This window comes from Cohnella panacarvi Gsoil 349, assembly GCF_000515335.1.
GTDB lineage: Bacteria > Bacillota > Bacilli > Paenibacillales > Paenibacillaceae > Cohnella > Cohnella panacarvi.
This window is the reverse complement of the sequence record NZ_KI911563.1, coordinates 921,360-976,873: the sequence shown is the minus strand read 5'-3', so window position 1 is coordinate 976,873 and position 55,514 is coordinate 921,360. Positions and strand designations below refer to the sequence as shown.

Annotated in this window: 68 protein-coding genes and 1 riboswitch (2 of these 69 cut by a window edge); of the genes, 59 read left to right on the top strand and 9 right to left on the bottom strand. The window is 56.5% G+C overall.

Annotated elements, in window-relative coordinates; all coding sequences use genetic code 11:
• Nucleotides 1-208, top strand: partial view of a M20/M25/M40 family metallo-hydrolase gene (locus tag COHPA_RS0104655; protein WP_027085036.1) — the 3' end only. It extends 926 nt beyond the left edge of the window; only the last 208 of its 1,134 coding nucleotides appear in the window; its start codon lies beyond the left edge, outside the window; its stop codon occupies nt 206-208.
• A 305-nt stretch (nt 209-513) separates the two neighbouring features.
• Here COHPA_RS0104655 and mciZ read toward each other — a convergent pair whose 3' ends face one another.
• Nucleotides 514-675, bottom strand: coding sequence for a Z-ring formation inhibitor MciZ (mciZ, locus tag COHPA_RS25425; protein WP_156926594.1), 162 nt, complete (start codon nt 673-675; stop codon nt 514-516).
• A 119-nt stretch (nt 676-794) separates the two neighbouring features.
• On the opposite strand from mciZ, the gene COHPA_RS0104645 reads away from it, so the two are divergent.
• The 4 genes from COHPA_RS0104645 to fur all read left to right on the top strand — a co-directional run bounded on the left by COHPA_RS0104645 (nt 795) and on the right by fur (nt 3,835).
• Nucleotides 795-1,361 carry an NUDIX hydrolase gene (locus COHPA_RS0104645; RefSeq protein WP_027085035.1) on the top strand — a complete coding sequence of 189 codons (567 nt, stop codon included), beginning with the start codon at nt 795-797 and terminating at the stop codon, nt 1,359-1,361.
• Complete coding sequence (locus tag COHPA_RS0104640) at nt 1,361-2,536, top strand: endonuclease Q family protein (RefSeq protein WP_027085034.1); 1,176 nt, start codon at nt 1,361-1,363, stop codon at nt 2,534-2,536. The genes COHPA_RS0104645 and COHPA_RS0104640 overlap by 1 nt, the downstream gene beginning before the upstream one ends.
• 75 nt (nt 2,537-2,611) lie before the next feature.
• Nucleotides 2,612-3,265, top strand: a complete 654-nt coding sequence (gene spoIIM / locus COHPA_RS0104635; protein ID WP_027085033.1) for a stage II sporulation protein M — start codon at nt 2,612-2,614, stop codon at nt 3,263-3,265.
• A gap of 111 nt (nt 3,266-3,376) precedes the next feature.
• Nucleotides 3,377-3,835 (top strand): ferric iron uptake transcriptional regulator, encoded by a 459-nt coding sequence (fur, locus tag COHPA_RS0104630; protein ID WP_027085032.1) that lies wholly within the window; start codon nt 3,377-3,379, stop codon nt 3,833-3,835.
• A gap of 50 nt (nt 3,836-3,885) precedes the next feature.
• Here fur and COHPA_RS0104625 read toward each other — a convergent pair whose 3' ends face one another.
• Complete coding sequence (locus COHPA_RS0104625) at nt 3,886-4,362, bottom strand: glutathione peroxidase (RefSeq protein ID WP_027085031.1); 477 nt, start codon at nt 4,360-4,362, stop codon at nt 3,886-3,888.
• Nucleotides 4,363-4,535: 173 nt separating this feature from the next.
• Here COHPA_RS0104625 and COHPA_RS0104620 point away from each other — a divergent pair, with 173 nt between their 5' ends.
• The 35 genes from COHPA_RS0104620 (at nt 4,536) to COHPA_RS0104440 (ending at nt 35,907) form a co-directional block, all read left to right on the top strand.
• Complete coding sequence (locus COHPA_RS0104620) at nt 4,536-5,006, top strand: MarR family winged helix-turn-helix transcriptional regulator (protein WP_027085030.1); 471 nt, start codon at nt 4,536-4,538, stop codon at nt 5,004-5,006.
• Nucleotides 4,993-5,457 (top strand): glutathione peroxidase, encoded by a 465-nt coding sequence (locus COHPA_RS0104615; RefSeq protein ID WP_027085029.1) that lies wholly within the window; start codon nt 4,993-4,995, stop codon nt 5,455-5,457. Before COHPA_RS0104620 ends, COHPA_RS0104615 begins: the two co-directional genes overlap by 14 nt.
• A gap of 143 nt (nt 5,458-5,600) precedes the next feature.
• Nucleotides 5,601-6,719, top strand: coding sequence for an alanine dehydrogenase (gene ald / locus COHPA_RS0104610; RefSeq protein WP_027085028.1), 1,119 nt, complete (start codon nt 5,601-5,603; stop codon nt 6,717-6,719).
• Between the two features lie 67 nt (nt 6,720-6,786).
• On the top strand, nt 6,787-7,020 hold the full coding sequence (locus COHPA_RS0104605; protein ID WP_027085027.1) for a DUF4227 family protein: 234 nt from the start codon (nt 6,787-6,789) through the stop codon (nt 7,018-7,020).
• Between the two features lie 24 nt (nt 7,021-7,044).
• Nucleotides 7,045-7,956 (top strand): tyrosine recombinase, encoded by a 912-nt coding sequence (locus COHPA_RS0104600; RefSeq protein WP_027085026.1) that lies wholly within the window; start codon nt 7,045-7,047, stop codon nt 7,954-7,956.
• A 16-nt stretch (nt 7,957-7,972) separates the two neighbouring features.
• Nucleotides 7,973-9,148, top strand: coding sequence for a phosphopentomutase (locus COHPA_RS0104595; protein WP_027085025.1), 1,176 nt, complete (start codon nt 7,973-7,975; stop codon nt 9,146-9,148).
• 29 nt (nt 9,149-9,177) lie between these two features.
• A complete protein-coding gene (locus COHPA_RS0104590) occupies nt 9,178-10,005 on the top strand; it encodes a purine-nucleoside phosphorylase (RefSeq protein WP_027085024.1) in 828 nt (275 codons plus the stop codon).
• 209 nt (nt 10,006-10,214) lie between these two features.
• Entirely contained in the window at nt 10,215-10,400 is a 186-nt protein-coding gene (locus tag COHPA_RS0104580; RefSeq protein WP_027085023.1) for a hypothetical protein, read from the top strand.
• Between the two features lie 148 nt (nt 10,401-10,548).
• Nucleotides 10,549-11,748 (top strand): D-alanyl-D-alanine carboxypeptidase family protein, encoded by a 1,200-nt coding sequence (locus tag COHPA_RS0104575; RefSeq protein ID WP_051421794.1) that lies wholly within the window; start codon nt 10,549-10,551, stop codon nt 11,746-11,748.
• A gap of 139 nt (nt 11,749-11,887) precedes the next feature.
• A complete protein-coding gene (gene spoIIAA / locus COHPA_RS0104570; RefSeq protein ID WP_027085021.1) occupies nt 11,888-12,241 on the top strand; it encodes an anti-sigma F factor antagonist in 354 nt (117 codons plus the stop codon).
• Nucleotides 12,238-12,684: an anti-sigma F factor gene (gene spoIIAB, locus COHPA_RS0104565; RefSeq protein ID WP_027085020.1), complete on the top strand. Its 447-nt coding sequence runs from the start codon at nt 12,238-12,240 to the stop codon at nt 12,682-12,684. Before spoIIAA ends, spoIIAB begins: the two co-directional genes overlap by 4 nt.
• Nucleotides 12,685-12,709: 25 nt before the next feature.
• Nucleotides 12,710-13,468: an RNA polymerase sporulation sigma factor SigF gene (gene sigF / locus COHPA_RS0104560; RefSeq protein ID WP_027085019.1), complete on the top strand. Its 759-nt coding sequence runs from the start codon at nt 12,710-12,712 to the stop codon at nt 13,466-13,468.
• A gap of 224 nt (nt 13,469-13,692) precedes the next feature.
• Nucleotides 13,693-14,346, top strand: a complete 654-nt coding sequence (locus tag COHPA_RS0104555) for a stage V sporulation protein AA (RefSeq protein ID WP_027085018.1) — start codon at nt 13,693-13,695, stop codon at nt 14,344-14,346.
• On the top strand, nt 14,339-14,764 hold the full coding sequence (locus COHPA_RS0104550) for a stage V sporulation protein AB (protein ID WP_027085017.1): 426 nt from the start codon (nt 14,339-14,341) through the stop codon (nt 14,762-14,764). The genes COHPA_RS0104555 and COHPA_RS0104550 overlap by 8 nt, the downstream gene beginning before the upstream one ends.
• A gap of 35 nt (nt 14,765-14,799) precedes the next feature.
• The gene (locus tag COHPA_RS0104545; RefSeq protein WP_027085016.1) at nt 14,800-16,401 is read left to right on the top strand and encodes a spore germination protein; all 1,602 of its coding nucleotides are present in this window, start codon (nt 14,800-14,802) and stop codon (nt 16,399-16,401) included.
• Between the two features lie 132 nt (nt 16,402-16,533).
• On the top strand, nt 16,534-17,865 hold the full coding sequence (lysA, locus tag COHPA_RS0104540) for a diaminopimelate decarboxylase (protein ID WP_027085015.1): 1,332 nt from the start codon (nt 16,534-16,536) through the stop codon (nt 17,863-17,865).
• A gap of 36 nt (nt 17,866-17,901) precedes the next feature.
• Entirely contained in the window at nt 17,902-18,333 is a 432-nt protein-coding gene (locus COHPA_RS0104535) for a peptidylprolyl isomerase (protein ID WP_027085014.1), read from the top strand.
• Nucleotides 18,334-18,477: 144 nt separating this feature from the next.
• A riboswitch (FMN riboswitch) is annotated at nt 18,478-18,676 on the top strand.
• A 380-nt stretch (nt 18,677-19,056) separates the two neighbouring features.
• Nucleotides 19,057-20,154 carry a bifunctional diaminohydroxyphosphoribosylaminopyrimidine deaminase/5-amino-6-(5-phosphoribosylamino)uracil reductase RibD gene (gene ribD, locus COHPA_RS0104525; RefSeq protein ID WP_027085012.1) on the top strand — a complete coding sequence of 366 codons (1,098 nt, stop codon included), beginning with the start codon at nt 19,057-19,059 and terminating at the stop codon, nt 20,152-20,154.
• A 46-nt stretch (nt 20,155-20,200) separates the two neighbouring features.
• A complete protein-coding gene (gene ribE / locus COHPA_RS0104520) occupies nt 20,201-20,863 on the top strand; it encodes a riboflavin synthase (RefSeq protein ID WP_027085011.1) in 663 nt (220 codons plus the stop codon).
• Nucleotides 20,864-20,882: 19 nt separating this feature from the next.
• Nucleotides 20,883-22,121, top strand: a complete 1,239-nt coding sequence (locus COHPA_RS0104515; RefSeq protein WP_027085010.1) for a bifunctional 3,4-dihydroxy-2-butanone-4-phosphate synthase/GTP cyclohydrolase II — start codon at nt 20,883-20,885, stop codon at nt 22,119-22,121.
• Nucleotides 22,122-22,194: 73 nt separating this feature from the next.
• A complete protein-coding gene (gene ribH, locus COHPA_RS0104510; RefSeq protein ID WP_027085009.1) occupies nt 22,195-22,665 on the top strand; it encodes a 6,7-dimethyl-8-ribityllumazine synthase in 471 nt (156 codons plus the stop codon).
• 78 nt (nt 22,666-22,743) lie between these two features.
• Nucleotides 22,744-23,541: a segregation and condensation protein A gene (locus tag COHPA_RS0104505; RefSeq protein WP_027085008.1), complete on the top strand. Its 798-nt coding sequence runs from the start codon at nt 22,744-22,746 to the stop codon at nt 23,539-23,541.
• Nucleotides 23,510-24,130 (top strand): SMC-Scp complex subunit ScpB, encoded by a 621-nt coding sequence (scpB, locus tag COHPA_RS0104500; protein WP_027085007.1) that lies wholly within the window; start codon nt 23,510-23,512, stop codon nt 24,128-24,130. Before COHPA_RS0104505 ends, scpB begins: the two co-directional genes overlap by 32 nt.
• 63 nt (nt 24,131-24,193) lie before the next feature.
• Nucleotides 24,194-24,877 carry a DUF2953 domain-containing protein gene (locus tag COHPA_RS0104495; RefSeq protein ID WP_027085006.1) on the top strand — a complete coding sequence of 228 codons (684 nt, stop codon included), beginning with the start codon at nt 24,194-24,196 and terminating at the stop codon, nt 24,875-24,877.
• A 104-nt stretch (nt 24,878-24,981) separates the two neighbouring features.
• Nucleotides 24,982-25,479 carry a GerW family sporulation protein gene (gene ytfJ / locus COHPA_RS0104490; RefSeq protein WP_027085005.1) on the top strand — a complete coding sequence of 166 codons (498 nt, stop codon included), beginning with the start codon at nt 24,982-24,984 and terminating at the stop codon, nt 25,477-25,479.
• Between the two features lie 212 nt (nt 25,480-25,691).
• Nucleotides 25,692-26,825: a D-alanyl-D-alanine carboxypeptidase family protein gene (locus COHPA_RS0104485; protein WP_027085004.1), complete on the top strand. Its 1,134-nt coding sequence runs from the start codon at nt 25,692-25,694 to the stop codon at nt 26,823-26,825.
• Nucleotide 26,826: 1 nt separating this feature from the next.
• On the top strand, nt 26,827-27,498 hold the full coding sequence (locus tag COHPA_RS0104480) for a nucleoside recognition domain-containing protein (RefSeq protein WP_027085003.1): 672 nt from the start codon (nt 26,827-26,829) through the stop codon (nt 27,496-27,498).
• A 5-nt stretch (nt 27,499-27,503) separates the two neighbouring features.
• Complete coding sequence (locus tag COHPA_RS0104475; RefSeq protein WP_027085002.1) at nt 27,504-28,043, top strand: spore maturation protein; 540 nt, start codon at nt 27,504-27,506, stop codon at nt 28,041-28,043.
• A gap of 21 nt (nt 28,044-28,064) precedes the next feature.
• Nucleotides 28,065-28,808 carry a pseudouridine synthase gene (locus COHPA_RS0104470; protein WP_027085001.1) on the top strand — a complete coding sequence of 248 codons (744 nt, stop codon included), beginning with the start codon at nt 28,065-28,067 and terminating at the stop codon, nt 28,806-28,808.
• Nucleotides 28,809-28,918: 110 nt separating this feature from the next.
• Entirely contained in the window at nt 28,919-29,452 is a 534-nt protein-coding gene (locus COHPA_RS0104465) for a redoxin domain-containing protein (RefSeq protein ID WP_027085000.1), read from the top strand.
• Nucleotides 29,453-29,497: 45 nt separating this feature from the next.
• Nucleotides 29,498-31,210: a cytochrome c biogenesis protein ResB gene (resB, locus tag COHPA_RS0104460; RefSeq protein WP_027084999.1), complete on the top strand. Its 1,713-nt coding sequence runs from the start codon at nt 29,498-29,500 to the stop codon at nt 31,208-31,210.
• Nucleotides 31,207-32,469 (top strand): cytochrome c biogenesis protein CcsA, encoded by a 1,263-nt coding sequence (ccsA, locus tag COHPA_RS0104455; RefSeq protein ID WP_027084998.1) that lies wholly within the window; start codon nt 31,207-31,209, stop codon nt 32,467-32,469. The genes resB and ccsA overlap by 4 nt, the downstream gene beginning before the upstream one ends.
• Before the next feature lie 21 nt (nt 32,470-32,490).
• The gene (locus COHPA_RS0104450) at nt 32,491-33,204 is read left to right on the top strand and encodes a response regulator transcription factor (protein ID WP_027084997.1); all 714 of its coding nucleotides are present in this window, start codon (nt 32,491-32,493) and stop codon (nt 33,202-33,204) included.
• Nucleotides 33,205-33,207: 3 nt separating this feature from the next.
• A complete protein-coding gene (locus COHPA_RS0104445; protein WP_027084996.1) occupies nt 33,208-34,665 on the top strand; it encodes an ATP-binding protein in 1,458 nt (485 codons plus the stop codon).
• A gap of 12 nt (nt 34,666-34,677) precedes the next feature.
• Nucleotides 34,678-35,907, top strand: coding sequence for an MFS transporter (locus COHPA_RS0104440; RefSeq protein WP_027084995.1), 1,230 nt, complete (start codon nt 34,678-34,680; stop codon nt 35,905-35,907).
• 77 nt (nt 35,908-35,984) lie between these two features.
• On the opposite strand, the gene COHPA_RS24960 is transcribed toward COHPA_RS0104440, so the two are convergent.
• From COHPA_RS24960 to COHPA_RS0104425, 4 genes are all read right to left on the bottom strand, one after another.
• Entirely contained in the window at nt 35,985-36,164 is a 180-nt protein-coding gene (locus COHPA_RS24960) for a type II toxin-antitoxin system antitoxin (RefSeq protein WP_084760940.1), read from the bottom strand.
• A gap of 12 nt (nt 36,165-36,176) precedes the next feature.
• Nucleotides 36,177-37,046 (bottom strand): SPFH domain-containing protein, encoded by an 870-nt coding sequence (locus COHPA_RS0104435; protein ID WP_027084994.1) that lies wholly within the window; start codon nt 37,044-37,046, stop codon nt 36,177-36,179.
• Between the two features lie 484 nt (nt 37,047-37,530).
• Nucleotides 37,531-39,123, bottom strand: coding sequence for a phosphoglycerate dehydrogenase (serA, locus tag COHPA_RS0104430; RefSeq protein ID WP_027084993.1), 1,593 nt, complete (start codon nt 39,121-39,123; stop codon nt 37,531-37,533).
• Nucleotides 39,124-39,331: 208 nt separating this feature from the next.
• A complete protein-coding gene (locus tag COHPA_RS0104425) occupies nt 39,332-40,255 on the bottom strand; it encodes a hypothetical protein (RefSeq protein ID WP_027084992.1) in 924 nt (307 codons plus the stop codon).
• 100 nt (nt 40,256-40,355) lie between these two features.
• On the opposite strand from COHPA_RS0104425, the gene COHPA_RS0104420 reads away from it, so the two are divergent.
• Nucleotides 40,356-40,952 (top strand): CPBP family intramembrane glutamic endopeptidase, encoded by a 597-nt coding sequence (locus COHPA_RS0104420; protein WP_027084991.1) that lies wholly within the window; start codon nt 40,356-40,358, stop codon nt 40,950-40,952.
• Nucleotides 40,949-41,245, top strand: a complete 297-nt coding sequence (locus COHPA_RS0104415) for a hypothetical protein (protein ID WP_027084990.1) — start codon at nt 40,949-40,951, stop codon at nt 41,243-41,245. Before COHPA_RS0104420 ends, COHPA_RS0104415 begins: the two co-directional genes overlap by 4 nt.
• Here the strand turns inward: COHPA_RS0104415 and COHPA_RS25420 are convergent.
• The gene (locus COHPA_RS25420; RefSeq protein ID WP_156926593.1) at nt 41,242-41,547 is read right to left on the bottom strand and encodes a hypothetical protein; all 306 of its coding nucleotides are present in this window, start codon (nt 41,545-41,547) and stop codon (nt 41,242-41,244) included. The genes COHPA_RS0104415 and COHPA_RS25420 overlap by 4 nt on opposite strands.
• Before the next feature lie 134 nt (nt 41,548-41,681).
• Complete coding sequence (locus COHPA_RS0104410) at nt 41,682-42,575, bottom strand: polysaccharide deacetylase family protein (protein WP_027084989.1); 894 nt, start codon at nt 42,573-42,575, stop codon at nt 41,682-41,684.
• 151 nt (nt 42,576-42,726) lie between these two features.
• Between COHPA_RS0104410 and COHPA_RS0104405 the strand changes: the two genes are divergently transcribed.
• The 17 genes from COHPA_RS0104405 to COHPA_RS0104325 all read left to right on the top strand — a co-directional run bounded on the left by COHPA_RS0104405 (nt 42,727) and on the right by COHPA_RS0104325 (nt 55,383).
• Nucleotides 42,727-43,068: a hypothetical protein gene (locus tag COHPA_RS0104405; RefSeq protein ID WP_027084988.1), complete on the top strand. Its 342-nt coding sequence runs from the start codon at nt 42,727-42,729 to the stop codon at nt 43,066-43,068.
• Between the two features lie 190 nt (nt 43,069-43,258).
• The gene (locus COHPA_RS0104400; RefSeq protein WP_027084987.1) at nt 43,259-43,858 is read left to right on the top strand and encodes a genetic competence negative regulator; all 600 of its coding nucleotides are present in this window, start codon (nt 43,259-43,261) and stop codon (nt 43,856-43,858) included.
• 120 nt (nt 43,859-43,978) lie between these two features.
• Complete coding sequence (gene prsW, locus COHPA_RS0104395) at nt 43,979-44,674, top strand: glutamic-type intramembrane protease PrsW (protein WP_027084986.1); 696 nt, start codon at nt 43,979-43,981, stop codon at nt 44,672-44,674.
• Nucleotides 44,675-44,725: 51 nt separating this feature from the next.
• Nucleotides 44,726-44,884, top strand: a complete 159-nt coding sequence (locus COHPA_RS25785; protein WP_169733246.1) for a hypothetical protein — start codon at nt 44,726-44,728, stop codon at nt 44,882-44,884.
• A 79-nt stretch (nt 44,885-44,963) separates the two neighbouring features.
• A complete protein-coding gene (gene ypeB, locus COHPA_RS0104385) occupies nt 44,964-46,319 on the top strand; it encodes a germination protein YpeB (protein WP_035120043.1) in 1,356 nt (451 codons plus the stop codon).
• 126 nt (nt 46,320-46,445) lie between these two features.
• Entirely contained in the window at nt 46,446-47,099 is a 654-nt protein-coding gene (locus tag COHPA_RS0104380; RefSeq protein WP_027084984.1) for a flagellar brake protein, read from the top strand.
• 53 nt (nt 47,100-47,152) lie between these two features.
• On the top strand, nt 47,153-47,356 hold the full coding sequence (locus COHPA_RS0104375) for a hypothetical protein (RefSeq protein WP_027084983.1): 204 nt from the start codon (nt 47,153-47,155) through the stop codon (nt 47,354-47,356).
• 131 nt (nt 47,357-47,487) lie between these two features.
• Nucleotides 47,488-48,189: a (d)CMP kinase gene (cmk, locus tag COHPA_RS0104370; RefSeq protein ID WP_027084982.1), complete on the top strand. Its 702-nt coding sequence runs from the start codon at nt 47,488-47,490 to the stop codon at nt 48,187-48,189.
• A gap of 3 nt (nt 48,190-48,192) precedes the next feature.
• Complete coding sequence (locus COHPA_RS0104365) at nt 48,193-48,780, top strand: lysophospholipid acyltransferase family protein (RefSeq protein WP_027084981.1); 588 nt, start codon at nt 48,193-48,195, stop codon at nt 48,778-48,780.
• Nucleotides 48,781-48,915: 135 nt separating this feature from the next.
• Entirely contained in the window at nt 48,916-50,139 is a 1,224-nt protein-coding gene (rpsA, locus tag COHPA_RS0104360; RefSeq protein WP_027084980.1) for a 30S ribosomal protein S1, read from the top strand.
• A gap of 75 nt (nt 50,140-50,214) precedes the next feature.
• Nucleotides 50,215-50,844, top strand: coding sequence for a hypothetical protein (locus COHPA_RS0104355; RefSeq protein ID WP_027084979.1), 630 nt, complete (start codon nt 50,215-50,217; stop codon nt 50,842-50,844).
• Nucleotides 50,841-51,767 carry a YIEGIA family protein gene (locus COHPA_RS0104350; RefSeq protein ID WP_027084978.1) on the top strand — a complete coding sequence of 309 codons (927 nt, stop codon included), beginning with the start codon at nt 50,841-50,843 and terminating at the stop codon, nt 51,765-51,767. Before COHPA_RS0104355 ends, COHPA_RS0104350 begins: the two co-directional genes overlap by 4 nt.
• Nucleotides 51,760-51,942, top strand: coding sequence for a capping complex subunit for YIEGIA (locus COHPA_RS0104345; RefSeq protein ID WP_027084977.1), 183 nt, complete (start codon nt 51,760-51,762; stop codon nt 51,940-51,942). Before COHPA_RS0104350 ends, COHPA_RS0104345 begins: the two co-directional genes overlap by 8 nt.
• 72 nt (nt 51,943-52,014) lie before the next feature.
• Nucleotides 52,015-53,337, top strand: coding sequence for a ribosome biogenesis GTPase Der (gene der / locus COHPA_RS0104340; protein ID WP_027084976.1), 1,323 nt, complete (start codon nt 52,015-52,017; stop codon nt 53,335-53,337).
• Nucleotides 53,338-53,348: 11 nt separating this feature from the next.
• Nucleotides 53,349-53,963, top strand: coding sequence for a glycerol-3-phosphate 1-O-acyltransferase PlsY (gene plsY / locus COHPA_RS0104335; protein WP_027084975.1), 615 nt, complete (start codon nt 53,349-53,351; stop codon nt 53,961-53,963).
• On the top strand, nt 53,953-55,005 hold the full coding sequence (locus COHPA_RS0104330) for an NAD(P)H-dependent glycerol-3-phosphate dehydrogenase (RefSeq protein WP_027084974.1): 1,053 nt from the start codon (nt 53,953-53,955) through the stop codon (nt 55,003-55,005). Before plsY ends, COHPA_RS0104330 begins: the two co-directional genes overlap by 11 nt.
• Before the next feature lie 111 nt (nt 55,006-55,116).
• A complete protein-coding gene (locus COHPA_RS0104325; protein WP_027084973.1) occupies nt 55,117-55,383 on the top strand; it encodes a stage VI sporulation protein F in 267 nt (88 codons plus the stop codon).
• 69 nt (nt 55,384-55,452) lie between these two features.
• On the opposite strand, the gene COHPA_RS0104320 is transcribed toward COHPA_RS0104325, so the two are convergent.
• Nucleotides 55,453-55,514, bottom strand: partial view of a hypothetical protein gene (locus tag COHPA_RS0104320; RefSeq protein ID WP_027084972.1) — the end only. It continues 445 nt past the right edge of the window; 62 of the gene's 507 nt are visible here — the last part of the coding sequence; its start codon lies beyond the right edge, outside the window; it ends in the stop codon at nt 55,453-55,455.

Sequence of the window (55,514 nt, the reverse complement as noted above, 5' to 3'; positions counted from 1 at the left end):
TACCTCGATCGGCTTGACGCCGCGCACGTTCGCCTCCGGCGGCGGCAGCGACGCCAACATGTTCAACGGCAACGGCGTGCCGACCGTCAACCTGGCCGTCGGTTACGAGGACATTCACACGACGAACGAACGCATCAAAGCGGACGATCTCGTCAAAGTGACCGAACTCGTGATCGCCATCGTTGGGGAAACGGCGTCGCGGAAATAATTAGGATAAAGAAGTCGATGGAAGGTTGGTCAGGAACATGTATCTCCTTCCGGCGGCTGTTCCCTTCGTGAAATTCCGAATATGTAACCTTCATCGATAAAGTTAAACGGTGGCGATCTCGCCACCGTTTTATTTTTAGCCTACCCCTCTCCAAGATCGTCGATCTCAGCTACAATCTGAGGGAGATTCCGTGCAGCACCCCCCGATATTGTCGCTCTGTACGACAATCGAAAACGCTGTGTCGTCGAGAAAGCGGCGGGGATGCACGAAATAGCGCGGTGAGATCGAGTTACGCAGCGACCAGCCTACCGCCATGGCGAGCGCGGTCGTTCGATTGGCAGCCGAAGCGCGACGATAAGCGGCGTATCGCCGCCTTTGCTTCGTTGCTCTTGGCGAAGCGCGCGGCGAATTTCCCATGCTTTGCCTACGTATCGGAGCGTGTTCGGGTCGGCGTATTTTTTGAGCATAACGGAGCACCTCTCTTGAGCGGCAGTGCCTGCATAGCCGACTAGCTTGCAATCCGGCGGACAAGCCTATATGTTGAACTTATGACCATTCTGGCGAACCTATGACAGGAGGAACCGCAATGACCGAACAAGAGGGCAGCAAGCATCCGTTCTACGAGGCCACGATCGCGACCAAACCGATCTTCGAGGGACGGGTCATTTCGCTTCAGGTAGATACGGTTACGTTGCCGAACGGCGAGACGGCGACGCGGGAGATCGTCCGCCACCCTGGAGCCGTTGCCGTTCTAGCTTTGCTGGACGGGAAAATGCTCGTCGTCGAGCAATATCGCAAACCTTTGGAAAAGGCGCAGACGGAAGTTCCTGCGGGCAAGCTCGACGCGGGCGAAGCTCCGGAGGCTGCAGCGCTTAGGGAGTTGGAAGAGGAAACGGGATTTCAAGCGAAGTCCATCGTGCATCTGCACTCGTTCTCTACGTCTCCGGGCTTCGCCGACGAAATCATTCACCTTTATTTCGCGGAAGAACTGGACAGAGGAGAGCTGCGTCCTGACGAGGACGAGTTTCTGACTTGCGAAGCGATTACGCTCGAACAAGCGCTCGAATACGTGAGAGACGGACGGATATGCGACGCGAAGACGCTGCTGGCCGTTCAGGCTTGGCGCATCTATTCGCTGACGGGATTGTTCTGATGACGCTGCAGCCTGTATTCGCAGACCTACATGTGCACATCGGACGCAGCGATAGCGGCCAACCGGTCAAAATCAGCGGCAGCAAAAACCTGACGTTCCGCTCGATCGCGCAGGAAGCGTCGGAGCGCAAAGGAATCGCTCTGATCGGCATCATCGATTGCCATTCGCCCGCCGTGCAGGCGGACATCCGAACGAGCCTCGAAAGCGGCGAGATGACGGAGATTGCCGGCGGCGGCATACGTTACCGGAATACGACGCTTCTGCTCGGGGCGGAGATGGAAGTGCGGGACGAGGGAGGGGGGCCTTATCACCTGCTCGGGTTTCTGCCGGATTTGCAGGCGATGGAGGCATGGACGGAGTGGCTAAAGCCCCGGGTGACGAACGTCAACCTTAGCTCGCAGCGCGTGAGGTCGTCCGGAAGGGAGCTGCAGCGCGAGCTGGTATCCCGCGGCGGCTTGCTCGCGCCCGCGCACGTCTTTACGCCGCATCGCGGGTTGCTCGGCTGCTCGGCCGACCGTCTCGCCGATCGGCTCGATCCGGAAGGCATCGCAGCCGTCGAGCTTGGACTTAGCGCAGACGCGCTCATGGCCGGACGACTATCCGAGCTCGACCGGTATACGCTGCTGACGAATTCGGACGCTCATTCGACGGGCATGATCGGCAGGGAATGCAACGAGCTTCTCGTCGCCGAGCCTTCGTTCGACGAACTGCGATTGGCGCTGCGCCGCGATTCCGGACGCAAGGTGCTCGCCAATTACGGCTTGCATCCGCAGCTCGGCAAATATCATTCCAGCTATTGCGTCGCCTGCGAAACCGCGCTGCCTTCCGGCTCGCCGGAAGCTTGCCCGAATTGCGGCGGCACCAAGCTCGTACGCGGAGTGTCGGGCCGGGTCGATCAGCTTGCCGACCGCGCGGAGGGAATGCTCCCGCCGCATCGCGCGCCGTATAGGCCGCAAGCGCCGCTTAGCTTCATCCCGGGCGTCGGCCCTAAGATGAGAGAACGGCTGCTCGCGGAAGCAGGAACGGAGATGGAAGTGCTGCACCGCGCTTCCGAAGAAGCATTGGCGGCCGTCGCCGGCGAGCGGATCGCTTCGCTGATCGTCGCCGCCCGAGAAGGCAGAATTTCCTTCACAGCAGGGGCAGGCGGAGCATACGGCAAGATCGGGGGCGCATAATCGCGGCCTGTCCACATACACATAGGTTACGAGGAAGCTCGCGAACTTAGCGTTGTCGGACGGGAGGGAGTCGCCGTGAAGCTTCGATTGTGGAATATGTCGGCTCGCGACAAATTGAATTTGTACGTCTTCATGCTGGCGTTGATCGTCGTCGGCGCGGTGTTCGGCGTCTTCCTCGCCAGCGCGCTGACGCTCGAACAGCAGCAGGAGCTTGCCGATCAGATGGACCTCTATCTGTCGTCGATCCGGCATGCGGATCAATTCGATCACGCGGCTGCGTTCTGGGACAGCTTTATTTTCTACGGCAAATGGCTGGGGCTGATCTGGCTGCTCGGCGTATCGGTCATCGGGTTGCCGCTCGTTCTCGTGCTGGATTTTCTGAAAGGGATGCTGATCGGATTTGCCGTCGCGCTGCTCGTGGACCAACTTGCTTGGAAAGGGGTGCTCTTCTTCCTGGCTTCGACGGCGCTGCCGAACGCGATCGTCGTGCCGGCGTTGCTCATCGCCAGCGTCTCCGCTGCCCGATTCGCCTTTTTCCTCGTCCGCGAGAGGTTGTTCCGCAGGAAGGGTCAACTGCTGCCGCCTTTTCTCGCCCACACGGCGGTTACCGGATTAATGCTGGCCGTACTGCTCTGCGCTGCGCTATACGAAGCGTTCGTAGCGCCGGTTGTGCTCTCCCAATTAGCGCCTCCGGTCGACGCGCAGGTGACGAATGCCGTGCGAGAATAGCGAGTTTTACCGCCTTTTGGATGAGAATGTCTATCATTTAGAGGGTTTGACTTATCGAACGGGCGCGACCTATAATGGAAGCATGCTGTGTTTGCGACCGGAGGGGAAACGATGGAAGCCCGCATTGAAAAAGTGAAACAACAATTGCAAGCCCAGGGCTACAAGCTTACTCCGCAAAGGGAAGCAACGGTGCGCGTGCTGCTAGAGAACGAAGAAGATCATTTGAGCGCAGAGGACGTTTTCATGCTCGTTAAGGACAAAGCGCCCGAAATCGGTCTGGCGACCGTCTATCGGACGCTTGAGCTGCTTACCGAGATGCACGTCGTCGAGAAGATGAACTTCGGGGACGGAGTCGCGCGCTACGACTTGCGGACGGAAAGCAACAAGCATCACCACCACCATTTGATCTGCGTAAAGTGCGGATCGATGACGGAGATCATGGAAGATTGGCTCCTGCCGCTGGAAGAGCGACTGGAGACCGAATACCGTTTCACCGTCCTTGATCATCGGCTCGACTTTCAAGGAATTTGCGCCAAATGCCAACCGGACAATCCGCCGGAGCAACCATAATAATAAAGCTATTCCAACGCGATAAGCCGTCGGAATAGCTTTTTTGATTCCTATAGCAGCTCTCGGATGGAGCGTTCGATTCGCTCCGGAGTGTCGGTGGCCGAGAATCTGCGGACGACTCTGCCGTTCCGATCGACGAGGAATTTCGTAAAGTTCCATTTGATCGACTTCGTTCCGAGGAAACCTCGTTTCGCTTTCGTCAAATACTTATACAGGGGATGAATGCCGGCGCCTTTGACTTCGATTTTGGCGTGGAGCGGGAAGGTAACGCCATGATTAAGCTCGCATTGCTGAGCGATCGTCGCCTCGTCGTCCGGCTCTTGTCCGGCGAATTGGTTGCAGGGGAAACCTAGAACGGCAAGACCGCGATCGGCGTACGATTCATGCAGCTTCTGCAGTCCCTTGTATTGGGGCGCAAAGCCGCATTTGCTCGCCGTATTCACGATCAGCATCACTTTGCCCCGGTACTCGGACAAGTCTCTCGTCTCGCCCCGGATGCCGTTCACTTCGATCTCGTAGATGGACATACGTTCACACGCCCTTTCGCTGAATCAATAGATTTATATAAATTAAATTGTATACAATTTAAAATGCAAAGTCAACGCTTTACTCGTCCGTAACGCGAATGTTATAGTGAGATCATTCATTTAGATTGCATGCAATTAATTGGCGATTGATAGATAGGCAGAAGGAGGGTTTCATGCAACGCGACGCGGCAATAAGTTTGGACAATCAGCTTTGTTTCGCGGTATATGCGCTCTCGCGGGAAATCACGAAACGCTATCAGCCGTATCTGAAAGAGCTCGGTCTAACGTATACGCAATACATTACGATGCTCGCTTTGTGGGAGGATGATCGGGTCGCCGTCAAGCAGCTCGGCGCCAGGCTGTTGCTGGATTCCGGGACGCTGACTCCCTTGCTCAAGAAGCTGGAGACGATGGGACATCTGACGCGTTCAAGAGATCCAAGCGACGAGCGCAGCGTCATTATCGCGTTGACTGACCAAGGCAAGAAGCTGAAGGAGCAGGCGCGGGACGTTCCGGGGCGGATGTTCTGCCAGGCTGGGGTAACCCTGGAAGAAGCGGACGCGCTCAGAAAGCACATCGCATCGATGATGACCAAAGTACAACCGAACGGAATCGAGGAGGAACTGAAGAATGACGATCTATAACTACGAGGTTCGCAAAGCGAACGGAGAATCTACGACGCTTGAAGCTTATAAGAACAAAGCGCTGCTCATCGTGAATACGGCGAGTCAGTGCGGGTTGACTCCCCAGTACGCCGAGCTGCAGCAACTGCACGAACGATACGGGGACAAAGGCTTGTCCATCGTAGGTTTTCCTTGCAACCAATTCGGAGAGCAGGAACCGGGAAGCGCCGAAGAGATTGCCGAGTTCTGCTCCCTGAATTACGGCGTGACTTTCCCGGTGCTCGCGAAGATCGAAGTGAACGGACCTGGCTCCCATCCGCTATACCGCTACTTGACCGATCTGACGGGCGAAGAGATCCGTTGGAACTTCACGAAGTTTCTCGTTGGCGCGGACGGCCTTGAAATCGCGAGGTTCGAGCCGCAGGTAAAGCCGCTTGAGCTAACGGACGAGATCGAGCAACTGCTGCGATAACGGATCGCCTCGCGGCCGTGCGTCCTCCTAGTCGTTCGTTACGTATACTGATGTAAGACATGGCAGCGTTCGCCATGAAGCGCAGGATTGCCGGAGGGGCATCCTATTCAGGCGAATGAAGATTGCGGCGGGGAGGGAAAGACATGATTATCGGTTTGCCGAAAGAAATCAAGCTTCAAGAGTATCGCGTCGCGCTCATCCCTGCCGGCTGCGGAATGCTCGTGCAGCAAGGCCACGAGGTGATCGTCCAGAAAGACGCGGGAATCGGGAGCGGGTTCTCGAACGAGGAATTCGCGGCGGCCGGGGCGATAATCGCGGAAAGCGCCGCCGAGGTGTGGGCGACCGCGGATATGATCGTTAAAGTGAAGGAGCCGCTTCCCGAAGAGTTCGTTTATTTCCGGGAAGGCTTGATCCTCTTTACGTATTTGCATCTGGCTGCGGCTACGGAGCTGGCGAAGGCGCTTGTCGATCGGCGGGTGACCGGCATCGCGTACGAGACGATCCAGATGCCCAGCGGCAGCTTGCCCTTGCTCGTCCCGATGAGCGAAGTGGCCGGGCGCATGTCCGTTCAGGAAGGCGCGAAATACCTCGAGGCATACTTCGGCGGACGCGGCGTGCTGCTAGGCGGCGTTCCGGGCGTACCGCCAGCGGAGGTCGTCATTATCGGCGGCGGCATCGTCGGAACGAACGCGGCCAAGATGGCGCTGGGGTTAGGGGCCGAAGTCGTCGTGATCGAGAAAAACAGCGAGCGGATGCGATATTTGGACGACGTGTTTCAAGGACGGCTGCGGACGCTGTCGAGCAACCCTTACAACATCGCGAACGCGGTGCGCAAAGCCGATCTGCTCATCGGCGCGGTGCTCGTTCCCGGCGCGAGAGCGCCAAGGCTCGTCACGGAAGAGATGGTCACGACGATGAAAAAAGGCGCGGTCATCGTCGACGTGGCGGTAGACCAAGGCGGCTCGATCGAGACGATCGACCGCGTGACGACGCACGAGCATCCGACGTACGAGAAACACGGCGTCATCCATTACGCGGTCGCCAACATGCCGGGAGCCGTTCCTCGGACGTCCACGCTGGCGCTTACGAACGCGACGATCGATTACGTCCTGCAGCTCGCGTCGAGAGGCTTCGAAGCGGCGGTGACGATGAACCCCGCGCTTGCGCTCGGGGTCAATGCGCACAAGGGCGTCATCACGCACAACAGCGTTGCGCATGCAGTCGGAATGAATTACACTGAGCTTCAAAGCGTATTAGGATAAGCATGAATCATTTCCCCTTTTCGTTCATACGGATTAATACCGTGCAGGGACAAGAGGGGGAAGCTGTATGCAAGAGACGGTCAACAAATGGCGGGAGCGACTGCAATTTACGCTCCTTTTCGTCGTATTGACGCTTTTCGTGCATCATTTTTTCAGCCTGTTTCACGACTGGTTGAAGCCGAGAGATCCGTATAAAGTCCCGGAAGGCAGAGCGGAGAAGGTGTTCCAATCGGGAGATGGGAACGACCCTTCGGTTTCTCCGGGCGATCGGCTTCGGTTGTTTTATTGGCTCGGAGAATAGCATACAGAATAGAGGACGACGGAGATGACGACGCTTCGCGATTGGCTGCGCGCCTATTTAGGCGAGCTGGAGCAAGAACGCTCCATATCCGCGAACACTTTGCAGAGCTACAGGAGCGACTTGAACGATTTTATCGCCATGATGGAAGCCGCCGGCGTTACGAAACCGACCGAAATACGGACTTTTCATATTCAAACCTATTTGAATAAGCTGCGAGCGGAAGGACGTTCCGTTGCCACGGTCAACCGCAGAATCGTGTCCATCCGCGCTTTCTGCAACGAGCTGGCGATACGCCGCGCGCTCGATTACAATCCGGCGATGCAGCTCGAATCGGCGAAGATCGAGCGCAAGCCGCCCCAAGCGATCGAGACGGAAGAGATGGTCAAGCTGCTCGAGCTCCCGGACGTGCGCACGGACCATGGGCTGCGGGACAGAGCGATGTTGGAGCTGCTATACGCCTCGGGTTTGCGGGTGTCGGAGATGATCGCGCTCGATATCGGCCATATTCGACTGGATATGGGTTTTTTGCTATGCTTAGGTTCGCGGGGGAAGGAAAGAATGGTACCGATCGGTTCTCATTGCACGGAGTGGATGACCCGTTATATGGAACAATCGCGGCCGAGGCTCCTCCATCCGGACAAGCCGATAAGCGCGATCTTCGTCAACAACCTCGGAGGGCGATTGACGCGGCAGGGGTTCTGGAAAATCATGAAAAAATACGCCGCGCAGCTAGGCATCGATATATCGCCGCATACGCTCCGGCAGTCTTTCGCCGTGCATTTGCTCGGCAACGGTGCCGATCTGCGCGCCGTTCAGGAAATGCTCGGACATGCCGCGCCGGCGACGACGCAAGCGTACCAGCCGCCCGCCAAGCTTAAGCTCAAAGAAGTGTACGAGATGAGCCATCCGCGGGCTAGAACGTCAAGACTCGAATGATAAAGGGGAAACCAGCATGGGTTTCGGTAAAGTAACGGTAATCGTTCTCGACAGCGTCGGGATCGGAGAATTACCCGATGCGGCGAACTACGGAGACGTCGGTTCGCATACGCTCGGACATATCGCGGAGCGGGTTACGGCCCTATCGCTGCCGAATATGAGGAAGCTAGGTTTGGCGAATATCGCCCCGATCTCGGATTGGCAGCCTGAACCGTCGCCTGTCGGCTATCATGGCAAAATGGCCGAAGTATCCGTCGGCAAAGACACGATGACCGGCCATTGGGAGCTCATGGGCTTGCGGATCGACACGCCGTTCCGCACGTTTCCGGACGGTTTTCCGCAGGCTTTGCTCGCGCAGTTCGAGGATGCGACCGGCAGATCCGTCATCGGCAACAAACCGGCTTCCGGCACGGAAATATTGGACGAGCTTGGCGAGGAGCAAATGAAGACGGGGGCGTGGATCGTCTATACGTCCGCCGACAGCGTATTCCAATTGGCCGCCCACGAGGAAATCATTCCGCTCGAGGAGCTGTACGACGCGTGCAGAATCGCCCGGAGGCTCACGCTGGCGGACGAATACGCGGTCGGCCGCGTCATCGCGCGTCCTTATATCGGTAAGCCTGGAGCGTTCAAGCGCACGGCGAACCGGCACGACTACGCGGTGAAGCCGCCTCAGCCGACCGTGCTTAACGCGTTGAAGCAGGCGGGGCGCGACGTGACCGCAGTCGGGAAAATCAACGATATATTCAGCGGGGAAGGCATCACGGCCGCATACCCGACGAAGAGCAATGAAGACGGCATCGCCGTGACGGTCCGCGAGATGAACAAGGACTTTAGCGGGTTGTTGTTCACGAACCTGGTCGACTTCGATTCCTTGTACGGCCATCGCCGCGATCCGGAAGGTTACGGACGCGCGCTGGAAGTATTCGATCGCGCGCTGCCCGAGCTCATGGCGGCAACCGGCAAGGACGATCTGCTGCTCATTACCGCCGATCACGGGAACGATCCGGTGCATGCCGGAACCGACCATACGCGCGAGTACGTGCCGTTGCTGGTATACAGCCCAAGCTTCGCGGCCGGCGGGCGGTTGGAGACGAGGCCTAGCTTCGCGGATTTGGCAGCGACGATCGCCGATAACTTCGGGGTGTCGTTCGCGACTCACGGCAATAGCTTTCTAAAGCTGCTGCGATAATCATTATAGCGATACGAGGAGAGATCAGGATGTCCAACTTAATCACGAAAGCGGTAATCGACGAAGCGGCCGCGTATATTCGGTCCACGACGAGCGTTACGCCGGAGATCGGCCTCATTCTAGGCTCCGGCCTGGGCGTACTGGGAGAACAACTGGAGGATGCGGTGACGATCCACTATGCGGACATCCCTCATTTTCCGGTATCCACGGTCGAAGGCCACGCTGGCGAGCTTGTCATCGGCAGGCTGCAGGGAAGGAACGTCGTGCTTATGCGCGGCCGGTTCCATATGTACGAAGGCTACGAGCCGGAGCGTACGGCATTCCCCGTGCGCGTCATGAAGGCGCTCGGCGTCCGTACGCTGCTAGCGACGAACGCGGCCGGCGGCGTGAATATGTCGTATAAGCCGGGCAACCTGATGCTGATCTCGGACCACTTGAATTTAACGGGCCGCAACCCGCTGATCGGACCTAACGATAACGCGCTCGGCGCTCGTTTCCCTGACATGTCCGAGGCATACAGCCGCAGGCTGCGCGCCATTGCCAAGGAAACGGCGGCGGAGCTCGGCTTCTCGGTGCAGGAAGGCGTATACGTAGGCCTGCTGGGGCCGAACTACGAGACGCCGGCGGAAATCCGCATGTTCCGCACGTTGGGCGCGGACGCGGTCGGCATGTCGACCGTCTCGGAAGTGATCGTAGCCAGACATTCCGGCATCGAAGTGCTCGGCATATCGTGCATCAGCAATATGGCCGCCGGCATTCTCGACCAACCGCTGTCCCACCAGGAGGTCATGGAGACGACGGAGCTCGTGAAGGAACAATTCCTGTCCCTCGTGCTGAACGTGCTGCCTAAGATGTAAGCTGCGGTGTAAGTTAGCCTCATCGTCCTGAGCGGACGGTGGGGCTTTTTTGCGCCTTTACAACGATATCCCCTTCGCTCAGGATGGGCAGCAGCTCGATGCCGCCGCGCTGCTGCCCCATCCCGCTCCAACTCCGAGACATTTCCGCCAGGCTGTCCGCATCTACTAGTAGAGAACGTATGATTCGTCTATGAGGAGGGCCAATAGCCATGGCTAAATCGAAGCGGGGACGCTCGTTGTACAACTTGCCGGCGCGAGGGAGAGGAACATGTCCGGTATGCGGTTCTACCCGGATCAAGCTGCTCTACCCGCGAACGCCGGCAAGCAGGAAGACGATTCAAGTGTGCAAAAGGTGCTCGGTCGCGCCGCAAACGAAAATAGACGCCGTCGTGTAGCCGCCGATGCCGATCTCCAAACAAGGAGGTCGGCTTTTTTCTGCTTCGGCGAAGACTGCGTATGGAATATATTTCTTTCCGAAAGGAAAGACTGAAGGGAAGAAGTCCAGACAACATGGCCGTGATCCGGCCGAGAGGAGAGCCATCATTGAACGCAAGCCGATTTCGCGTAAGAGGGTACCGAGGATTCGTCATCGCGCTAGCCGCGCTGCTTTTATTGCCGTCCGCGGCATGGGCGGAGGAGGGGAAAGGGCAGGCATCGGTACCGATCGCCGGTCTTGCCGCCAGCGCCAAATCCGCCATTCTGATGGATGCGGACAGCGGCACCGTCGTTTACGAGAAGAACAGCAACGCCAAGCTGCCTCCGGCCAGCATTACGAAGATTATGACGATGCTGCTCGTGATGGAAGCGATCGATGAAGGACGCCTGAAGCTGACCGACAAAGTGCAGACGAGCGAATACGCCGCATCCATGGGCGGATCGCAGATTTTCCTTGAACCCGGCGAAGAGATGACCGTCGACGACATGCTCAAAGGCGTCGCCCTTGCCTCCGGCAACGACGCTTCGGTCGCGCTGGCCGAGAAGATCGCGGGCAGCGAGCAGCAATTCGTGGCGATGATGAACGACAAAGCGGCGCAATTAGGGATGAAAAATACGAGGTTCGAGAATTGCAACGGCCTCCCTGCCGCAGGCCACGTATCCTCCGCCCACGATATCGCCATCATGTCCCGGGAGCTGCTGAAGTACGAAGGGATTACGAAGTATACGGGACTCTATCAAGACCATTTGCGCAAGACAAGCGAGAAACCGTTCTGGCTCGTCAACACGAACAAGCTGGTACGGTTCTATCACGGCGCGGACGGTCTCAAGACCGGTTACACGAACGAAGCGAAGTTCTGCCTGTCGGCTACGGCCCGCAGAGAGAATTTAAGATTGATCGCCGTCGTGATGGGAGAGCCGAACACGAAAACCCGCAACGCGGAAGTGTCGCATCTGTTCGATTACGCATTCGCCCAATTCACGAACGTGCCGATCTACAAAAAAGGCGACGCCATCGGCGAGTTCACGATCGAGAAAGGCGCAACGAAGAAAGTGCCGCTCGTCGCCAAACATTCGTACAGCATTCTGCTTCGCAAAGGCGACGCCGGCAAAGGCATCCGCCACGAACTCGTCCTGAATCGCGTCCAAGCGCCAGTCCAAGCGGGAGACCCGGTCGGCAAGCTGGTCGTGTATCGCAACAACGAGGTCATCAAAGAATTCCCGGTGGAATCGCCTGTGACCGTAAACCGCGCCGGCTGGTGGATGCTGTTCAAGCGGGCGACGGGCAAGCTGTTCATGGCGGATTGACGGTTCGCCGATCCTTTAGCGCTGGCGCATATTGTCGCGTTATCGCGCGTAGCTTCTAGTTTTGTCGGAGGGCAGGAATGGGAGAGCCTGCCGTAGAATTGGTGACCATGCAGCTAATGCAGCGAAAGGGGAAAAGCGCATGAGCTTACAGGTCGAGCTGGAGCAGCACCGCAACGTATTGATCGTTCGGCTTAGAGGAGAATTGGATCACCATACCGCGGACGTCGTCAGGTTCAAGATGGAGGATGCCATCCTTCGGGGGCGCTGCGATCACGTCGTATTGAGCCTGAAGGATTTGCAATTCATGGACAGCTCCGGTCTGGGCGTTATCCTTGGACGATACAAGCTGGTGAAGAGCCGCGGCGGCAAAATGGTCATCAGCGACATCCAAACGAGCGTGAAGCGCTTGTTCGAGTTGTCCGGGTTGTTCAAAATACTGTCGGTGTACGAAACCGAACGTTCGGCGATCGCCAGTCTGGAGGTCGTCTCATGAGCGGACACAACTATATGAAGCTCGCCTTCGCCAGCCGTTCCGAGAACGAAGCGTTCGCCCGCATCACGGTCGCGGCGTTCGTAACGCAGCTCGATCCGACGATGGAGCAGCTCGACGAGATCAAGACGGTCGTATCCGAGGCGGTTACGAACGCGATCATCCACGGCTATAACGGCAGCGAGCAAGGCACGGTGACCGTTGAAGCGATCATAGACGGCGATACGCTAAGTTTAACGATTTCCGACGAAGGCGGAGGCATCGAGGATGTGGAGCTGGCACGCCAGCCCTTGTACACGTCCAAGCCGGAGCTGGAGCGTTCGGGAATGGGTTTCACGATCATGGAGAACTTCATGGACGCGTTCGAGGTCGAGACGAGTCAAGGCGCGGGCACGAAGCTCCGGATGAAAAAGCGGATCGAATCCAAAAAAGCGTTGTTCAATTAATAACCGTGCGGCAGGGGTTGGAGGCATGGAACTGGAGTGGAAGCGTTCGTCTCCGCCGGCTTACTTGGATGACAGCGAAGTCAAGCGCTTGATTGCGCTCAGTCAATCCGGAGATGTAACCGCGCGCGACACGCTCGTGAACAGCAATATCAGATTGGTATGGTCGGTCGTCCAACGGTTCGCGAACCGGGGATACGACAGCGACGATTTATTCCAAATCGGATGCATCGGACTGCTCAAGTCCGTCGATAAATTCGATCTATCGTACGACGTCAAATTTTCCACGTACGCGGTTCCGATGATCATCGGCGAGATCCAGCGTTTTCTTCGGGACGACGGGACGCTTAAGGTCAGCCGTTCGCTCAAGGAAATGGCGAACCGCGTCCGCAAGGCGAAGGACGAGCTTTCCAAGCGGCTGGGACGCGGGCCTACGATCGGCGAAGTCGCCGAGGAGCTCGGCGTGACGCCGGAGGAAATCGTCTTCGCGCAAGAAGCGAACAAGCCGCCCGCGTCGATCCACGAGACCGTATTCGAGAACGACGGCGATCCGATTACGCTTATGGATCAGATCGCCGACGAATCGCAGGAGAAATGGTTCGACAAGCTCGCGCTGACCGAGGCTATCCAAGGGCTCAGCGAACGCGAACGGCTCATCGTCTATCTTCGTTACTTCCGCGACCAGACGCAATCCGAGGTCGCCGGCAGGCTCGGCATCTCCCAAGTCCAGGTCAGCCGTCTCGAGAAGAAGATTTTACAGTCGATCAAGAACCAAATCGCCCAGTAGTGGTTTTGAAATTAGCCCTGTGTGATGAATGCTCCAGAAAGCAATGAATCTCTCGGAGAAGTTTACGTCCGCCTTTGTATCCGACAATTATCCTTAAAGGGTAATCAGAAAATTGTTGGAGACAACAGCGGCCGGAGAGAGATTCAATTGCTGAATGGGGTCTGCCATCGCATAAGGCTTTTTTTGCATTCCTGGGCATACTACCCCAAAAGGGGAGGGAGCCGATGGAACAACTGGAACCTGACATCGTCTACGTCCGCATGAGAAGGCGCGCGGTCGTGAAGCCCGGAGCCGTCGTTACGCTCGGCGACGTCGCGCGTATCGTCGTCGATCCTCGATTGGAACATCGGCTGATGCGGCTTCCGCTTCATCGCATTACCGAGCAAGACGGCAACTTGCTCGTCATTGATATGCTGCAGATCGTCAAGGCGATTCGCGAGGCGGAGCCCGGCATTATGATCGAGACGTTCGGGGAGCCGCACGTGCTGCTCGAGATCGTCGCTTCCGGCGAAGTGAAGCCTCGCCGATGGCTGCTCGTCACCGCCTGGATTTTGCTGTTCTTCGGATCGGGCATGGCGATGATGAACTTCCATGCCGACGTCAACATGCCGGCCGTCCAGAAGCGCATTACCGAGCTTATCACCGGCAAGCCGGCCATACACCCTTGGTTGTTTCAAGTTCCTTATTCGATCGGCGTGGGGATGGGGATGCTGCTCTTCTTCAATCGCCTGCTCCGCCGGAAGCTGAACGACGAGCCGAACCCCCTCGAAGTCGAGATGTTCATGTACCAAGAGAACGTCAACCACTACGTGATTACCGAGGAATACCGCAAGAAACACGAGCGGCTCGAGATGCGGGCAGGGGATCGGCGTGATTGACGGGTTCCACGGTATCGTGCTCGTCCTGATCAGCTTCGCCGGCGGATTTACGGTGGGCAGCGCATTCGTCGCCTTGCTCATCGTGCTCGATCTGATACCGAGGCTTGTCCAGCTTACGCGGGCTTACCGGCGGTCCGCATGGTTCGAATCCGGCATTCTCTCCGGGGCGGTCTATTGGAGCTCGGCGGATCTGTTCGGATGGAGCTTCGCTTTGCCGGACGGGGTGTTGCTCGTTCCCGCGATTTTCCAAGGCTTGTTCGTGGGCATGTTCGCTGCGGCGCTGACCGAAGTGCTGAACGTGCTGCCGATCTTGGCCAAGCGGCTGAGACTGAAGCCCTATTTGTTCTCTCTGCTGCTTGCGCTCGTGCTGGGCAAACTGACGGGCTCGCTCGTCGATTGGCTATGGCTGCGACCTTAGCCCGACGAAGATTCTATGATATCGAGGAGGAAGGTATGGAGACGACGGAACACGACAGCATGGACTTTATGCATGACGGGATGCTCGGGATGCCCAAGCGGGATCGCGAACAGGCGCAGGCCGATCGTGAGCAAGGGAACCAGGGCGGCGTTCGACCGAAGCAGAGCGGCACGAAGAACGAGGAAGATCCGATCCCCGATCGCATGGATGCTTTCAAGGAAGCGCTGAAGGAAGCGATAGGGTACGAGAAAAGCTTCGAAGTGCAAGTTCGCGAGATGTCCGTCGGCGACCGCGCGATCGCCCTGCTGTTCCTTAGCGTGTTCGCCAAGGATACGTCGTTGACCGAGATATTGAAGCGGCTTACGTACCTCGAACCGGGCAGCATGAGCCATGATGCGATCCACTCCTTTCTCGAGCACTACGTGCCCGCGATCCAAGTGCAGGTCACGTCCTCGTTCCGGAAAATGATCGATCAAGTGCTCGCGGGCAATACGGCGTTCTTCGTCGAAGGCCAGAGCGAAGTGCTGCTGATCGACGCCAAGCAATATCCGGCCCGCACGCCGGAGCAGCCGTCGCTCGAAAAAGTCGTCCGGGGCAGCCAAGACGGCTTTACCGAGACGCTGCTCACGAACGTAGCCTTGATCCGCAGAAGGCTGCGCGACCCGAAAGCCCGCTTCGAGATGATGCAGGTCGGCCGGCGGACGCAGACGGACTTATGCATCGGCTACATTCAAGATATCGCGAACCCGCAGTTGATCGAATCGATACGCGATAAGATCAAAGCGATCGATATCGACGGTCTCCCCCTTGCCGACAAGGAACTGGAGGAAATGACCGTTAAGGGCGCGTGGAGTCCGTTCCCGCTCGTCCGCTATACCGAACGGCCGGACGTCGTCGCCGCCCAATTGCTGAACGGAAGCGTCGCGGTTATCGTCGACACCTCGCCGAGCGCGATGCTGCTGCCGACGACGTTCTTCGATCTCATCCAGCATGCGGAGGAGAATCGCCAGAATCCGTTCATGGGCACGTACTTGCGTTGGATTCGCTTTATCGGTATTTTCGCCTCCATGTTCTTAATGCCGCTATGGTATTTATTGAGCCAGAACGCCACGATGCGGCCCGAATGGCTGGCGTTCGTCGGCGCCGACAATACGGGGACGATTCCGCTTATCCTGCAGTTTATGCTCGCGGAGATCGGCGTCGATCTGCTTCGGCTCGCTGCCGTCCATACTCCCGCGCCGCTCGTGACGGCGATGACCCTGTTGTCGGCGATCCTGATCGGCGATATCGCGGTCAAGACGGGTTTGTTCATCAACGAAGTCATTCTGTACATGGCGGTGTCGGCGATCGGCATGTTCGCCACGCCAAGCTACGAATTGGGGCTTGCCAACCGGATCGTCCGGATCGGGCTGCTGCTGGCCGTTTTCCTCATGGGCAATATCGGGTTCGTGCTCGGAACGACGTTCGTGTTCGTCTATTTGGCCGTCGAGAGGTCGTTCAACGCACCGTATCTATGGCCGCTGCTTCCGTTCAACGGGCGCGGGCTGCTGTCGGTGCTCCTGCGGCGCCCGCTATCGTCCAACAAAAAGAGATTGTCCATTTACAGAACGCTCGACAGCCGCAAGCAACCTTCTTGAAGACATTAATGCAAATGTTGTGGCAAAATCTCCATTTCCCCGCGCGGTATTTTCGGCTATACTCAGAATAATTCGCGCAAGTCCGGACAGGATGTTCCAATTCCGGAAAATGAGATAAAAGGGGAATCGCATATGTTTTTGCACGGGACGAGCAAAATCAACAGCAAGGGTCATCTTGAGATCGGGGGCTGCGACGTTACGGACCTCGCCAAAGAGTTCGGGACGCCTCTCTATATCGTAGACGAAGAACTCGTGCGCCAGCGCGCGCGCGAATTCATGGACGCATTCCGCAAGACCGGCTTGCGCCACCAAGTCGCTTACGCTTCCAAAGCGTTCTGCGTCATGGCGATGTGCCGCTTGGCGGAAGAAGAAGGCATGAGCCTCGACGTCGTATCGGACGGCGAGCTTTATACCGCCTTGCAAGCGGGCTTCCCCGCGGAGCGCATCCACTTCCACGGCAACAACAAGACGCCCGAAGAAATCAACATGGCGCTCGACGCCAATATCGGCTGCTTCGTCGTGGACAACTTCATCGAGCTGCAATTGCTGAACGCGTTAGCTAGCGACAAAGGCAAAACCGTAAACGTGCTGCTCCGCATTACGCCAGGGGTAGAAGCGCATACGCACGACTATATTTCCACCGGCCAGCAAGACTCGAAGTTCGGCTTCGACTTGAGCAACGGAACGGCGTTCAAAGCGGTAGAAACCGCGATCGCGCAATCGAACCTTAAGCTGCTCGGCGTTCACTCGCATATCGGCTCGCAAATTTTCGAAGTCGAAGGCTTCAAGATGGCGTTCGAGAAAGTCGCCGGCTTCGCGGTCGAAATCCGCGACAGATTGAACTATACGTTCACCGTGCTTAACCTTGGCGGCGGCTTCGGCATCCGCTACGTCGAAGGCGACACTCCGTTGCCGCTCGGCACGTACGTGCAAGCGATCGCGGACGCCGTTCTGACGACTTGCCAAGGCGCGGACTTCCCGCTGCCCGAAATTTGGATCGAGCCGGGCCGCAGCATCGTAGGCGACGCGGGAACGACGCTGTACACGGTCGGCACGAGCAAGGAAATCCCGGGCGTGCGCAAATATATCGCCGTCGACGGCGGCATGACGGACAACCCGCGTCCGGCTCTGTACGAGTCCAAGTACGAAGCGGTGCTCGCCAACCGCGTGAACGACAAGCGCGAGGAAGTCGTATCCGTAGCCGGCAAATGCTGCGAGAGCGGCGACATGCTGATCTGGGACTTGAACCTTCCGACCGTTAAGACCGGCGACCTGCTTGCGGTTTTCTGCACGGGTGCGTACAATTATGCGATGGCGAGCAACTACAACCGCATTCGCCGCCCGGCCGTCGTCTTCGTGAGAGACGGCAAGGCGGATTTGGTCGTCGCTCGCGAATCGTATAAGGACATCGTCGGCAACGATCTGATTCCGGAGCGCCTGCGCAAGCAAGCGGTATCCAAATAATCGATCGTAGGCCGCGGACGCGAAGGAGTGTTCATATTGGCTAAGGAAGCAGTCATTACGTTGCCGGACGGCAAAGAAGTCGTACTCGAGATGTTCGATCAGGACGCTCCGAATACGGTATCCAATTTCGAGAAGCTGGCGAACGAAGGATTCTACAACGACGGCGTGTTCCACCGCGTCATTCCGGGATTCGTCGCGCAAGGTGGCTGCCCTAACGGAACGGGAACGGGCGGACCGGGCTACACGATCCCCTGCGAGCATAACAAGAACAAGCATGAGCGCGGAAGCCTTGCGATGGCGCATCGCGGCCCGAACACGGGCGGCAGCCAGTTCTACATCTGTTATAAGCCGCAACCGCATTTGGACGGCGTCCACACCGTATTCGGCAAAGTCAAATCCGGCATGGAGCTTGTCGACGCGTTCAAAGGCCAAGATAAGATCCAATCGATTCAAGTGCGCGACGTTTAATCGGCACGCGCGGCTGCAGAACCTCTTCCTTCCGGGATTTTCTCCCGAGGGAAGAGGTTTATTGTTTGCGCTCGTCACGCCCTTGCCGTGGTGCAATATATTGCAATTTATTAGGCGGGATGGTACACTTTCACTCAATCAGTTGCTTACCTTCGGGGCGGGGCGAAATTCCCCACCGGCGGTGATCGGCCGCGCGGGACGCTTTTTCGAGAAGTTCCTGCCGCGCGAGCCGTCAGTCCGTGACCCGTCATCGCTCTTACCGGCCGACCGGCAGAGTGGCGATGCGGTGGACCTGGTGCGAATCCGGGACCGACAGTTACAGTCTGGATGGGAGAAGGAAGCGCAGCGCGGCCTAACCGTGCCCAAGCTGAGTATCGAACGGCGCAGGAAGATCGGCAATCGTTGTTGTAGATTGTTCATTATTTCACGATTCATGATGACGGCATACGCCATTCCATTCTGAATCGCTGGACATGAACGACATCGTCCGTATGGGCTAGATGATCGTTTATGCTTGCATGCCTGCGTTCGTTGGTTGAGCGATATCCGTCTCGCCGACGCTCGTCGCGCGACGCAGCCGCCAACTGACGTCTATTCGTTCGTGCCAAAGGGTACCTTCATAAGGTCTTTCTATCGCTGTGCCTCTACAACCCCCGGGGAGTAATCCCTTGGGGTTTTTTTTAGCTTCGCCAAGGCAACGGCGAAGGAGAGGAGAGTGTCTAGTTGAACGTTCTGAACGACGAATACTACATGAAACTCGCGCTTCAGCTCGCCGAAGGGGCGGCCGGTCAGACGGGCATTAATCCGGTCGTCGGCTGCGTCGTCGTCAAGGAAGGACGCATCGTCGGAATGGGCGCCCATCTGAAACGCGGGGAAGCGCACGCCGAAGTACATGCCCTGAATATGGCTGGCGACCAAGCGGCTGGAGCTACCGCATATGTAACGCTCGAACCGTGCAGCCACCACGGGGCGACGCCGCCTTGCTGCGAACGGTTAATCCAAGAGAAGGTGGCGCGGGTCGTCGTCGCGACGACCGACCCGAATCCGCTAGTCGCGGGAAGAGGCATCGAGAGACTCCGCGAGCACGGGATCGCCGTCGAGGTCGGCTTGCTGGGAGAACAGGCGGCGTCGCTGAACGAAGCGTTCAATCACTTCATCGTGAAGCAGCGTCCGTTCGTTACATTGAAGACAGCACTCACGCTCGACGGACGCATTGCTACGCATGCCGGTCATAGCAAGTGGATCACGGGACCGGCCGCGAGAGAAGCCGTACACACGCTCAGGCATCGCCATGCGGCTATCATGGTCGGCGCGGAGACGGTGCTGACGGACGACCCGGAGCTGACGACGAGGCTTAGCGTACCCGGCCTGCATCCCGTCCGGATCGTTGTCGATTCGCAGCTTAGAATACCGGATCGCGCCCGCGTGCTGAACGCCGAAGCGCCGACGATCGTGCTGACGACGGATGCCGCCGACGCGGACAAGGAAGAGAAGCTCAAGCGGATCGGCGCCGAAGTGTTGCGCTGCGGCGCCGGACCGCGTGTCGATCTGGAGGACGCGATGAGCAAGCTCGGGGAGCGGGGCATAAGCTCGATTCTGCTCGAAGGCGGCGGCGTGCTTAACGGCGCCATGCTGCAAGCGGGGTTAATCGACAAGCTGATGCTGTTCTATGCGCCGATCATCGTCGGGGGAGAAGGCTCGCCCTCGGGCTTCGCTTTCCGCGGACCCGAAGCGATGTCGGCCGCTTATCGGCTGCAAGGCGTCAAGCTGGAGGCGTACGGCGACGATTGGTGCGTGACCGGTTATCCGGTTCGAGGGTGAGTTGGCTCGAGCCCGGCGAAGACTTATTCCTATTAAGGGGGCCGCGATGTTTACTGGACTCATAGAAGAAATCGGGTCGCTCCGTTCGGTCGAACGGCGCGGCGAGGCGATGATCCTGACGATCAACGCCGTCAAAGTACTCGAGGATGTAAAGCTCGGCGACAGCATCGCGGTGAACGGCGTATGCTTGACCGTCGTGAAATACGATGCGCGATCGTTCGCGGTGGACGTCATGCCCGAGACGTATCGCCATACGAACCTTGCATCGCTTCAGATCGGAAGTCCGCTTAATCTGGAACGGGCGATGATGGCCGGCGCGAGATTCGGCGGACATATCGTGCAAGGACACGTAGACGGTACGGGCGTCATACGGGATCGCCGAGCCGAAGCCAACGCGGTCATTTTCAAGATCGAACCGCATGAGCGGAATGCGCTTCGCCACGTGATCCCGCAAGGCTCGGTAACGCTCGACGGCATCAGCCTTACCGTCGTCGACGTCGACCGGGAGGCGGGAAGCTTTATCGTCTCGATTATTCCTCACACGCTGAAGGAGACGGTGCTGCAGCACAAGCATGCCGGAGATACGATCAATATCGAATGCGATATTCTGGGCAAATATATCGATCATTTGCTGCACGCTCCGGAAGACCGCACGGCGCAGTCCGGCGGACTAACGGAAGCGGTGCTGCGCGACAACGGATTTATATGACATCGAGGAGGCGTAAGCAATGAGGGAGCACGAACAAAGACCGTTCGATCCGATAGAAGAAGCGATTTATGATCTCATGCGGGGCAAAGCGATCATCGTGGTCGACGACGAGGATCGGGAGAACGAAGGGGATTTGGTCGCGCTGACCGAGAAAGCGACCCCGGAGATCATTAATTTCATGATCACGGAAGGGCGCGGGCTCGTCTGCGTGCCGATTACGCCGGAGAGGGCGGAATCCCTTGACCTGCCGCCGATGGTCAGTCACAATACGGATTATCACGGTACCGCGTTCACGGTATCCGTAGACCATATTTCGACGACGACGGGCATCTCGGCGCATGAGCGCGCGGCAACGGTCAAAGCGTTGATCGATCCGAACGCGAAGGCGCACGATTTCCGCCGTCCGGGACATATTTTTCCGCTGATCGCGAAGAAGGGCGGCGTGCTGAGAAGAGCGGGCCATACCGAGGCAGCGGTCGACTTGGCGAGAATGTGCGGCTCCGAGCCTTCGGCGGTCATCTGCGAAGTAATCAAGGAAGACGGCTCGATGGCCAGACTGCCGGACCTCATCCGGTTCGCCGAGCAGCATCGGCTCAAGCTGATTACGATCAAAGATTTGATCCGTTACCGCAACGAGAAGGAAAAGCTCGTACGGCGCGAAGTCGAAGTCCGCATGCCGACCGATTTCGGGACGTTCCGGGCGATCGCCTATTCGAACGAAGTCGACGCGAAAGAGCACGTGGCTTTCGTCAAAGGGACGATCGACGGCTCTCAGCCGATACTCGTCCGCGTTCACTCCGAATGCTTGACGGGGGACGTATTCCATTCCCATCGTTGCGATTGCGGCCCTCAGTTGGAGGCTGCGTTACGCCAGATCGAAGAGGCGGGTAACGGCGTCCTGCTATATATGCGGCAGGAAGGCCGGGGCATCGGGTTGATCAATAAGCTGAAAGCCTATCAACTGCAGGAGCAGGGATTGGATACGGTAGACGCGAATCTTAAACTAGGCTTTGCTCCCGATTTGCGGGATTACGGCATCGGCGCGCAAATCTTGAAAGACATCGGCGTTCGCCAAATCCGGCTGCTCACGAACAACCCGCGCAAAATCAAAGGCCTTGAAGGCTACGGGCTGAACGTCGTCGAGCGGGTCCCGTTGCAAATGCAGGAGAACGAAGATAACACGGGCTATTTGCACACGAAGAAAGCGAAACTCGGTCACATGCTGAAGTTTAAGGACGACGCGGAAGCGAATCGTTAATCGATACTCCCCCGAAAGCCGATACAACATACAAATCATGCGCGGTCATCGAACCGACGAAAGGATGTAGAACATGTCAGTCGTATACGAAGGTCATTTAATATCCAAAGGGTTGAAATACGGAATCGTCGTCGGACGGTTCAACGAATTCATTACGTCCAAGCTGCTCGGAGGCGCTCTTGACGCGCTTAAGCGCCACGGCGCGGAAGAGAACGAAATCGAGGTCGCTTGGGTACCGGGAGCGTTCGAAATTCCTCTGATCGCCCAGAAGCTTGCCGAAAGCGGCAAATATGACGCGGTCATTACGCTCGGAGCGGTTATTCGCGGCTCGACTCCGCATTTCGATTACGTGTGCAACGAGGTGGCCAAAGGCGTCTCGGCGATTTCGCTGAAAACGGGCGTGCCTACGATATTCGGCGTGCTCACGACGGACAGCATCGAGCAGGCCGTGGAGCGCGCGGGCACGAAAGCCGGCAACAAAGGCTGGGAAGCGGCGTCGACGGCGATCGAGATGGCGAATTTGACTCGCGCGATCCAAGGTTAATAATCACGCGGGTGGAAGCGGATAGCTGAGAAAGACACGGCGCGCGTTAGGCCGCCGAGGGAAGGGTGAACGATCGGCGTGGCCGTGTTATATAAGCTGGAGACGTTCGAGGGACCGCTGGACTTATTGCTTCATCTTATCGACAAAGCGGAAATCGCCATCGAGGACATTAAGATCAACGAAATAACGGATCAGTATATGGCGTATCTCGGCGCGATGCAGGAGCTCGAGCTCGACATCACGAGCGAGTTTCTCGTTATGGCGGCCACGCTGCTGTCGATGAAGAGCCGTCAGCTTCTTCCTAAACCACCGGTTACGGAAGAGCCTTGGTACATCGACGAGGAAGACGAGGGCCTTGATCCTCGAGAGGAACTGATCCGCAAGCTGATCGAATATCGCAAATACAAATCGGTTGCGGTCCAGCTCCGCGAGAAGGAGTGGGATCGGAGCCAAGTGTATACGCGGGAGCCCGCGGATTTGACTCCGTTCTTGAACGTCGTCCCCGCCAATCCGGTCGAAGGTCTTCACGTAGACGATCTGGTGCGTGCTTTCCGCAAGGCGATTCGCCGCATGGAAGGCAGGCATCGGGTTACCGCGATCCGCAAAGACGAAGTGTCGGTCAAAGACCGGATTCAAGATATCGTCGAGACGCTGAAGAGGAGCGCCAGCGAAGGCGGCGGCAGAATCCTATTTTCCAAGCTGGTAGGGGAAGCTTACGACCGCGATGCGATCGTCGTGACGTTCTTGGCGATCCTGGAGCTGATGAAGCGAAGATGGGTGACTTCCCACCAGAACGCGCTGTTCGATGATATCGTCTTGACTTGGACGGGGAGCGAGGATGACCATGGATTATTCGACATTGAAATCGGTACTTGAGGGCATACTTTTCGTTTCGGGAGAAGAAGGTATCAGCGCCAAGACGATCGCCGAGGTCGTCGAAGTGGATGCGGACGTCGTGCTTAACGTGCTTCGGGATTTGCAGAAGGATTATACGAAGAAGGGCAGGGGACTGCGCGTCGCGGAAGTCGCCGGAGGCTTCAGGCTGACGACCGTTCCCGAGCACGCGGTTTACTTCGAGAAGCTGGCTTTCTCCCCGGCTCGTTCCGCTTTGTCCAACGCCGCGCTGGAGACGCTGTCGATTATCGCCTACCGTCAGCCGATTACGCGAATCGAGATCGAGGAAATCCGCGGCGTCAAAGCCGATCGGGCGATACATACGCTTGTAGCCAAAGACTTGATCGAGGAGAAGGGGAGAGCCGACGCGATCGGACGCCCGATCCTGTATGGAACGACGAAAGCTTTCCTCGATTATTTCGGGCTGCCGGGCATTAAGGCGTTGCCGGAGCCTTCCGATCTGGACGGCGACGACGAGCTGGAAGCACGCACGAAGATGCTGTTCGAGCGCGTCGAAGGCCGACAGCTTTCTCTGGAAGACCTGGAACGGGAATTGGAACCGAGCGAGTAATAAAGTCAATTGTATGAAGCGTTGCCAAAAGGTCATACTACCCCTAGGAAAGGCGGGGGTGGGATGGCCTTTTGGCTTTGGTGCGCGGCCTTTGCAGTTGCATTCCTATTGATCTTGGCGATGGCGTCGCGGATTCGCATCCGAGTACGCTATTCCCGCAGCGGCAAGTTTGACCAATTGGTCGTCATCGTGCAGGCGCTGTTCGGTCTCGTTCATTATCAGCTCGTCTTGCCTTCCATCATGATCAGGGGATTGAACGTCATCTACGGCGAGAAGAAAACCGGCGGAGTCGGAACGTCTCATGAAGAGGAAAAGAAGCGAATGTTCGGCATTAGAACCTTCAAGCGTTATTGGCGCTCCTACCGTGCGATCCAATTTTCTACGCGCAAGTTCGCGGGATGGCTGCGATCGACGATGAAAAAGGTGGAATGCACCAGGTGGCGGCTCGATTTCCGCGTCGGTACCGGTGACGCGGCGCAGACGGCGGTGCTTACGGGGCTGCTGTGGGCAGTCGCGGGATGCGCGTCGGGCGCGGCCGGACAGTTCCTGAAGCTGTCCGCGATGCCGCAGAACCGGATCGAGCCCAACTATTCCGAACCCGAATTCGCGGCCGTGTGGGAGGCGGATTTCCAAATTCGCGCGTTCGTCGTTCTATGGTCGATGGCGAAGCTCGGCACGCGTACGGTGAACCTGACGAAGGCGCTTCGGGCATGGCGCGCGACGTTGGCTCCGCCCGAGCAAGTGTGACGGGCGAACGCATAAACGACCGGCTTCTACGGGCAAATTAGGTACACGATGACGACCGAGGAGAACGAATATCGTCGGGATCGCATCAGAAAGGAGGAGCGAATATGACTCAGCAACATCCGATTAACGGCCTTATGCAAACCGCCATGGAAAATATCAAGGATATGGTGGACGTCAACACGATCGTCGGCGAGCCTGTTCAAACCCCCGACGGCAGCGTGATCTTGCCGATCTCCAAAGTCGGCTTCGGATTCGCGGCCGGAGGCAGCGAGTTTCAAGGGGCGGACGAAGCGAATAAAGGCAACTCTAAAAGCAACAATAACGAGGGCCATAACGCTTCCGTTCAGCTTCCTTTCGGCGGCGGCAGCGGCGGCGGCGTTTCGATTACGCCGATCGCATTTCTCGTCGTAGGCACGCAAGGCGTCAAAGTCGTGCCGCTCGACAGCCAGACGCACATTCTCGAACGCCTGATCGAATCCGCGCCGACCTGGGTGGACAAGATCAAAAACGCCTTTCAAAGCAATGTCGGTTCCCAGCAGGATTCGGCCGAAACGAGCAACACGCTGACGACGCAATCCAGCCATTCCGACAAATTGATGTGACGCGGTTCCCGGCCTCTCGGCCGGGTTTTTTATTGCGATTATTCGTACAGAACGCTCGGCGAGGAAGAGGCGCATCCGAGGGTCCTGTAACGTTTACCATCCCCAACTCGGCTACATACTTTGGGACACGCCTACATAAATTGTTAGGAGACCTTTCAAGGGTGAGTTAGTTCGAGCCCGACGAAGATTGGATTGTATCAAGGAGGATATCCATGCACGTCACTTCCAAAGCGCAACTCACACGTCGAATGACAATCGCAGCCGTTCTCCTCGGATCCCTTATTTTCAGCGGATGCATACCTGCCAGAGCCGGGGCCGCCCAAGCAAGCACGCCGGTGCCGCCGGCTAATCGCGCCAAGGGCGTATCGTTGATCGACGTCGCTTCCGGCCGCATCATCTATAGCAAGCAAGGCGACGAGCCGATGCTGATCGCCAGCCTGACCAAGATCATGACCGCGATCGTAGCCATCGAGCATGGCCGGTTAGACGACCAAGTGACGGTAAGCAAGCGCGCGGAAGGCAAGGAAGGGTCGTCCATTTACTTGAAAGCCGGGGAGAAAATCCAACTGCGCAACTTGATCTACGGCTTAATGCTGCGTTCCGGCAACGACGCGGCGACCGCGATCGCCGAACACGTCGGAGGTTCGGTCGGAGGCTTCGCTTTCCTGATGAACAAGAAAGCGGCCGAAATCGGACTTTCGAACAGCCAGTACATGAATCCGCACGGTCTGGACGAGCCCGGACATTACGCCTCGGCGAACGACCTGGCCAAGCTGACGGCTTACGCGCTGCACAATCCGGATTTTCGCACGATCGTGGCCACGAGGGTAAGGACGGCGCCGAATCCGCACGACCCGTGGGATTACAAATGGGTAAACAAAAATAAAATGCTCCACATGTACGACGGGGCGGACGGCGTGAAAACCGGCTATACCAAAAAAGCGCTGCGATGTCTCGTTAGCTCGGCCACGCGGAACGGCCAGCAACTCGTCGTCGTAACGCTCAACGACGGGGACGATTGGGCGGACCATCGCAAGCTGCTGGACTACGGCTTCGCGCATTACCCGCTGACGAAAGTCGCTTCCGCCGGCGATCCGGTGTTAGTCGCGGCCGAAGCGGGCAAGCTTTCGAGCGATTATCGATATCCGCTTGCCGCCGGAGAGCGCGAAAAGCTAACTGCCGTCTACGAGAACACGGATCTTCGCAGAGCCGTATACTCGCTCGGATACCGAGGCTGGATGAATTACTATTTGAACGGCGAACGGATCGGAAGCGTGTCGGTCGTGGCGAGCGATCGGTCGCCGGACCGAGCGGAAGATCAAGCGGGGAAGAAGGGAGCGGGATAGGATGGTGAATTGGATCTGGATGGGCATGATCGTGATCAGCGTCCTGTTCGGGGCGATCAACGGCAAGATGGAGCAGGTGGCCGAGGCTGCCTTCGGCGGCGCGCAAACGGGCGTGACGGTCTGTCTCGGGCTTGTCAGCATTCTCGTATTCTGGATGGGGCTCATGCGAATCGCCGAGGACGCGGGCCTCGTCAGCAAGTTGGCCAGGCTGCTGGCGCCGATCGTCCGGAGGCTGTTCCCGGACGTGCCGCCCGATCATCCGGCCATGGGCTACATTCTGTCCAATATGAGCGCGAATTTGCTCGGGCTGGGCAACGCCGCAACCCCGATGGGGATCAAGGCGATGCAGGAGCTGCAGACGCTTAATCCGGACAAGACGGTCGCGACGCCGGCGATGTGCACGCTGCTTGCCTTGAACACGGCCAGCATTACGCTTGTCCCGACGACGATCATCGCGATCCGCATGAACTTCGGCTCGCTGCATCCCGCCGACATCGTCGCGCCGACGCTCCTGGCGACGATCATTTCGACCGGCGCGGCGATCGTCGTCGATCGCTGGTACCGCCGCAAGGCGGGCAGGCCTCCTAAGTACATACAGCCTACGCGGCCTTCATCGGCTTCTCCGCCTTCCTCGCCTCCGCCTCGGCCGTTAACCCCGCCGGGAGGAGGCTGATCCGAATGCTTGACCTCATTCAACTCGTGTCCACCTGGGCGATTCCCGTCATCATCGCGTTCATCCCTTTATACGCCGCCTTTCGCAAAATCCCGACGTACGAATCGTTCATAGACGGAGCGAAGGACGGCTTTTCCACGGCGATCGGCATTATTCCTTCCTTGGTCGGCATGCTGACCGCGATCAGCATGTTCCGCGCGTCCGGAGCGATGGACGCCATCATCGGGTTATTCCGGCCGCTGTTCGAACGGTTCGGCGTTCCCGCCGACGTGCTGCCGCTCGCGCTTCTGCGGCCGCTGACCGGCGCCGGATCGCTCGCCTACGTCACCGATCTGATCAAAGAGCACGGACCGGATTCGTTCGTCGCACGCATCGCGTCCACCATTCAAGGCAGCACCGATACGACTTTGTATGTCATCACCGTTTATTTTGGCGCTGTCGGCATCCGCAACTCCAGGTACGCGCTCAAAGTCGGCCTCATCTCGGACTTCATCGGCTTTTTTGCCGCAGTCGCGGCTTGCTGGTTGCTGTTCGGATTGGTATGATGGGGGATGAGGTGAACGACCGTGGAAAGATTGCAGAAAATACTCGCGGCGGCCGGCGTCGCTTCGCGGCGCAAATGCGAGGAACTGATCCTTGCGGGCAAAGTGACCGTGAACGATAAAGTCGTGAAGGAACTCGGAGTCAAAGCCGATCCGGCCGTGGACGTCATTGCCGTATCGGGCAAGCCGATTAAGCGGGAAAGCAAGATTTATATTATGTTCAACAAGCCGAAAGGCGTTATTACGAGCGTGTCCGACGACAAGGGACGCAGCGTCGTGACCGATTATTTGAAGGATATTAAAGAACGGCTCTATCCGGTCGGCCGGCTCGATTACGATACCGAGGGGCTGTTGCTGCTTACGAACGACGGTGATTTGGCGCATAAGCTGACGCATCCGCGCCACCACGTGCCGAAAACTTACCATGCGACCGTGGAACGGGTTCCGCACGGCAAAGATTTGGAGAAGCTTCAGCGCGGCATTAAGCTCGAGGACGGCATGACCGCTCCGGCTGACGTCGAATACCACGACATCGATCCGGAGGGCAAATTCGCGACGATCTCGATTACGATCCGCGAAGGCCGCAACCGGCAAGTGAGAAGAATGTTCGACGCGATCCATCACCCGGTCTCCCGCTTGAAACGGATTTCGTTCGGGGGACTGTATTTGAACAATCTTCAGCGGGGCAAGCACCGCAGATTGACCGCGGAGGAGCTTCGCACGCTGCAGGACGCGGCGGAGCAGAGTGAACGCGGGCAAGAACAATAGCGAATACGGCGTCACACAATGTTCAAAACCGGAGGAGAGGGCACCTGCCCTTGACGCCGGTATTTTCGTTATAATGAGAATATGGGATTACAGGTGGTGAAATCGCGTCAATGGGTAAACATCGCAAGCTTGTACAATATTTAATTTTGGCGTTCGTATTGCTTGTCGGAGGTTACGCGATCGGCAATTCGCTCTTCACGTCGAGCGACGCGCTCGCGAAAGGGGACAAGCCGCCGGCCTTTAAGCTGGCCGATCTCGATAACGTCGCCCACGATTGGAGCGAGTACGAGGGCAAGCCCGTCATATTGAATTTCTGGGGGACGTTCTGTCCGCCTTGCCGTGCGGAGATGCCGGCGTTGCAGAAGCAATACGAGAAGTGGCACGATCAAGGCTTGGAGCTCGTCGGGATTAACTTGAGCGAGGACCAAATTACGGTGGAACGGTTCGCCGCCGAAGTCGGCGCGAAGTTCCCGATTCTGCTCGACCGCGACAAAAAGACGGAAAGGGCGTTCGGGCTCAAGCAATATCCGACGACGTATTTCATCTCGGCGGACGGAACGATTCAAGACGTCCTCGTAGGCGGACCTCTTGACGAGGACGATCTAGAGCCGCGCATTGAACGCCTGATGAACGGACGGAAGTAAGAGCGAACGAACGGATCAGTTATCAACGAAGCGCTGGAGGACCTGATGTTAATACAGAACACGAAGTGCGAATGCGGACATCAGAACCCCGTCGGCACCGTATTGTGCGAATCATGCGGCAAGCCTCTGTTCGAGGAAGCCGCCGGAGCCGAGGACGCTCCGCTCGAGATGAGATACGACGGCGTGGCGAGACGCTCGCAGAAGCAAAATCCGCATCTGATCGACCGAGTATGGAATTTCTTCTCGTCGGTCAAGATCGCGATCTACCTCATCATCCTGACGCTGCTCGGCGCGGCGCTGGGCACGATTTTCCAACAGGAAAGCACGTTCATCAATATGACGACCGACGAAGAATTCGCCGCTTATTACAAGGAGACGTACGGAACGGCCGGCGTCATCTATCATGCGCTCGGGCTGTCGCATACGTACGAATCGTGGTGGTTCCGCGGACTGCTCGTCATGATCGGCGCCTCTCTCGTTATTTGCAGCTTGGACAGGGTGCTTCCGTTGTACCGTGCGCTGAACAAGCAGCAAATTCGCAAGCATTTGCAGTTTATTACGAGACAGCAGGTTACATACAGCGGCGAAGTCGCCGGGGACGAGACCGCATGGGTCGAATCGTTCAAGAAGCAATTGAAGCGCCGCGGGTATCGCGTGCATCAAGACGGCACGGCGCTGCTCGCGGAGAAAAACCGGTTCAGCCGCTGGGGGCCGTATATCAACCATATCGGACTGATTCTGTTCCTGCTCGCCGTGCTCGGCCGCAGCGTGCCTGCGTGGCATATGGATCAATACTTGGCGCTCTACGAAGGGGAGACGCGTCAAATTCCGGACACGAACTACTATCTGAAGAACGACGATTTCACGCTGGAGCTTTACGACGAGAGCGAGCTGGCCTCCAATCAGAAAGGCAAAGCCGTTCCGAAGCTGTTCGAGACGAAAGCGACGATGTACGAATGCATCGAGGCGTGCAACGACCCGACCCGCGATCCCGTGCTGAAGCAAGTAGAGCAGCATCCGATACAGGTGAACAGCCCGCTCTCGCACGGAGACTTGAAAATTTATCAGAACAGCTACCAAGCGCGGGTTCGGTTCATCTCCGTTAACGTGACGCTAACGGATACCGTTACCGGCAAGGCGTACGGCACGTTCGCGTTGAGAGCGGACAACCCCGAACGCGTCTACGAGGTCGGCCCTTATACGCTGCGTTTGAACGATTATTTTCCGGACTTCGGACTCGATTCCGAGAGCCGCCCGATGACGAAGACGCGCGATCCGAACAATCCGGCGTTCGCCTTTACGATTACGGGGCCGGATCTGTTGAAAGACGGCGAGACGTATCTCTACTTCCCGATGCCTAACGAGGAGAGCAAGGCTTATCAGGCGATCCTTAACGATTATTACGTCAAAAACGGACAAAGCTCGGGCAAGTTCGCATTTAAAGTTGAAAACGCGATGTCCGGTGGTAAAATGGTAAATGTAACGTTCTCGGAATATACGACGTTCTTGAACATCCGCAAAGATAAAGCGATGCCGTATATTTGGGTCGGGGCCGCGATTTCCATGATCGGCCTGATTATGGGCTTCTACTGGCAGCATCGCAGGGTGTGGCTGCGCATCGACGGCGGCACGTTGTCGCTAGGCGCGCACACGAACAAGAACAGCTATGGTTTAAGAGCAGACGTTGCTTGGGCGCTTGCACGGACCGGCATCGAAGTGCCGCCGAAGTCGCTCGATAACAGGAGGAATTTACGTTGAATTGGATAGATCTCAGCAGCAATGTGTTTACCGCGGCGTTTTTTCTCTATTGCGCCGCGTTCATCTGTTACGCGATCGCGGTAGCCGGCAAGCGCTGGAGCAACCGCGATCCGCAAGGGCATACGGCAAGATGGGGCAGAATCGGGTTCATCGCCGCTATTGTCGCATGGGTGCTGCACCTGGTGTTCTTCTTCGCTCGTTGGAAAGGCCAGGGGCATATTCCGACAAGCAACATGTACGAGTTCATGACGTTCTTGGCCATGGCCATCATGTTCGCCTTCATCGTCGTTTATTTGATTTATCGCAACTCCTTGCTCGGCGCGTTCGCGTTGCCGCTCGTCATTATTATCGTCGCTTACGCTTCCGTATTTCCGTCCGAAGTCCAGCCGCTTAATCCGGCGCTGAATTCGATCTGGCTTCGGATTCACGTCACGACGGCTGCGCTGGGCGAAGCGTTCTTCGCGGTCGGCTTCGCCGCGGCGCTCATGCAATTGATCCGCGTCGTCGATCTGGAACGCAAGGACAAAGTCGGCGTCCGATCCAGAAGGTGGACCGAGTTCTCGCTTGTCGCCATTATCCTGATCGTTGGCTTCCTCGTATCCGTGTTCGGCTTCCGCGGCGCGGGCTACGAAGCGAGCTTCAGCCAGGAGACGGTAGAAATCGCGGACGACGGCACCGTTAACTCCCAAGTCAACGAGGTCACTTACAGCTTGCCGCCGATCGTTGCGCCATACAACAGCGAGACTGTCGACTTCCAGGCGTTCCTCGGCATGGAGAAGCCGCTGTTCGAAGCGCCGTCCTGGATGAACGGCGTTAACGCGGGACGCAAGCTTAACACGGTTATTTGGTCCGTTATTACCGGCCTGATTCTATACGGTTTGCTGCGTTTACTGGCTAGAAAACCTCTTATCGCGGTGATTAAGCCCCACCTGATGGATATCGACGCCGACGATCTGGAAGAGATCAGCTATCGCGCGATCGCGATCGGCTTCCCGGTGTTCACGCTCGGGGCGCTCATCTTCGCGATGATCTGGGCCGAAATCGCCTGGTCTCGCTTCTGGGGCTGGGATCCGAAGGAAGTATGGGCGCTCGTTACTTGGCTGTTCTATAGCGCCTACTTGCATCTTCGCCTATCGAGGGGCTGGCAGGGGACGCGCTCCGCGTGGCTCGCCGTTATCGGCTTCCTGGTCGTCATGTTTACTTTGATCGGCGTTAACCTGGTCATTGCCGGCTTGCACTCTTACGCTGGCGTATCCTAATCACTTAAGGAGTGTTCGCGCATGAGTACCGGCAACCGGATCTTGGTCGTAGACGATGAGGAACGCATTCGCAGGCTTCTAAGAATGTATTTGGAGAAAGAAGGATACGAGATCGAAGAAGCGGAAGACGGAGAGTCCGCGCTGCGGATGGCGCTTGGCGAAGATTTCGATCTCATCGTGCTCGATCTGATGCTGCCCGGCATCGACGGCATGGAAGTGTGCGCGAGACTTCGTCAACAGAAGGCGACTCCGGTTCTGATGCTGACCGCCAAGGGCGAGGAGATCAACCGCGTGCAAGGCTTCGAGGTCGGTGCGGACGACTACGTCGTAAAGCCGTTCAGTCCGCGCGAAGTTATTTTCCGGATTAAAGCGATCCTGCGCCGTTCGTCCGCGACCGCGTTCCTGTCCAAAGATACGAATACGAGCAACAACATCGTATTCCCGCATCTCGTGATCGAACACGACGCGCACCGCGTCACGGCAAGCGGCCAAGAGGTGAACTTGACGCCTAAGGAATACGAGCTGCTTCATTACTTGGCTAGTTCTCCGGACAAAGTGTTCTCGCGGGAAGAGCTGTTGAAGGACGTCTGGAACTACGACTTCTTCGGCGATCTCCGCACCGTGGACACGCACGTGAAGAGGCTTCGCGAGAAGCTGAACCGCGTGTCGGCCGAAGCGGCTTCGATGATTACGACGGTATGGGGCGTCGGCTACAAGCTGGAGGCGGCGAAGTAACGTATGGCGATCTGGAGAACGGTCGTCGGCAAGCTATGGCTGACGATTATCGGCTTAGTGGCCGTCATTATTCTTACGCTCGGCCTGTTCCTGCTCGAATATATCGATCTCACGTTCACCGACCCGGGGAAGATCAAGCGATTGTTCACTTACGCGGGATTGATGGGTTTTCTGTTAACGACTTTTTTCGCCTTCTTCCTGCTCACGAAGATTACCCAGCCTTTGCGGGAGATGAAAGACGCGTCCAACAAGGTCACGCAGGGCGACTATACGACGCGTGTCGCGATCCGTTCGTCCGATGAAATCGGCGAGCTCGCGAATTCGTTTAACCTGATGGCATCGGAGCTGCAGACGCTCATCCGCGACATCCAGCACGAGCGCGACCACCTCAGCAGCGTCTTGAAAAGCATGACCGACGCGGTCATCACGTTCGACGCGGGAGGCTGCGCGATCCTGACGAATCCGCAGGGCCGGCATTTGCTGGACGATTGGAGCTCGGCGGAAGAATGGACCGACGACGGGGAGAGCGACGCTTTCGCCTGCGTGCCGGGTCCGCTGAGAGACACTTTCCGTCAAGTGATATCGGGCGGCAAGGAGCTGACCGTCAAAGTTCACGTGAACGACGACGTCTGGTCGGTCGTCATGACGCCGCTGGCGTCCGAAGACGAAGTTCGCGGAGCGGTAGCGGTGCTAAGAAGCGTAACCGAAGAATTCCGCGTCGATAAGATGCGCAAAGACTTCGTGGCGAACGTCTCGCACGAAATCCGGACGCCTCTGTCGATGGTGCAGGGTTATAGCGAAGCGCTTCTCGACGATATCGCCGCCTCGCCCGAGGAACGGCGCGAGCTCGTGCAGGTCATTCATGACGAATCCCTTCGCATGGGACGGCTGGTCAAAGATTTGCTCGACCTCGCGAGAATGGAAGCCGGACATCTCGAGATGAACTTCCAGCAGCTTGACTTGAACGGGTTGATCGCCAGAGTGTACCGCAAGTTCTCCGCTCTGGCGAAGGAAAGGCACATCGCGTTTAGCCGTTCCGGGGAAGACCCGTCGCTTACGCTTGAATCGGCCGACGGCGACCGGCTGGAGCAGGTGCTGACGAACTTGCTCGACAACGCGCTGCGCCATACGCCAGCGGAGAAGGGCATCACGCTGACGGCGGCCCGGATCGCAGGCAGCAAGGGCGATGTAATCGAGATCAAAATCGCCGACGAAGGTCAAGGAATTCCGCGCAAAGATTTGCCCTATATATTCGACCGATTCTACAAGGCGGATAAAGCGCGCAAACGCGAATCCGCCGTAGGCGGAACCGGGTTAGGGCTTGCGATCGTGAAAAATTTGGTCGAGGCGCATAACGGGAAAATCCGTGCGGACAGCATCGAAGGAGAAGGAACGACGTTCACGATTACGTTGCCCGTAGTCGCGAGCCGCAAGAGAGCAACGAAACAGACGCGTCGGTAGCGGGGGATCTCCATGAGCAGATGGCAGCAATGGCGCCGATGGCCGGCTGGAAGCGGTACGCCGGAAGAACGATTGTCAACACAGGCGTATATCGCGCTGTTTATTCATGGTTGTTTTCAGTTCGGAGCTTCGATGTCCGGACTGTTCTTGAATTTATATTTATGGCGTCTAACCGAAGATCTCGTTATTAACGGGATCTTTAATATTGTCGTCTACGGTATTATTCCGCTTGCGTTCGCGACTGGGGGATGGATCGCCAAGAAGCGGGACCGGATGGTCACGTACCGGCTCGGAATCATGATGATCGCGCTATTCTACTTAGCCGTCATTATCGCTCAAGACAACGTCGTGGACTATTACGTCCTGTTCGGTCTATTCAACGGAATGGCGCTAGGCTTGTATTGGGTCGGGTATCTGGTTCTTCAGTACGACGTGACCGACCCGCGCAACCGTTCGCGCTACTTGGGCATCAACATGGTCGTGTTCAACTCCGCCGGATTGGCCGGACCCGCGCTGGCAGGCTTCCTGATCAGCCTGTTCGAAGGGCTCCGCGGGTATATCATTACGTTCGCGGCGGCTTCGGCCTTGTTCGCGGTAGCTTCGGTGTTCAGCTTTAGAATTCCTCGCATCCCTTCGCACCATCGCTCGTTCTTCCTGCACTTCTCTGGCCGAATGATGAAGCGGAACCGTCTTTGGCTGCTGTCGCTCATCAGCTTTTTCGTGCTCGGCTTATTCCAAGGGCTGATGTTGTTCCTGCCGAACATTCTCATGTTTCAGACCGTCGGCCGCGAAGACCAGGTCGGGTATTTGACCGTGTTTTTCGCATTGCTTACGATATTGACCGGTATCTATATCGCAAGAAGAAGAGAGCAGCCTCACGTTCGCAGGGACTTGTTCGTCTCCTCGCTCGTTATATTCGCGAGTACGCTAGTCCTGCTCCTTAATATCCGGTTATGGAGCGTCATCGTGTTCATGGTCGCGTACTCTTTGTTCGCGCCGCTCATCGTCAATACGTTGACTTCTTATTATTACCGGCTGATGGACGGATTGCCGCTGAAAGGGTTGTTCCGGATCGAATCGGTCGTGCTGCGGGAGACGTTCTTAAGCGCGGGTCGGGTCATCTCGATTCTGATGCAGGTGCTATTCGCCTCGAACGTGACTTCGTCGGCGCTGCCGATCATTCTCGTCGCGCTGGCCGCGACGCAGTTGGGTATTGCGTTGTTGGTTAAAAATAAAACGTGAGACCCCTATCCTTCTCATCTGTTCTAGGAAGTTCATTAAAGAAGCCAGCCGGGCAATCGCCCAACTGGCTTCTTTGTTCATTCCTCGGGGGGAGGGGACGGCTTCTTCGGCAGCCTGTTCGCTTGCCTTAGCGCTTCGCGTATAAGGAACTCCAGGTGCCCGTTAACGCTGCGGAACTCGTCGGACGCCCATTGCTCGAGCGCTCGGTAGATTTCGGGGTCAAGGCGCAGGGGAAATGACTTTTTATCGCTCGCGATACGTCATCACCCTTACGTGTACAGCGTGCCCGCGTTAATGATCGGGGTTGCGCCTTTATCGGATACGATCGCGACCATAAGGTTGTTCGTCATGGCCGCGCGGCGTTCGCTGTCAAGGGCAATGCCCTTGTCCTCTAATTGCTTGAGCGCCATCTCCACCATGCCGACCGCGCCTTCGACGATGAGGTGACGCGCGGCGACGATCGCGGATGCCTGCTGTCTCTGCAGCATGGCGCTGGCGATTTCCTGGGCGTAAGCGAGGTGGGTGAGACGGGTTTCGAGAATGCGGACGCCTGCGATTGACAGCCTGTTCTGCAAATCCGCCATCAGCTCGTTCGCGACTTCGTCCGCGTTGCCGCGAAGCGAATGGCGGTCGTTGTCCGCGAACGTGTCGTACGGATATTGCGCGGCGATATGCCGGATGGCCGTCTCGCTTTGAATTTCCACGAACTTCTCGTATTGGTCTACGTCGAACGTCGCTTTGGCCGTATCGACGACTTTGAAGACGACGACGGCGGCGATCTCGACCGGATTGCCGTCGGCATCGTTAACTTTCAACTGCTGGCTGTTGAAGTTGCGGACTTTCAGCGACACGTTCCGATGGGTCGAGAAGGGCGTGATCATCCAGAATCCGCTTTCGAGCACGGTGCCCGAATATTTGCCGAAGAAGGTAATGACCTTCCCTTGGTTCGGCTGCACGACGACGAGCGCGGATAGCCCGATAATAGCGGGCACGGTCAATATTGCGCCTAAGACGAGAAGAGGGATATTCGGCTCGTCTTGCGCTCCGTTAACGAAGCAAGCAACCGCGCCCGCGAGAAGCGCAAGAGCGGCCAACACCGCAATAAATCCGTTCACATGCCATGCTTTTCTTTCGATCATCGACAACACCTCGGAGTTGAATGAATTTATTTTGATATTCACATGATATCACTTTTGAGAGAAATTTACAATACGCTTTCGTACATCCATTGGGTTCGACCAAATAACAACCAACTGCATTTATTTCATCAACAAATCACGAGAATCGTCCAAATAACAACAGTGCGCAGTTATTCGGAGCGAATATCGACCGGACGTCAAAATCCCGTTCCAATAACTATCGTTTCGTAGTTAATCTTCTATTTGCGGCGTATCCTTCCTTAATAACTATCGATATGTTGCTATTTCTCTCAACCTTCTATCGATATCCCCTTCGTTCAGGGGAAGCACGGGCGGGAGGGGGAAGAAGGGAGGTAGCCTGCCTGCGATCCTGAGCGAAGGGGATATCGTTGTAAAGGACATAAGACGCAAACAGAAAGGGCCGTATCAACCGTCATCTCCGAGATGACGGCCGATACGGCCCTTGGCATAGAGCTTATGATGCTTAGAACAGGTGAATGACCTTCGCCTTGTTCAGGTCAGGTAAGCTCGTTAATTGCTCGATGACTTCTTTCGGTACGCCCTTGTCTACGCCGAGAACCATGATCGCCGCGCCGCCTACGATGCTGCGTCCGACTTGCATCGTCGCGATGTTGATCTCGTTGCTGCCGAGCATCGTGCCTACACGGCCGATAATACCCGGTTTGTCGTGGTGCGACACGAGCAGGATATGGCCTTGAGGCTCGACGTCGACCGGGAAGCGGTCGATTTGCGTAATGCGCGGGCCAAAACCGTTCAGCAGCGTACCGGCGACGAGACGTTCTTCTTTGTCCGTGCGGATCGTCACGCTGATCTGGTTCGTGAAGCCTTTGGAGGCTTGGGATTTCGTCACGACGATGTTGACGCCGCGCGTCTTCGCTTGGTGCATCGCGTTAACGACGTTCACTTGATCCGATCCGAGGTGGAAGCCGAGAACGCCCTCTACGATGTGGCGGGTAAGCGGCTGCGTGTCGACATCCGCGAGGTCGCCTGCGTAAGTAACCGCGATTTCTTTGACCGGACCGTTCGCCATCTGAACCGCGAAGCTGCCGAGTTTCTTGCCGAGCAGGAAGTACGGCTCCAGCTTAGCCAGGACGTCGGCCGGTACCGGCGGCATATTGACCGCGTTTTTGAACGCTTCGCCGCGCAGAATGTGAAGCAACTGCTCGGACACGTCGATCGCGACGTTCTCCTGCGCTTCGATCGTCGATGCGCCAAGGTGAGGGGTTACGATGATTTTAGGATGCGTAAGGAATGGATGCTCCGGCGCCGGCGGTTCTTCTTCGAATACGTCGAATGCGGCGCCGGCTACGCGGCCCGAATCGATGGCTTCTACGAGCGCTTGCTCGTCGATGATGCCGCCGCGCGCGCAGTTTACGATACGAACGCCCGGCTTGATTCTGTCGAATTGTTCTTTACCGATCATATGGCGCGTTTCAGGCGTCAACGGAGTGTGAACCGTGATGAAGTCCGCGTCGCGGATAACGTCATCGACGGAAGCAAGGCGTACGCCCAGCTTGTCCGCGCGTTCTTGGGTAAGGAAAGGATCATAACCGTACACTTCCATGCCGAACGCTTTCGCGCGAGCCGCGACTTCGCTGCCGATGCGGCCCATTCCGAGAACGCCGAGCACTTTGTTGCGAAGCTCTACGCCAACGAAGGATTTGCGGTCCCATACGCCTCCGACCGTCTTCGCGTACGCTTGCGGGATGTGGCGAGCGAGCGCCATCATCATCGCGAAAGTATGCTCGCAAGTCGTGATCGTGTTGCCGTCCGGAGCGTTAATGACGATGATGCCGCGTTTCGTCGCCGCGTCAAGATCGATGTTGTCGACGCCGACGCCCGCGCGTCCGATGACTTTCAATTGCTTGCCGGCGGACATGATCCGTTCCGTTACGCGAGTCTGGCTGCGAACGAGCAACGCGTCGTAATCGCCGATAATGGCTACGAGCTCGTCTTCGCTTAGGCCGACTTTCTTGTCGATGGAGATGTCTGAAGCCTCGACCAGCAAGGAAATCCCCAAATCGCTAATCGGATCCGATACCAATACTTTAAACATGTGGAACCCCCCCTTGGAATATAGAAAACACCCTCGACCTCCGTGTCCGCGAGAAGCGGTCGAACGGTACGCCTCGGGTGACTCCGATTACGTTACGGTGCATGCTATGTATTGCGTAGTCTCGGTTCCCATAACCTTTACTATTTTATAGCAAGGGTACAGGCATTGCAATGAAAAATGTAAGACAATTGCGATTTGCGACAGATCATTATTTGTCGGAGAAGAAGAACGGAAGCTGAGGAAGCTGTTCGTTCTCGTAATAACGGATTTTCATGGAAAGGAAATCGCCGTTGCGGACGCCGTCGGCGCTCGTCAGCAGCTCCGCGATCGCGCCGAAGCTCTTCAGCTTTCGCTTGTCCGCTTGTCCGGAGCTGATGAAATCATCGATCCGAACCGTTAAATCCTGCGGAGTAAACGGCTTCATCTCCGATTGCTCGGATAGATAGTCGGCGGATACCTTAAGCTTAATAATAAGCGGAAGAGACTTCCACTTGGACAAGCTGAGAATGTCCGGGATTTCGTAATCCGAAGGCAAGTCGGTGTCGATCATGGCCGCCCATTTCAGCATGGATCCGTAATAGTCTCTTTGGCCGGACAAAGCTTGAACCCGTCCTTCCTTGAAGTAGGCGTTCCCGCTCAGACTTTCGAGGAATGCATCGGCCGCCTGCCCGTTGGCGTCTTTAGCAACTTCGGCGAAGCTGTCCGAGAATAGCTTAAGGCTCTTCAAATAGCTCGTCTGGGCATCGACCAACAGCGGCGAAGCTTTCGATACGCCGACGGATTTGATCGCGTCGTATTTTTTCTTGGCGGATTTCGCCAGTCCGTTCAAATCCGCGGTGCGATCAGCGGAAGAGTCCGCAAGCCACTTGCTTTCGGTGGCGAACCACTCGTTTTGAAATTCACGGTAGGGCAAAAATACGGTATGATAGAACGAGACGAGATCTTGCTGCTGATACGCGTTAGGCAATGCCGGCGCGACGGACGCGGCAGGCTGCTCCTCGGTGGCGTATTTGTTTTCGACGCGGGCCGTGCCCACCTTGACGCCGTAGAAGAAGGCGCCGACCGCTAAGACGAGCGTCAGCAGAAACGCTAGTGAGTATGTGAGTTCGGAACGTTTAACACGCTTTTCCATTGGCTGCTCCTTTGACAACGGTATGAATGAGGTAGGTAGATTAAGTATAGAAAAAAAAGCATGCGTTGAACATACAAAAATCTACTTAAACCGAGGAAATATGAAAAAATTCGACATACGCAAGTTCAAGCTTCGCAAAGTTACGGCCGATCAGCTAAGCGACCGGCTGCTGCTCATCAATTTGTACATCACCCAGGCGATTACTTTTATTATCGGTTTAATCGTCGTATTATTGCAGGGTAGAAACTTAATTGCTTTATTCGAATGGCCGGGCTCTTACGAATTCGCGTTATGGGGCGGCGGTTTAGGACTGGCGGTGCTGCTCGCGAACGTTGCACTATCCAAGTTCGTCCCGGAAGACGCGCAGGATGACGGCGGGATCAACGAACGAATGTTTCGCGATCGTCCCATCTGGCATATCGCGGTGCTTGCGGCCATCATCTCCGTCTGCGAGGAGCTGTTATTCAGAGGGGCGCTGCAGCACGCGTTCGGTCCTTACTGGACGAGTATTGTATTCGCGGGGATTCATGTACGCTATTTGCGACACTGGATCCCAACGGGACTCGTATTTATCATTAGCTATGGATTAGGTTGGGCGATGATTCGGACGGGGACGATCTGGACGCCTATCCTCGCGCATTTCCTGATCGATTTCATCATGGGATGTATCATTCGGCTTCGGAGGGAGAAAGCATGAACGAGCAAGGCGACCGCGTTACGGCATGGGACAAATACGTCGCGGCCAAACAACATGCGTCGGCTAGCGCGAATACGCAGGAAGACAAATTGACGTTGGCCGAATTGGAAGAGGCAATTGCGGAAGAAGCCGCCGAACAAGGGTTGTCAGAGATCGGAATGCCTCCGCGAGCCATCGTGCACCCGCCCAAGGCAAGCCAGCTTTCGAGAGGGTTCTACTTAACGCTCGTGATCTTGTTCACGTTGCTTGTCGCCGGATTGTTCTGGTGGGGACAAAGCGAATACGGTTCTTAATGGAAGAGCCAATTCCAGAAGTGCGTCGCAGTAACGTTGTGAGGCAACGCTAATCCGACTCTATCCCGGAAGTGCGCCGAAGTAACGTTGTGAGGCAACGCTAATCCGATTCTATCCCAGACGTGCGCCGTAGTAACGTTGTATGGCAACGCTAATCCGACTCTATCCCGGACGTGCGCCGAAGTAACATTGTGAGGCAACGCTAATCCGACTCTGTCCCGGAAGTACGCCGCAGTAACGTTGTATGGCAACGCTAATCCGACTCTGTCCCGGAAGTACGTCGCAGTAACGTTGTGAGGCAACGCTAGCCGCTATCGCTCGCACGTAATCTGTTGAAGAAAACGGCAATAGACTAGAAAATAATGAGGATGGCGCTGAAATCACTTCTGCGCCATCCTCATTTTTTGTTTTCGTGGTTTGGGACAGCCCCCTGTCCTTATATCGTCGGATCTATCGCATTCGGATCTACGAACGAGTAGCCTTTCTGTTCGAGCTGAGTAAGCAGATCGTCAAGCGCCTCGGCCGTCCAAGAAAGCTCGTGCATCAAGATGTTGCTGCCTTCGTGCAGCTGCTCCATCACGTTGTCGATGACCGCTTGCGGCCGTTTCTCGGGCGCGAGCTTGTTCATATCCCAATCAAGCGAACCGTTGGACCACGTCATGAACAGCAGGCCGTTATCTTTGGCGACTTGGCGGACGGCGTCGTTGGAGGAAGCGAACGGCGGACGGAAGAACACGGGCGTTGTGCCCGTTACTTCTTTGACGATATCCTGCACTTTGCCGATCTGTTCCTTTATCTTATCCGCCTTCTCCTTGCCGAGCTCGATATGGTCCCACGAATGGTTGCCGATCACTTGGTTACGTTCGCCGATTTCCTTGAGCAGCTCCGGATGCGCTTTGACACGGTAGCCGTTCACGAAAAAGATCGCTTTGGCTTTATGCTTGTCGAGCGTATCCAACAACGGTTTCAAAGTCTCTTCGTCTTTAGGACCGTCGTCGAACGTCAGCAGAACGACCTTGCTTGGAGACTGTTCCTTATCGATCGGCACGATGCGATACGCTTTATTCATGCGATAGGTTAAGGCGACGGTTTCCTCTCGCGCTGGCGACGATGATGGGGATGGCGACGGTTGTTCGGGAACGGCGACGCTCGGTTCCGGAGCCGTGACGGGCGCTGTTGCCGTTTGTGCCGGATCGGCTGGAACGGAGGCGGTTGCGGTTGTTGTCGGCGCGATTGAAGGAGAAGTGTTCGAGTTCGCGCCGTTACCGCATGCGGCGAGGCTGCCAAGTAGGAGAACGGCCGAGCTGGCGGCGATGATCGTGCGTTTCATGATGTGTTCCTCCGATTCCTTACCGTATTTGCATAATCGGCTTGATTGTATCATAATTCCCCATCGATCGACATCAGTCCGCTTCCTTAATTTACGGGGCATGACGCCCGCGCGGAGCGGTCAAACTAACAGTACCTAAGGAGGTGGGCAGATGAAAATCGGGACTTTCGTGATGGGCGGTCTTGCTGGCGTCGCAATCGTCATGCTTATTCAACGCAATCAAATGATGTCCGCGGTGTGCGCAAGCATGGGACAGAGCATGAAAAACAAAATGGGCGGCATGAAAGACGAAATGATCGGCAAAGCGCTGGGTTCGAAGTTCGTTAACAACATAATGACCCGTTCTTCCGCATCATCCTCGAATCGTAAGGAGCAGCATTCCGGCTCCGATCATGCGGATCTAAGCCAAGTCAGCCAACTCGCATCCCAAGATCCCCAAGTCGCGAATCAGATCAACGCGATACTCGAACAGAGCGGCCAGAACCGCATTTAACATCGTTCGCGTGAGAATAAAGATCGGCACCGCCCCGGGAAACGGGAAAGGTGCCGATTTTTTGTTACATAGAGGGTTTTCCCTAGTGCATTTCTATGGGAGAAGTGATAACATGTTACCAAGCAAGCTGCATTCACGTATTATATGCTTATTCATAAGCTGTTATCACCCACATAAGGAGGATCCTGTCATGAGGATGGAGCGGCTTAGCCAAGACAAAATTCGTATATTTCTCACATTCGATGATTTGTCGGAGCGCGGGATCCAGAAGGAAGATTTGTGGCGCGAAGTACCTAAAGTACACGAGCTGTTCAGCGAGATGATGGACCAAGCTTACAGCGAGCTTGGCTTCGACGCTTCCGGACCGCTCGCGGTCGAAGTGTTCGGCATGCCTGCGCAAGGCATGGTCGTCATCGTTACGCGAGGCAAGCTGGAGCGCGACGCGGATGCGAATGCGGAAGATGAAGAAGAAGTATACGAACTCGAAGTGACGCTTGAGCAAAGCGAAGCCATAATATATCGTTTCAGGGACATCGAAGATGCCATCGGCGCGGCTAAGACGCTTGCAGGCAAGCTGTCGGATGACGGCAAGATGTACCGATACCAGAACCATTGGCTGCTGGTCTTCGATCCGGCGGGACTGGAAATCGCGAGTTATAACGCTTTGATCGCGGTGCTCGCGGAATACGGAGAAGCGACTTCGGTAACGCTTGCCGTTCTAGAAGAGTACGGCAAATCGATCATCGATTCCAATGCCGTTCAGGTGCTTGCGACGACGTTCGCGGACTAGCGCGGGCTTGAATATCCAATGAGGGCATTTTGCGAAATCAGTACGTTTCGCAAAATGTTCTTTTTTTATCGCGGCCGGAATGCTGTTATAATAGGGGAAGGAAAGGAGGGGGAACCACACATGCCGATCGTCTCGGTACTTGCGGCAGCGATCGCGCCGGGCATTGCGCTGCTGGCGTACTTTTACTGGAAAGACCGATACGACGCAGAGCCTCTGCCGATGATCGCCAAGCTGTTCTTAACCGGCGTGCTGATCGTTCTCCCGACGATGATCTTGCAGCGCGGCTTAACGCACATGTGGGGCGAATCCCCGCTGACGTTCTCCTTCGTCATCTCCGCCGGAGTCGAGGAGTTCTTGAAGTGGTTCGTCCTTTACCATATCGTCTTTAATCATACCGAATTCGACGAGCCGTATGACGGAATCGTCTATGCCGTAGCCGTATCGCTCGGCTTCGCGACCCTGGAGAACGTGCTGTACGCCTTTTTCCAACCGGCGACCTTCGGGACGCTGATGATGCGGGCTTTGCTTCCGGTATCGGGGCATGCTTTATTCGGCGTATTCATGGGTTATTCGCTCGGGCGGGCGAAATTCTCGTCCGGACGCAAAGTTCGTCTGCATCTGTCGCTAGCTCTCCTGTTGCCTGTTCTCTTGCACGGATTCTACGATTATTTAACGATGACGGTGTCGCAAACATGGATTTGGCTTGTCGTGCCGTTCATGTTCCTGCTCTGGTTCGGCGGCATCCGTCACGTCAATCGAGCGAACGCCGTATCGCCCTTCCGTCTCCTTAAACGGGAGGAAGAGGTTAAATTCTAGCAATCCCGTCCATACTGTTTGAAGATTCCGATCTTACGGTGGGGGAGACGCATGCTGTCACAACGGGTAAAAGTCATGATTCGATGCAACAAATGCAACGAGAAATTCATCCTGCGCGGACGCAAAGAACGGGGCCGGGTCGATACCGGCTTCCGGATGTGCGTCTGCAACAACGCGGACGATTTTCAGATCGAAGAAGAAATCCTTTGATCGAAATCGCGAATAAAGCCGAACTCTTCTTCCCAAACTAACGGCAGCAAGATTGGGAATGAAAGGGGTCGGCTTTCGCGTGTATAGACGTCTAAGCTCAATATTGTTTCCCGTAGCTTTGATCGCTCTGATCGGTACGATCGTCTGGGGTTATCAAGAGCATCAAGAGAAAAACTCCGTACTTATCAAAGCGGAAAACCAGTATCAGCGCGCCTTCCATGACTTGAATCACCATATGGACCGTCTATACGACGAGCTGGGGCAGACGCTTGCGGTGTCGGCCAAGTCGCAAGGCATGCAACGCAAAGGGCTCGTCAACGTATGGCGGCTTACGAGCCAAGCCCAGAACGAGATCAATCAGCTGCCGCTTGCGCTGCTGCCCTTCAACAAAGCGGAGCAATTCCTCTCGCGCATTAACAACTTCGCTTATCAGACGGCCGTCAGGGATTTGACCAAGGAACCGCTAACCGACCAAGAGCTGCAAATGATGAAGTCGCTGTACAAGACGGCGGGTACCGTCAATAAGGAGCTCGGAACGGTCCAGGAGGCCGTTCTCTCCGATCATCTGCGCTGGATGGACGTCGAGCTTGCCATGGCGAGCGAGAATACGCCGCACGACAACTCGATCATCGACGGCTTTAAGTTGATCGATAAGCGAATGGGCGAGTATCCGGAGAACGACTGGGGGCCTACGGCGATGTCGACGGTTCGCGTTCGGTCCGCGACAAGCCTGTCGGGCGACGAAATGACCACCGAACAGATCAAGAACAAAGCTTTGCAATTTCTAGGGGCTGCCGGGGCAGGCAAAGACGCCAAAGTCGCGGAAGCGGGAACGAAGACGGAATTGCCCGCTTATGCCGTGACGATCGAAGGTTCGGGCGATTCGAACATCGAGCTCGACTATACGAAAAAGGGCGGGAACCTGCTGTGGTATTTGAACTCGCGCGCCGTCAACAACCGCAAGCTTAGCTTCGATACGGCGCGGAATAAAGCCGGTCAATTTCTGCTTCGCCACGGCTATAAGAATATGACTCCGGCCACTTACGACGAATACGACCACGTAGCGGTGTTCACCTTCGTCAGAACGATCGACAACGTCCGTTTTTATCCGGATAAAGTGACGGTCCGGGTCGCCCTCGACAACGGAGAGGTCGTCGGACTTCAAGCGTCGGACCATGTGTTCGCTCCTAAGCTGCTTACGCCGGGCAAACCGAAGACGTCCAAAGAGACGGCGCAAGCCGGACTGAATCCCGACTTCCGCGTTCAAGAGCACCGATTGGCCGTCATCGAGAACGAAATGCGCAAGCTCGTGCTCTGTCATGAATTCGTCGGGCGAATCAACGACCGGGACTATCGAATTTACATGAACGCCGATACCGGGTTGGAAGAGACGATCGAAGAAATACCGGACGGCGCGAAACCGATATACCGATAAACGCACCAGGGACTGCCTCGGGAACCGCTTCGCGAGCAGTCCCTCTTTCCATACCCAAAGCTCATCGGCCATGCTATAATGAGGCGGTAACATTTACCGACAATAGCTGCCGTTGGAGGGTTGCGGGTGCTCCCGAAAATCAATCAAACGATGTACATACAAACCGTGAACGAACTGCCTGATACGCCGACGCTCACGCTAAGGTCCCGCGTTGCGGATTTGGACGAGAACAATATTCATATCGAGGTTCCGCTGGACGAGAAGAGCCGGCGGTATTACCGCGCCGAAGCCGGCGAGACGCTGCAGTTGTATTTTTTTACCGCCGAAGGGGTCAAGCATCAATTCACGTCGCAGGTTACCGGCTTCCGCAAAGATACCGTAAACCTGGTGTCCATACGCAAACCGAATCTTGACGAAATCTCCAAAGACCAACGCCGCAGCTTCCTGCGCGTCGAAGCGAATTTGGAATTGGCCGTCCGAATGTCGGACAGGCTGAAGTTCGTCGCGGTAACCGAGGACGTCGGCGGTGGAGGCGTGTCTTTCATTTGCGACCGCAAATGGCCGATCGTGCAGAATGCCGTATTGGACTGCTGGCTGTTGCTTACCTATAAGGGCGGTTCGATCACCCATGCCAACTTCGAAGGCGAAGTCGTGCGCGTGCTACCGGTAGAACCGGACAAGCATTTGATCATGATGCGCTTTAAGGAAATCGCGGATTCGGATCAGCAGAAAATCATTCGATATTGCTTCGAGCGCCAGTTGGATAAACGCAAGGAATAGCCGGGTTCGGCTTCCGAAGCGGCCGAACCGGCGAATCGAGCCGGGAGGCAAACATGAGCAAGACGAACAACGATAATCCGGAACCGAAATTTACGGCTTGGTCCGATTCCGTCGAGCGCCGCTTGCGCAGAGGGATCGTCATCCTTGCCGTCCTACTTTGCCTCTCGCAGCTAGTGCTGCAATTTCCCGCCGCGCGCTACTGGCTAACGACGACGGATGAATCCGAAGGCGTGCCGTTTCCGGGCATCGCGCCCTGAATCGGCCTGCTTGTTTTTGCATCTCTAATATCGCTGTGGTATAATTTTCACAGGTAGCAGCAGGCTGAGCCTGCCTATTTTTTCTTTGTGGATGATGTTCGCTTGACGTGTAGGAGGCCGGTTGTTCGCATATGAATCAGAAGGCAGCAAGAATTAATATCGCAATCGACGGACCGGCTGGCGCAGGTAAATCCACCGTAGCCAGAATGGTCGCCCGCGATCTCGGATACATCTACATCGATACGGGAGCGATGTACCGCTCCGTAACGCTCAAAGCGCTGGAAGCGGGACTTTCCATGGATGACGACGCTGCCGTCGGCAAGCTGGCGAACGCGCTCGACATCGTGCTTCTGCCGGGCAAGGACGGTCAGCAGGTCGTCGTTAACGGGACGGATGTAAGCTCTCGGATCAGGACGCTGGACATTAATCGCAACGTATCCTACATAGCCAGACTCGAAAGCGTCAGGAAGCAGATGGCCGAATTGCAGCGCCGCATGGCGCTCGCGAAAGGCGTCGTCATGGACGGCCGGGACATCGGCACGCACGTGCTGCCGGACGCGGAGCTTAAAGTGTTCCTTACCGCTACGCCTAGAGAACGCGCTATCCGCAGATTCAAGGAGCTCGGAGACGAGCCCGGCATTACGCTCGAACAGCTGGAGCGGGAAATCGCGGAACGCGACCGTTTGGACCAAGAAAGAGATATCGCACCTCTCCTTCAGGCGCCCGACGCTCGCTTGATCGACTCTACGGGTCGAACGATAGACGAGGTCGCCGAACAAATCGTGCAATGGGGACTTGCCATCGCAAGAACCATTTCGACGGAGGAGAAGTAAATTATGATATATCGATTTTGCAGGCTTCTCTGCCGGATTCTCTGCACGCTTGTCTACCGCCTTGAGGCTAGAGGAGTAAACCATATTCCGAAGGAAGGGCCGGTCGTTCTGTGCAGCAACCATAAGAGCGTCATCGACCCGGTTACATTAGGCACTTGGGTTCCCCGCAAGGTTCACTATATGGCCAAGGAAGAGTTGTTCCGCGTACCGGTCCTCGGCCCCTTGATTCTCAGGCTCGGCGCCTTCCCCGTGAAGCGCGGCGGCGTCAGCAAGGAAGCGATCCGGAAGGCGATCAGCCTGCTGTCCGAAGGCAAAGTCATGGGAATTTTCCCGGAAGGTACCCGCAACGAGAACGTGGGAATGGGGAAGCGAGGAGCGGTGTCCATGGCGATTCGAGCCAAGGCGCAAGTCGTTCCCGTCGCGCTTATCGGCAACTATCGTCCGTTCAGGAAGATGCTCGCGGTATACGGCGCGCCGATCGATATGACGCCATACGCCGAGCAGGGAACGACGGAGAGCATGGAAGTCGCGACGGAGCTCATCATGTCGAAGATCCGCGAGATGGTCGAGACGCGCAAGCCTTCCATGTAGCTCGAATGCATGTTTCTTGCCAATATCTTTCATACTAACGGTATTATTTGGTTCTCATGATTCGGAAGATGTCGATTTAAGCACCGCAAGAGCGGGTTTAAATAAAGTTGGGGTAGATCTGAGGAGGTAATTTTCATGTCTGAAGAAATCAACGTCCAGGAAACGGCAGCCGCCGAACCAGCGGCTCAAGACGCGATGGAGAATCTCGTGACCTTGAAGAAAGGGGACACCGTCAAAGGCACGGTCGTCAAAATCGAGGATAACCAAGCGTACGTAAGCCTTGGGTATAAATACGACGGAGTCATTCCGCTTCGCGAACTGTCGTCTGTAAACCTGGAGAACGCTTCGGATGCCGTGCAAATCGGCCAAGAAGTAGAAGCCAAGATCGTCAGCATCAACGATGCGAAAGAATCCCTCGTCTTGTCCAAGCGTCAAGTCGACAGCCCTCGCGCGTGGGACGAACTGCAAGCGAAGTTCGAGAGCGGCGCGGCGTTCGAAGTGACCGTCACCGACGTCGTCAAAGGCGGCTTGGTCGCGGACGTCGGCGTACGCGGATTCATTCCGGCATCGATGGTCGAGCGCCACTTCGTGGAAGACTTCTCGAGCTACAAAGGCCGCACGCTGCACGTGAAGGTTAAAGAGCTTGACCGCGAGAACAATAAAGTCATCCTGTCCGCGAAAGACGTTCTGGACGCGGAGTACGAAGCCAACAAGCAAGAAATTATGGGCAAGCTGCAACCGGGCCAAGTGCTCGAAGGAACGGTTCAACGCCTGACTCCGTTCGGCGCGTTCGTGGACATCGGCGGCATCGACGGTCTCGTTCACGTATCCGAGATGGCTTGGCAGCACGTTGCGCATCCGGCCGACGTCGTATCCGAAGGCCAAAGCGTGAACGTAAAAGTGCTGAAGGTCGATCCTTCCCTCGGCAAAATCTCGCTTAGCATCAAAGCGGCTCAACCGGGTCCATGGGAAACGGCAGCGAACCAGTTCAAGATCGGCGAAATCGTTACGGGCGTCGTCAAACGTTTGGTCAACTTCGGCGCGTTCGTCGAAATCGCTCCAGGCGTGGAAGGACTCGTTCACATTTCCCAAATCGCGCACCGTCACATCGCAACGCCTTTCGAAGTGTTGAAGGAAGGCCAAGAAGTGTCTGCGAAAGTGCTGGATTTCAATCCGGCCGAGAAGCGCGTATCCCTCTCCATTAAAGAGACGGAAGAAGCGCCGCCTCGCGCGGAGCGCGAAGAACGCGCGCCACGTGGCCCGCGTGCGCCTAAGGAAGAGACGCATCTCCCGCCTGCCGAAAGCATGAGCTTTAACCTCGGCGAGAGATTCGGCGACAAGCTCAGCAAATTCAAATAAGCAATACGTCTAAACCCGCCCTTCGTGGCGGGTTTTTTACATTTCGGCGCATACTAAGAGCAAGGAGGTGGGTGTATGTCGCCCGTATTCGGAGCGGTGATCTTATGGCTGGCGACCGTCATTTTATGGTGGAGCGGCTGGAAGGAAGAGGCTGCGGGAGGCATTCCGCGTCGGGCCGTCGCGGTTTTCCTGGTCAGTTGGCCGCTCTTCGTAGGATGGGGCTTACCGCTAACCTCATCCTTATCGCTGAATGGCGCATGGATCTGGACGATTGCGCTGGTTATTGCGATAGCCTGGAAAATGGAAGCGTCTTGGAGGTGGACGTCTGTCTCCGCGGGCCTATTGTTCGGTTCGGTCTATTTGCTTCTGCATCGCGTTGCGAACTATCCGTTTCATTGGTCCAAGATCGCCGCTCCGTGGGGAGCGGCGATCTTGATCGGCGTGCTGGCAGCCTTGCTGCTGCGAGACGCGCCGCTTCAGCTGCTGTCGCTGTCCGTCGCGATCGCGATCAGCGAAGCCGTTACAGCCATCGTCGCAAGCCGGTTGGAAGCGTTCGTGCCGGAGCCTTCGTTGGAATGGACGAGAGACTGGTGGGTCGCCATCCTGTGCGCGAGGTTATGTTCATGGATCCTGGCCGGATTCACGAAGTTAAAGCGCCGCGAGGAATTGAACATCGACTGGAGAAGAGGAGGGGAACGGCCATGAGCTTGACGCTAGGCTGGTTGACGGAGCATAAGGAGCTCACGGGAGTCGTCATGGGGACGGCATTCGGAGTAACCGCAAGACTGCTGATGCTAAGAAGCGACTATCGGCAATACCCGGCATATCCTCACGGTAAAGTCATTCATATCGCGCTGGGGATTATCGCAAGCGCGCTCGGCGCGGTAGCCGTCCCGGCTCTATACGATAAAGACTATACGGCGCTCACGTTCCTTACGCTGGCGGCCCAACAGTTCCGCGAAGTACGCAACATGGAGCGCGGCACGTTGACCGCTATCGATGAATTAGAGCTCGTGCCCAGAGGCGCGGCATACATAGAAGGGATCTCCGTCGTATTCGAAGGGCGCAACTATTTATCGATTTTCGCCGCTTTCCTCGTTAGCCTCGCCGTTATGGCCACGAGCTGGTGGGGCGGATTAATCGCCGGAGCGTGCTGTTTCGCGGTCGTGTTCCGATTCATGCGAGGCACGACGATCGCTCATATCGCGCATGTCGAAAAGGCCGAGGTTAGGTTGGACGGACCGGATTTATACGTAGGCGACGTGTATATCATGAATGTCGGTTTGGACGAAAATCGCGAGATTATCGCAAACGAAGGAATGGGGTTTATTCTGACTCCGAAAAACGACGATGCGAAGGTGACGCTCTCCAATCTGGGTCAACGGCAGGCGATATTGCACGACGTCTCGACGAGGTTAGGCGTGCTCCGGGACGACGGCGACCCCGCGCTGCTTCCGATCGGCAAGCTGGCGCTTAAGAGCGGCAAGCTAGGGCTGCTCGTTCTGCCCCGCGAGAAAGATCAAGACAAAGCTTACAAGGCGTTAACCGGCGTTCCGCTGCTGGAGGCTGCCGTCAGAAGGCCGACGAAAGCGAACCGGAAGAGCACGGAGGGCAGCGCGCATGGCTAAAATCGTAGGAGTCGTAACGACGATTCAGGGCAGCGTCGCGGGCGGCGCGCCGATCTTCTATGCGAAGGAACGGGACGAATTGCAGCGGATCGCCCACTTGCTCGAGAAAATACTCGATTGCGCGGCGCACGAAATGAACGAGGATCTCTTTATTATCGTAAATCGAAAATCTTGAGAAAATTAGCCAACAAGTCGACTTTTTGTTATGATGAAGATTGTAGTGTTTTTTTAAGTTAGGAGTGAATGTATGGCAAGACCCGTCATCGCCATCGTAGGCAGACCTAACGTGGGGAAGTCCACGATTTTCAACCGGATTATTGGCGACCGGCTCGCAATTGTTGAAGATAAACCCGGCGTTACCCGCGACCGGATATACGGCACGGGGGAATGGATCGGCGTTTCGTTCAGCGTAATCGATACCGGAGGCATCGAGATCGAAGGGGAAGACACGCTGCTGCGTTCGATTAGAATGCAAGCGGAGCTTGCCATCGAGGAAGCCGACGTCATCGTTTTCATGGTGGATGCGAAAGCAGGCGTAACGACCGCGGACGAGGAAGTCGCGCAGATCTTGTTCCGTTCGGGCAAACCGGTCGTCGTAGGCGTCAATAAAGTAGACAACTTGCAGCGCATGGACGACATTTACGAATTTTACGGCCTTGGCTTCGGAGAACCGATCGCTCTGTCCGGCGCGCACGGCACGGGCATCGGCGATCTGCTGGATGCCGCCGTCAAGAAGCTTCCGGCCAAGACGGAAGAGGAGTACGACGATGACGTCATCAAGGTCGCTCTAATCGGTCGGCCTAACGTCGGCAAGTCTTCGCTCGTTAACGCCATTCTTGGCGAGGAAAGAGTCATCGTCAGCGACGTCGCCGGGACGACCCGAGACGCCATCGACACGCCGTTCGAGAAGGACGGTCAGAAGTACGTGCTCATCGATACCGCCGGCATGCGCAAACGCGGCAAAGTGTATGAATCGACGGAGAAGTACAGCGTCATGCGGTCGATGAAAGCGATCGAACGCGCCGATGTCGTACTCGTCGTCATTAACGGCGAGGAAGGCATTATCGAGCAAGATAAGCATATCGCCGGTTATGCGCACGAGAACGGCAAAGCGGCCGTCTTCGTCGTGAACAAGTGGGACGTCGTCGACAAGGACGATAAGACGATGCAACGGTTCACGAACTCCATTCGCGACCATTTCCTGTTCATGACGTACGCGCCGATCGTATTTTTGTCCGCGAAGACGAAGCAACGTCTGAACAAATTGTTCCCGGTCATCGACAGGGTTGCGGAGCAGCATGCGCTTCGCGTGCCTACGCACGTGCTCAACGATATTATTTCCGACGCGACGGCCATGACGCCTCCGCCTACGGATAAAGGCAAGCGCCTGCGGATCAACTACGCGACGCAAATCGCGGTCAAACCGCCTACGATTCTCATTTTCGTCAACGAGCCTGAATTGATGCATTTCTCTTATGAACGGTACTTGGAGAACAAAATACGAGCCGCCTTCGAATTCGAGGGCACGCCTTTGAGATTGTTCACGCGCCGGAAATCGGATCAGGAATAGGGGAGACCGGATTGTTTACATCTATTGTCGCTATCGTCATCGGTTATTTGTTAGGCTCGATTTCGTTCAGCATCCTATTCGCCCTATGGCTTCGCAAAATCGATATCCGACAGTACGGCAGCGGTAACGCCGGCGCGACGAACACGCTTCGGGTGCTTGGCAAAGGCCCTGCCCTGTGCGTATTCTTGCTGGACTTCGCCAAAGGCACCGCCGCGGTAGGCATCGGCTTCTGGCTCGGAGAGAACAATTGGATCCCCGTGCTGTGCGGGTTAGCCGCGATCGCCGGGCATAACTGGCCGATTTTCTTCCGCTTCAAGGGCGGCAAAGGCATTGCGACTACGGTCGGAGCACTGGCTGTGTGGGCGGTTCTGCCAACGCTCATCGCAGGATTGGTCGCGATCGCGATTATCGCCCTTACGAAGTATGTCTCGCTTGGTTCGCTCGTTCTCGCCGTGCTGCTGCCGATACTCTTCGCGACGTTCGGCGCGGACGGTCCGTTCATATGGGGGGCGGCTTTCGTCGGAGCGATCGCGATTTTACGTCATCGTAAAAATATCGTGAAGCTGCTGAACGGAACGGAAAACAAGCTGGGAAGCGGTAAGAAAGGTGTTCGTCATGGAGCATAAGAAGGTTGCTGTTCTTGTGGCGGGAAGCTGGGGGACGGCTTTGGCGCGCGTACTCGCCGATAACGGATGCCAAGTCGCGTTATGGACGCGCAACGAAGCGCAAGCGGAAGAGATTAACGTTAGAAGAACGAACGACAAATACTTGCCCGGCGCAACGTTGCCGGACGGCATTCGCGCGACGACGGACTTGAAGGCGGCATTAACGGACACGAAAGCCGTACTGTTCGTCGCTCCGTCCTCTGCGATGCGGGACGTCGCCAAGAAAGTGGCACCTGATCTGCCGAAAGACGCGCTCGTCATTCACGCGACCAAAGGCTTCGAGCTGGAGACGCTCAAACGTATGTCGACGGTTCTCTCGGAGGAATTGGATCGCCCGGAAAGCAGCATCGTCGTGTTGTCGGGACCGAGCCACGCCGAAGAAGTCGTGAATCGGCAGCCGACGACGATCGTCGTCGCCTCGCAGGATACGGCTTGCGCGGATACCGCACAGGATTTGTTCATGAATAATTCATATTTCCGCGTCTATACGAACCCCGATCTCATCGGCGTGGAGACGGCCGGAGCGATCAAGAATATTATCGCGCTCGGGGCCGGCATGACGGACGGCTTAGGCTTCGGGGATAACGCCAAGGCAGCGCTTATTACGCGCGGGCTGGCGGAGATCGCTAGGCTGGGAGCGGCAATGGGAGCGAATCCGCTCACGTTCGCCGGCCTCGCCGGCGTAGGCGACTTGATCGCGACGTCCACGAGCCGCCATAGCCGCAACTGGAGGGCCGGGTCGTTGCTCGGTCAAGGCGTTCCTCTCGAGGAAGTGCTGCAGCGGATCGGAATGGTCGTCGAAGGCGTAAGAACGACGAAAGCGGCACGCGCGCTCGCGTCCCAATACGACGTCGAGATGCCGATCACGGACCAGCTTTACGCCGTGCTGTTCGAGGGCGCCTCGCCGGAACAAGCCGTCGGCGCCCTGATGGGGCGCGTGCGCACGCACGAGATCGAAGAGATCGCGAGCACGTCGCGCGAGAAGTGGTTAAGAGGGAAATAGCAAGCTGCAAAGTCCGCGTCTATGCGGGCTTTTTTCATTGGGGACGCTCGCCCACACTTTTCCGGTTTCCGCTTCATAGGATACAGTGCGCAATGCCGGAGGAGGGGAAGTATGGACAAAAAAGATCTGTTAGGCGCCGTGAACAAGAAAACCGGCAAACACATCTCCGAAAACCAGGTGAAGAAGATCGCTAGCGGAGTGAATCCGGGCACGCTGCAGAACGAAGCGCAAATTCGCCAGCTGGTTAAGCAAGTTTCGGCGATGGCCAAAGTTCCTGTATCCGAGGAGACGTTGAAGGAGATCGTCGCCGCGGTCAAGAAGAGCGGGATGAACATGAACAACCTCGAATCGCTGATTAAGATGATGGTCAAAAAATAAAAAGAAGCGGCGGCACAGATCGTGCCGCCTTTCTCTTCAAGATCCCCCGTCATCGGCCGTTATATGATTTCAATCGCGAGGCTTGAAAAACGGATTCTGGAAAGTGCTTGCTGTAGTTTGTTTGAGCTCAA

Coding starts and splice junctions, on each gene's coding strand:
- mciZ (WP_156926594.1), bottom strand. CDS start 675: ATGCTCAAAAAATACGCCGACCCGAACACGCTCCGATACGTAGGCAAA.
- COHPA_RS0104645 (WP_027085035.1), top strand. CDS start 795: ATGACCGAACAAGAGGGCAGCAAGCATCCGTTCTACGAGGCCACGATC.
- COHPA_RS0104640 (WP_027085034.1), top strand. CDS start 1,361: ATGACGCTGCAGCCTGTATTCGCAGACCTACATGTGCACATCGGACGC.
- fur (WP_027085032.1), top strand. CDS start 3,377: ATGGAAGCCCGCATTGAAAAAGTGAAACAACAATTGCAAGCCCAGGGC.
- COHPA_RS0104625 (WP_027085031.1), bottom strand. CDS start 4,362: ATGTCCATCTACGAGATCGAAGTGAACGGCATCCGGGGCGAGACGAGA.
- COHPA_RS0104620 (WP_027085030.1), top strand. CDS start 4,536: ATGCAACGCGACGCGGCAATAAGTTTGGACAATCAGCTTTGTTTCGCG.
- COHPA_RS0104615 (WP_027085029.1), top strand. CDS start 4,993: ATGACGATCTATAACTACGAGGTTCGCAAAGCGAACGGAGAATCTACG.
- ald (WP_027085028.1), top strand. CDS start 5,601: ATGATTATCGGTTTGCCGAAAGAAATCAAGCTTCAAGAGTATCGCGTC.
- COHPA_RS0104605 (WP_027085027.1), top strand. CDS start 6,787: ATGCAAGAGACGGTCAACAAATGGCGGGAGCGACTGCAATTTACGCTC.
- COHPA_RS0104600 (WP_027085026.1), top strand. CDS start 7,045: ATGACGACGCTTCGCGATTGGCTGCGCGCCTATTTAGGCGAGCTGGAG.
- COHPA_RS0104595 (WP_027085025.1), top strand. CDS start 7,973: ATGGGTTTCGGTAAAGTAACGGTAATCGTTCTCGACAGCGTCGGGATC.
- COHPA_RS0104590 (WP_027085024.1), top strand. CDS start 9,178: ATGTCCAACTTAATCACGAAAGCGGTAATCGACGAAGCGGCCGCGTAT.
- COHPA_RS0104580 (WP_027085023.1), top strand. CDS start 10,215: ATGGCTAAATCGAAGCGGGGACGCTCGTTGTACAACTTGCCGGCGCGA.
- spoIIAA (WP_027085021.1), top strand. CDS start 11,888: ATGAGCTTACAGGTCGAGCTGGAGCAGCACCGCAACGTATTGATCGTT.
- spoIIAB (WP_027085020.1), top strand. CDS start 12,238: ATGAGCGGACACAACTATATGAAGCTCGCCTTCGCCAGCCGTTCCGAG.
- sigF (WP_027085019.1), top strand. CDS start 12,710: ATGGAACTGGAGTGGAAGCGTTCGTCTCCGCCGGCTTACTTGGATGAC.
- COHPA_RS0104555 (WP_027085018.1), top strand. CDS start 13,693: ATGGAACAACTGGAACCTGACATCGTCTACGTCCGCATGAGAAGGCGC.
- COHPA_RS0104545 (WP_027085016.1), top strand. CDS start 14,800: ATGGAGACGACGGAACACGACAGCATGGACTTTATGCATGACGGGATG.
- lysA (WP_027085015.1), top strand. CDS start 16,534: ATGTTTTTGCACGGGACGAGCAAAATCAACAGCAAGGGTCATCTTGAG.
- ribE (WP_027085011.1), top strand. CDS start 20,201: ATGTTTACTGGACTCATAGAAGAAATCGGGTCGCTCCGTTCGGTCGAA.
- COHPA_RS0104515 (WP_027085010.1), top strand. CDS start 20,883: ATGAGGGAGCACGAACAAAGACCGTTCGATCCGATAGAAGAAGCGATT.
- ribH (WP_027085009.1), top strand. CDS start 22,195: ATGTCAGTCGTATACGAAGGTCATTTAATATCCAAAGGGTTGAAATAC.
- scpB (WP_027085007.1), top strand. CDS start 23,510: ATGGATTATTCGACATTGAAATCGGTACTTGAGGGCATACTTTTCGTT.
- COHPA_RS0104495 (WP_027085006.1), top strand. CDS start 24,194: ATGGCCTTTTGGCTTTGGTGCGCGGCCTTTGCAGTTGCATTCCTATTG.
- ytfJ (WP_027085005.1), top strand. CDS start 24,982: ATGACTCAGCAACATCCGATTAACGGCCTTATGCAAACCGCCATGGAA.
- COHPA_RS0104485 (WP_027085004.1), top strand. CDS start 25,692: ATGCACGTCACTTCCAAAGCGCAACTCACACGTCGAATGACAATCGCA.
- COHPA_RS0104480 (WP_027085003.1), top strand. CDS start 26,827: ATGGTGAATTGGATCTGGATGGGCATGATCGTGATCAGCGTCCTGTTC.
- COHPA_RS0104475 (WP_027085002.1), top strand. CDS start 27,504: ATGCTTGACCTCATTCAACTCGTGTCCACCTGGGCGATTCCCGTCATC.
- COHPA_RS0104465 (WP_027085000.1), top strand. CDS start 28,919: ATGGGTAAACATCGCAAGCTTGTACAATATTTAATTTTGGCGTTCGTA.
- resB (WP_027084999.1), top strand. CDS start 29,498: ATGTTAATACAGAACACGAAGTGCGAATGCGGACATCAGAACCCCGTC.
- COHPA_RS0104450 (WP_027084997.1), top strand. CDS start 32,491: ATGAGTACCGGCAACCGGATCTTGGTCGTAGACGATGAGGAACGCATT.
- COHPA_RS0104445 (WP_027084996.1), top strand. CDS start 33,208: ATGGCGATCTGGAGAACGGTCGTCGGCAAGCTATGGCTGACGATTATC.
- COHPA_RS0104440 (WP_027084995.1), top strand. CDS start 34,678: ATGAGCAGATGGCAGCAATGGCGCCGATGGCCGGCTGGAAGCGGTACG.
- COHPA_RS0104435 (WP_027084994.1), bottom strand. CDS start 37,046: ATGATCGAAAGAAAAGCATGGCATGTGAACGGATTTATTGCGGTGTTG.
- serA (WP_027084993.1), bottom strand. CDS start 39,123: ATGTTTAAAGTATTGGTATCGGATCCGATTAGCGATTTGGGGATTTCC.
- COHPA_RS0104425 (WP_027084992.1), bottom strand. CDS start 40,255: ATGGAAAAGCGTGTTAAACGTTCCGAACTCACATACTCACTAGCGTTT.
- COHPA_RS0104420 (WP_027084991.1), top strand. CDS start 40,356: ATGAAAAAATTCGACATACGCAAGTTCAAGCTTCGCAAAGTTACGGCC.
- COHPA_RS0104415 (WP_027084990.1), top strand. CDS start 40,949: ATGAACGAGCAAGGCGACCGCGTTACGGCATGGGACAAATACGTCGCG.
- COHPA_RS0104410 (WP_027084989.1), bottom strand. CDS start 42,575: ATGAAACGCACGATCATCGCCGCCAGCTCGGCCGTTCTCCTACTTGGC.
- COHPA_RS0104405 (WP_027084988.1), top strand. CDS start 42,727: ATGAAAATCGGGACTTTCGTGATGGGCGGTCTTGCTGGCGTCGCAATC.
- COHPA_RS0104400 (WP_027084987.1), top strand. CDS start 43,259: ATGAGGATGGAGCGGCTTAGCCAAGACAAAATTCGTATATTTCTCACA.
- prsW (WP_027084986.1), top strand. CDS start 43,979: ATGCCGATCGTCTCGGTACTTGCGGCAGCGATCGCGCCGGGCATTGCG.
- COHPA_RS25785 (WP_169733246.1), top strand. CDS start 44,726: ATGCTGTCACAACGGGTAAAAGTCATGATTCGATGCAACAAATGCAAC.
- COHPA_RS0104375 (WP_027084983.1), top strand. CDS start 47,153: ATGAGCAAGACGAACAACGATAATCCGGAACCGAAATTTACGGCTTGG.
- cmk (WP_027084982.1), top strand. CDS start 47,488: ATGAATCAGAAGGCAGCAAGAATTAATATCGCAATCGACGGACCGGCT.
- COHPA_RS0104365 (WP_027084981.1), top strand. CDS start 48,193: ATGATATATCGATTTTGCAGGCTTCTCTGCCGGATTCTCTGCACGCTT.
- rpsA (WP_027084980.1), top strand. CDS start 48,916: ATGTCTGAAGAAATCAACGTCCAGGAAACGGCAGCCGCCGAACCAGCG.
- COHPA_RS0104355 (WP_027084979.1), top strand. CDS start 50,215: ATGTCGCCCGTATTCGGAGCGGTGATCTTATGGCTGGCGACCGTCATT.
- COHPA_RS0104350 (WP_027084978.1), top strand. CDS start 50,841: ATGAGCTTGACGCTAGGCTGGTTGACGGAGCATAAGGAGCTCACGGGA.
- COHPA_RS0104345 (WP_027084977.1), top strand. CDS start 51,760: ATGGCTAAAATCGTAGGAGTCGTAACGACGATTCAGGGCAGCGTCGCG.
- der (WP_027084976.1), top strand. CDS start 52,015: ATGGCAAGACCCGTCATCGCCATCGTAGGCAGACCTAACGTGGGGAAG.
- COHPA_RS0104330 (WP_027084974.1), top strand. CDS start 53,953: ATGGAGCATAAGAAGGTTGCTGTTCTTGTGGCGGGAAGCTGGGGGACG.
- COHPA_RS0104325 (WP_027084973.1), top strand. CDS start 55,117: ATGGACAAAAAAGATCTGTTAGGCGCCGTGAACAAGAAAACCGGCAAA.